The sequence below is a fragment of the Pseudomonadota bacterium genome, from assembly GCA_039196715.1.
GTDB lineage: Bacteria > Pseudomonadota > Gammaproteobacteria > CALCKW01 > CALCKW01 > CALCKW01.
Genome location: JBCCUP010000040.1, coordinates 1 through 41325, shown reverse-complemented (window position 1 = coordinate 41325; position 41325 = coordinate 1). Strand labels below are relative to the sequence as shown.

General features: G+C 66.6%; 39 protein-coding genes. 28 read left to right on the top strand and 11 right to left on the bottom strand.

Translation table 11 applies throughout. The features are described 5' to 3' along the window. Positions 1 to 83: 83 nt before the first annotated feature. The 3 genes from AAGA11_14155 to AAGA11_14145 form a co-directional block, all read right to left on the bottom strand. Positions 84 to 893, bottom strand: a complete 810-nt coding sequence (locus AAGA11_14155; protein ID MEM9604005.1) for a protein-glutamate O-methyltransferase CheR — start codon at positions 891 to 893, stop codon at positions 84 to 86. Between the two features lie 96 nt (positions 894 to 989). Beyond that, positions 990 to 3191, bottom strand: coding sequence for a PAS domain-containing methyl-accepting chemotaxis protein (locus tag AAGA11_14150; protein MEM9604004.1), 2202 nt, complete (start codon positions 3189 to 3191; stop codon positions 990 to 992). A 348-nt stretch (positions 3192 to 3539) separates the two neighbouring features. Further along, complete coding sequence (locus AAGA11_14145) at positions 3540 to 4505, bottom strand: GlxA family transcriptional regulator (GenBank protein ID MEM9604003.1); 966 nt, start codon at positions 4503 to 4505, stop codon at positions 3540 to 3542. Positions 4506 to 4644: 139 nt separating this feature from the next. Between AAGA11_14145 and AAGA11_14140 the strand changes: the two genes are divergently transcribed. The 6 genes from AAGA11_14140 to AAGA11_14115 all read left to right on the top strand — a co-directional run bounded on the left by AAGA11_14140 (position 4645) and on the right by AAGA11_14115 (position 11122). After that, a complete protein-coding gene (locus tag AAGA11_14140) occupies positions 4645 to 5790 on the top strand; it encodes a ring-hydroxylating oxygenase subunit alpha (protein ID MEM9604002.1) in 1146 nt (381 codons plus the stop codon). Beyond that, complete coding sequence (locus tag AAGA11_14135; protein ID MEM9604001.1) at positions 5783 to 6562, top strand: SDR family oxidoreductase; 780 nt, start codon at positions 5783 to 5785, stop codon at positions 6560 to 6562. Before AAGA11_14140 ends, AAGA11_14135 begins: the two co-directional genes overlap by 8 nt. 302 nt (positions 6563 to 6864) lie before the next feature. Beyond that, the gene (locus AAGA11_14130) at positions 6865 to 7791 is read left to right on the top strand and encodes a 3-keto-5-aminohexanoate cleavage protein (GenBank protein MEM9604000.1); all 927 of its coding nucleotides are present in this window, start codon (positions 6865 to 6867) and stop codon (positions 7789 to 7791) included. A gap of 22 nt (positions 7792 to 7813) precedes the next feature. Beyond that, positions 7814 to 9232 (top strand): aminobutyraldehyde dehydrogenase, encoded by a 1419-nt coding sequence (locus AAGA11_14125; protein ID MEM9603999.1) that lies wholly within the window; start codon positions 7814 to 7816, stop codon positions 9230 to 9232. A 131-nt stretch (positions 9233 to 9363) separates the two neighbouring features. Next, a complete protein-coding gene (locus AAGA11_14120) occupies positions 9364 to 10116 on the top strand; it encodes an SDR family oxidoreductase (GenBank protein ID MEM9603998.1) in 753 nt (250 codons plus the stop codon). A 79-nt stretch (positions 10117 to 10195) separates the two neighbouring features. After that, positions 10196 to 11122, top strand: a complete 927-nt coding sequence (locus AAGA11_14115; GenBank protein MEM9603997.1) for a 3-hydroxyacyl-CoA dehydrogenase NAD-binding domain-containing protein — start codon at positions 10196 to 10198, stop codon at positions 11120 to 11122. Between the two features lie 15 nt (positions 11123 to 11137). Here the strand turns inward: AAGA11_14115 and AAGA11_14110 are convergent, their stop codons facing one another. Both AAGA11_14110 and AAGA11_14105 read right to left on the bottom strand, forming a co-directional pair. Then, positions 11138 to 11857 carry an SDR family NAD(P)-dependent oxidoreductase gene (locus AAGA11_14110; protein ID MEM9603996.1) on the bottom strand — a complete coding sequence of 240 codons (720 nt, stop codon included), beginning with the start codon at positions 11855 to 11857 and terminating at the stop codon, positions 11138 to 11140. A 1-nt stretch (position 11858) separates the two neighbouring features. Next, positions 11859 to 12074: a TIGR02450 family Trp-rich protein gene (locus tag AAGA11_14105; GenBank protein MEM9603995.1), complete on the bottom strand. Its 216-nt coding sequence runs from the start codon at positions 12072 to 12074 to the stop codon at positions 11859 to 11861. A gap of 172 nt (positions 12075 to 12246) precedes the next feature. On the opposite strand from AAGA11_14105, the gene betC reads away from it, so the two are divergent. Beyond that, positions 12247 to 13788 (top strand): choline-sulfatase, encoded by a 1542-nt coding sequence (betC, locus tag AAGA11_14100; protein MEM9603994.1) that lies wholly within the window; start codon positions 12247 to 12249, stop codon positions 13786 to 13788. A 7-nt stretch (positions 13789 to 13795) separates the two neighbouring features. Here betC and AAGA11_14095 read toward each other — a convergent pair whose 3' ends face one another. After that, a complete protein-coding gene (locus AAGA11_14095; GenBank protein ID MEM9603993.1) occupies positions 13796 to 14740 on the bottom strand; it encodes an XdhC family protein in 945 nt (314 codons plus the stop codon). A 106-nt stretch (positions 14741 to 14846) separates the two neighbouring features. On the opposite strand from AAGA11_14095, the gene AAGA11_14090 reads away from it, so the two are divergent. Beyond that, the gene (locus tag AAGA11_14090; protein MEM9603992.1) at positions 14847 to 15722 is read left to right on the top strand and encodes a DMT family transporter; all 876 of its coding nucleotides are present in this window, start codon (positions 14847 to 14849) and stop codon (positions 15720 to 15722) included. Between the two features lie 23 nt (positions 15723 to 15745). Here the strand turns inward: AAGA11_14090 and AAGA11_14085 are convergent, their stop codons facing one another. Beyond that, positions 15746 to 16894 (bottom strand): alpha-hydroxy acid oxidase, encoded by a 1149-nt coding sequence (locus tag AAGA11_14085; protein MEM9603991.1) that lies wholly within the window; start codon positions 16892 to 16894, stop codon positions 15746 to 15748. Positions 16895 to 17121: 227 nt separating this feature from the next. Between AAGA11_14085 and moaA the strand changes: the two genes are divergently transcribed. Then, positions 17122 to 18138 carry a GTP 3',8-cyclase MoaA gene (gene moaA, locus AAGA11_14080; protein MEM9603990.1) on the top strand — a complete coding sequence of 339 codons (1017 nt, stop codon included), beginning with the start codon at positions 17122 to 17124 and terminating at the stop codon, positions 18136 to 18138. A 104-nt stretch (positions 18139 to 18242) separates the two neighbouring features. Here the strand turns inward: moaA and AAGA11_14075 are convergent, their stop codons facing one another. Then, the gene (locus tag AAGA11_14075; protein MEM9603989.1) at positions 18243 to 19592 is read right to left on the bottom strand and encodes a L,D-transpeptidase family protein; all 1350 of its coding nucleotides are present in this window, start codon (positions 19590 to 19592) and stop codon (positions 18243 to 18245) included. 308 nt (positions 19593 to 19900) lie between these two features. On the opposite strand from AAGA11_14075, the gene trpS reads away from it, so the two are divergent. Genes trpS through AAGA11_14050 form a run of 5 tightly spaced genes read left to right on the top strand, consistent with a single transcriptional unit; the run spans position 19901 to position 24515 of the window. Continuing rightward, positions 19901 to 20908, top strand: a complete 1008-nt coding sequence (gene trpS, locus AAGA11_14070) for a tryptophan--tRNA ligase (protein ID MEM9603988.1) — start codon at positions 19901 to 19903, stop codon at positions 20906 to 20908. Further along, the gene (locus AAGA11_14065) at positions 20905 to 21936 is read left to right on the top strand and encodes an asparaginase (GenBank protein MEM9603987.1); all 1032 of its coding nucleotides are present in this window, start codon (positions 20905 to 20907) and stop codon (positions 21934 to 21936) included. The genes trpS and AAGA11_14065 overlap by 4 nt, the downstream gene beginning before the upstream one ends. After that, on the top strand, positions 21933 to 22544 hold the full coding sequence (locus AAGA11_14060; GenBank protein ID MEM9603986.1) for a LysE family translocator: 612 nt from the start codon (positions 21933 to 21935) through the stop codon (positions 22542 to 22544). Before AAGA11_14065 ends, AAGA11_14060 begins: the two co-directional genes overlap by 4 nt. Position 22545: 1 nt before the next feature. Then, positions 22546 to 23670, top strand: a complete 1125-nt coding sequence (locus AAGA11_14055) for an aldehyde dehydrogenase family protein (protein MEM9603985.1) — start codon at positions 22546 to 22548, stop codon at positions 23668 to 23670. Further along, entirely contained in the window at positions 23664 to 24515 is an 852-nt protein-coding gene (locus AAGA11_14050) for a hypothetical protein (GenBank protein ID MEM9603984.1), read from the top strand. The genes AAGA11_14055 and AAGA11_14050 overlap by 7 nt, the downstream gene beginning before the upstream one ends. A 21-nt stretch (positions 24516 to 24536) precedes the next feature. Here AAGA11_14050 and AAGA11_14045 read toward each other — a convergent pair whose 3' ends face one another. Continuing rightward, positions 24537 to 25049, bottom strand: coding sequence for a hypothetical protein (locus AAGA11_14045; GenBank protein ID MEM9603983.1), 513 nt, complete (start codon positions 25047 to 25049; stop codon positions 24537 to 24539). Positions 25050 to 25172: 123 nt separating this feature from the next. Further along, a complete protein-coding gene (locus AAGA11_14040; protein ID MEM9603982.1) occupies positions 25173 to 26060 on the bottom strand; it encodes a LysR family transcriptional regulator in 888 nt (295 codons plus the stop codon). Between the two features lie 142 nt (positions 26061 to 26202). On the opposite strand from AAGA11_14040, the gene AAGA11_14035 reads away from it, so the two are divergent. From AAGA11_14035 to AAGA11_14000, 8 genes are read left to right on the top strand one after another with little or no spacing between them, the layout of a single operon-like run. Next, positions 26203 to 26937, top strand: a complete 735-nt coding sequence (locus tag AAGA11_14035) for a 2Fe-2S iron-sulfur cluster-binding protein (GenBank protein MEM9603981.1) — start codon at positions 26203 to 26205, stop codon at positions 26935 to 26937. Then, a complete protein-coding gene (locus tag AAGA11_14030) occupies positions 26930 to 27262 on the top strand; it encodes a succinate dehydrogenase (protein ID MEM9603980.1) in 333 nt (110 codons plus the stop codon). The genes AAGA11_14035 and AAGA11_14030 overlap by 8 nt, the downstream gene beginning before the upstream one ends. Further along, positions 27259 to 27603: a succinate dehydrogenase, cytochrome b556 subunit gene (sdhC, locus tag AAGA11_14025; protein MEM9603979.1), complete on the top strand. Its 345-nt coding sequence runs from the start codon at positions 27259 to 27261 to the stop codon at positions 27601 to 27603. The genes AAGA11_14030 and sdhC overlap by 4 nt, the downstream gene beginning before the upstream one ends. Before the next feature lie 9 nt (positions 27604 to 27612). After that, positions 27613 to 28233, top strand: coding sequence for a LysE family transporter (locus AAGA11_14020; protein MEM9603978.1), 621 nt, complete (start codon positions 27613 to 27615; stop codon positions 28231 to 28233). Positions 28234 to 28238: 5 nt separating this feature from the next. After that, positions 28239 to 29984: an FAD-dependent oxidoreductase gene (locus AAGA11_14015; protein ID MEM9603977.1), complete on the top strand. Its 1746-nt coding sequence runs from the start codon at positions 28239 to 28241 to the stop codon at positions 29982 to 29984. Continuing rightward, entirely contained in the window at positions 29981 to 30919 is a 939-nt protein-coding gene (locus AAGA11_14010) for a fumarate hydratase (GenBank protein MEM9603976.1), read from the top strand. The genes AAGA11_14015 and AAGA11_14010 overlap by 4 nt, the downstream gene beginning before the upstream one ends. Beyond that, positions 30907 to 31584: a fumarate hydratase C-terminal domain-containing protein gene (locus tag AAGA11_14005; GenBank protein MEM9603975.1), complete on the top strand. Its 678-nt coding sequence runs from the start codon at positions 30907 to 30909 to the stop codon at positions 31582 to 31584. Before AAGA11_14010 ends, AAGA11_14005 begins: the two co-directional genes overlap by 13 nt. Before the next feature lie 18 nt (positions 31585 to 31602). Continuing rightward, complete coding sequence (locus tag AAGA11_14000) at positions 31603 to 33219, top strand: thiamine pyrophosphate-binding protein (protein ID MEM9603974.1); 1617 nt, start codon at positions 31603 to 31605, stop codon at positions 33217 to 33219. Between the two features lie 10 nt (positions 33220 to 33229). Here AAGA11_14000 and yihA read toward each other — a convergent pair whose 3' ends face one another. Then, entirely contained in the window at positions 33230 to 33853 is a 624-nt protein-coding gene (gene yihA, locus AAGA11_13995) for a ribosome biogenesis GTP-binding protein YihA/YsxC (GenBank protein MEM9603973.1), read from the bottom strand. A gap of 236 nt (positions 33854 to 34089) precedes the next feature. On the opposite strand from yihA, the gene AAGA11_13990 reads away from it, so the two are divergent. From AAGA11_13990 to AAGA11_13965, 6 genes are all read left to right on the top strand, one after another. Continuing rightward, on the top strand, positions 34090 to 34698 hold the full coding sequence (locus AAGA11_13990) for a c-type cytochrome (GenBank protein ID MEM9603972.1): 609 nt from the start codon (positions 34090 to 34092) through the stop codon (positions 34696 to 34698). A gap of 122 nt (positions 34699 to 34820) precedes the next feature. Then, positions 34821 to 36821, top strand: coding sequence for a cytochrome c biogenesis protein ResB (locus tag AAGA11_13985; protein ID MEM9603971.1), 2001 nt, complete (start codon positions 34821 to 34823; stop codon positions 36819 to 36821). Beyond that, positions 36818 to 37984: a c-type cytochrome biogenesis protein CcsB gene (gene ccsB, locus AAGA11_13980; protein MEM9603970.1), complete on the top strand. Its 1167-nt coding sequence runs from the start codon at positions 36818 to 36820 to the stop codon at positions 37982 to 37984. The genes AAGA11_13985 and ccsB overlap by 4 nt, the downstream gene beginning before the upstream one ends. 126 nt (positions 37985 to 38110) lie before the next feature. Then, the gene (locus tag AAGA11_13975; protein ID MEM9603969.1) at positions 38111 to 38725 is read left to right on the top strand and encodes a thiol:disulfide interchange protein DsbA/DsbL; all 615 of its coding nucleotides are present in this window, start codon (positions 38111 to 38113) and stop codon (positions 38723 to 38725) included. Positions 38726 to 38732: 7 nt separating this feature from the next. Further along, positions 38733 to 39587 (top strand): NAD-dependent protein deacetylase, encoded by an 855-nt coding sequence (locus AAGA11_13970; GenBank protein ID MEM9603968.1) that lies wholly within the window; start codon positions 38733 to 38735, stop codon positions 39585 to 39587. Between the two features lie 115 nt (positions 39588 to 39702). Then, the gene (locus AAGA11_13965; GenBank protein ID MEM9603967.1) at positions 39703 to 41142 is read left to right on the top strand and encodes a glyceraldehyde-3-phosphate dehydrogenase; all 1440 of its coding nucleotides are present in this window, start codon (positions 39703 to 39705) and stop codon (positions 41140 to 41142) included. The last annotated feature ends 183 nt before the right edge of the window (positions 41143 to 41325 follow it).

Below are 41325 nucleotides of genomic sequence, written 5' to 3'. Positions count from 1 at the left end.
TTGCCCGTGGGGTCCAACAACCACCTTTTACTGCCTATGCACGCGGGTTTCTTTTTTTTGCTGGGCTCAACTTACCCCCGCCCCTAAAAAAAAACCCCCCACGACTCCGATTCGCCGATGGTCAACACGCCACCGGGACGCAGCGCGGACACGATCTTCGACACAATGCTGATCTGGTCGTCCTGCGAGAAATAGATCAACACGTTGCGCAGCATGACCAGGTCGTAGGTGTCGCGTTGTCCGTTGTCTTGCATGAGGTTGTGCTTGGCAAACTGCACCCGTTTGCGGACATGCGGCGCAACGGTGTACCGACCCGCCTCCGAACTGAAGTAGGTGTCGAGCATCTCCGGTCGGCTCATGCGCAAGCGGTTGATGTTGCGCCCGTCGTACTCACCGAGACGCGCTTGCTTCAGCACATCCGTGCAGATGTCTGTCGCCAGGATCTGCGCCTTCGGTTTCACGTTCAGCGGGCCGAGCACGTGTTCACTCAACATCGCCAGCGAGTAGGCTTCTTCACCGGTCGAGCACGCGGCCGACCAGAAACGCAACAGCCCGGTGGGACGCCGCTCAACCAGGGCTGGAAAAAAGGTGTTCTCGAGGTAGCGCCACAATGGCCGTGTCCGAAAGAACGCCGTCTCGTTGGTGGTGAACGCGTTGACAAGGCGTTCACGTTCGTCCGCGTCGCGGTCGACCAGATCCAGGTATGCCGCCGCGTCGTCCATGTCGACAGCGCGCAGGCGCCGTTTGAGTCGGGTCTCGACGAACTGACAGGTCAGCTCGCCGAGGTGAAGGCCGGATTGCTGGTAAATGGTGTCAATCACGCGTTGCTGTGTGGCCTGTGGCAGCGCGCAGACACCCGGTAGATCTTCGTGCGACTTCTTCAGAGCGCTCACGATCAAGGGTCTCCGTGTATCAGTGTCCAACGCGGTGCGGCAGGGTGGCCGCACCGATCCATGTCAAAGCGAGACGGGGTCTGACTCGACGCCCGCCTAGACAGCGAACTTGTTCGCGCTCTCCATGAGGTGCTCGGCACCGCGGGTGAGGTCGAGCGTGGCCTTGGCAATGCCCTCCGACGCGTGCGCCGACTTCTCGGTGGCCTCGGAGATCTGCTGAATGGAGCTGCTCACTTCGCGCGCGGCGATGAGCTGCTCTTCAGCGGCGCAGGAGATCTCGGCGATGGCGCGCGTGGTGTCGTGCACCCCGGAGACGATGTCGTTGAACGAGCGCACCGCGTCTCGCGAGGTCTGACTGCCCTGGTTGACGTTTTTCACAGATTCACTGATAAGCTGGGTGATTTCCTTGGTGGCTTGCGAAGAGCGCTCGGCGAGCTTGCGCACCTCGTCGGCGACCACCGAGAAGCCCAGGCCGTGTTCACCGGCACGGGCGGCCTCGATCGCGGCGTTCAATGCCAGCAGGTTGGTCTGGCTGGCGATTTCGCTGATCACCTTGACGATCTCGCTGATGTCCTCGGAAGACTTGTTGATCAGTTTCATCGCTTCGATCGAATCGTTGATCGCCGTCGAACCGACCTCGGCGGCACGCTGTGTCGACTGCGCGAGCTGGTCGGCGTTCTTGCTGTTCGATGCGATCGAGTCGATCGACGCCGTGAGTTCCTCGACTGCGGCGTTCATCTCTTCGGTGTTCGCACCGAGTGACTGCGCGGTATTGGCCACGTTGTCGGAGCGCTCGGCGATCTGGCTGGAGGCGTCGGTGAACTCCTGTGCGAGATTGCGCACATCGGCCTCGACCTCGACCTGTGTGGTGATGTTCGAGGCGAATTTGACGACCTTGTAGAGGCGCCCGTCAGCGTCGAAGATCGGGTTGTACGAGGCCTCGATCCACACGGCGCTGCCGTCGCGTGCCACGCGCTTGTACCGGCCCGTGTCGAACTCACCGCTGCGCAGTTTCGCCCAGAACTGGTTGTAGGCCGGCGACGCCGCGTACTCGGCGTCGCAGAACAGACTGTGGTGTTTGCCGACGATGTCCGCCAGGCGGTATTTCATCTCCCCGAGGAACGCCTCGTTTGCGGTGAGCACGTTGCCTTCGAGGTCGAATTCGATGATCGCACGGCTGCGGTCGAGCGCGTTGAGCTTGCCCTCGTTGTCCGCGTTGCGCTGGCGCTCCTCGGTCACGTCGGTCGCGAACTTCACGACCTTGACCACCTCGCCCTCGGGGTTCAGCACCGGGTTGTAAGAAGCGTTGATCCAGATGTCGTCGCCTTTGGCTGAGACACGCTTGAACACACCCGCAACCAACTGGCCCTCGCGCAAGGTGTCCCAAAAATCGCGGTACTCCTGCGTGCCAGCGTATTCAGGATCACAGAACATGCGGTGGTGCTTGCCCTGGATTTCGGCCAGGGAGTAGCCCACCGTCGCGAGGAAATTGTCGTTGGCATCGAGAATCTGGCCGTCGAGGGTGAACTCGATGCGCGCCTGCGCGGCTTCGACTGCATTGAGCTTGCTCTCGTTCTCCGACGACGTCACCCGCTCCTCGGTGACATCGGTGGCAAACTTCACCACACCCTGCACGCGGCCATCGGCGTCGTACAGTGGGTTGTAGGACGCGTTGATCCAGATCTCGCTGCCGTCTTTCGTCAGACGCTTGAACACGTCGGCAACGCGCTCGCCCGCGGCCAGGTTTTTCCAGAAGGCACCGTACTCCACCGAGTTGGCGTAGCCCGGCTCACAGAAGATCCGGTGGTGTTGGCCGGCGATTTCGTCCAGCGCGTAGCCCGTGGCGGCGAGAAAATTCGCGTTCGCCGTGCGGATGGTGCCGTCGGGGTCGAACTCGATCACCGCCTGGGCGCCGTCGATCGCGCTGTACTTGCTCTCGAGCCTGGCGGTGTTGGCCTTTTGCTCGGTCACGTTGGTGGCAAACTTCACCACCCCGACCAACTCGCCGTCGGCGTTGTGCAAGGGGTTGTAGGACGCGTTGATCCAGATTTCGCTGCCGTCCTTGGCCAGGCGCTTGAACTCCGCAGCAGCGCGTTCGCCGTTGCCAAGTGCCGCCCAGAACGCCTTGTAGTCGTCCGATTCGGCGTACGCCGGCTCGCAGAAAATGCGGTGATGCTGTCCGACGATCTCGTCGAGCGAGTAGCCGAGCGTCACCAGGAAGTTGTCGTTTGCGTGGACGATGTTGCCCACCAGATCGAATTCAATGATCGCCTGAGCCGTGTCCAGTGCGGCCACCATGCTGGTGGCGTTCTGCCACGGGGTTACAACGTTGCAGGTGTCTGAAGTGGTTTTGCTCGACTCTGCGGCCATGCCTGTGCCCTCGTTCGCGTCGCAACATGCCTGTTGCTGTCGTTGTTGTCGGTTGTGTGCACCTCGCCGCCGTACCGTTTCGGGACGAAGCGGCAACATCTGCCGTTGCGCGACCGCGAACGGCAAACCTGGTGCACAGTCCACCACGCTATCGACCCGGGCTTGGATTAATTAACGCGTTTCAACCCGTCGGGATTGTTGCACGTGCACAAATCAACGACGTGCGAGACCGAGCGTGATGCAAACGCAGGCATTCGGCACGCCGGGACAGTCGGGTCAGCGGCGAAACTCGAACGGCACGCGGCCGAGGCGACGGTCGTCGCGGGGGGCGATGTTGAAGTGACGACGGTAGGCGCGCGCAAACGCATCGCTTCGACCAAAGCCACAGTCGCTCGCGATGTCGGACACGCTGCGGTTGGTTTGGGTCAGCAGCGCGCGCGCGTGCTGCAGGCGCAACTCGAGGTAGTGCCGCACGGGCGTGCGGCCGGTGTGGCGTCGGAAGAGCCGCTCGAGCTGCCGCTGCGAGCAGCCGACGTAGTGCGCCACGTCCGCCATCGCCAGGGGTTCCTCGAGGTTGCGGGACATCAGGACGAGGGCATCACGGATCACCGGCGGCAGGTTGCTGTCGACGGCGGTCGACGGCTCGGACTGTTGGGGTGCGTGTCCACCGCGCGCGCCCGGGTGAAAGACATAACGGCGTGCCGCTTCCGCGAGCGGCAGGCCAACATCGCGTTTGACGATCTCGATGGCGAGGTCGGCCGCGGCGATGCCGCCACAACAGCACACCCGGCCGCGACCCTGTGTGTAGAGCTGATCTCGCAGCTCGATGTGGGGAAAAGTGTCGCGGAACGCGGCGGCGTGCTCGGGGTGCACACAGGCGATCTCGCCCTCGAGCAACCCGGCCCAACCCAACACGAAGGCGCCCGTGTCCAACGCGAAAACAGCGGCGCCCGAGCGCGCGACACGCCGCAATCTCTGCTGCAACGTGCGGTGCCTGAACCGCTCTGGTGCCCAACTGGCGTTGACCACCAGCCAGTCGCAGGCGTCGCCGCTGAACACCGCCTCGGGTTGAACAATCAGCCCGTTGCTGGCCCGCACGGGCTCGCTTCCGGTGCCGAGAAACCGCCAGCTGTAGTGTCGGCTGCCGTCGATGTAATTCGCCGCACGCAGCGGGTCGAGAAACGCATGGCACGCCGCGCTGTTGAAGTCGGGCAACAACAGCACATCGATGGATCTGGTCATGGCTGAGAGGCACTTGCGGCGACAGGAGACAACAAGGTCAGCCGAAAATGGCGATTTTTATCATTTTATTGTCGATATATATCATATCGTGAGGAAAGCCGGACGCTAAGTTGACGGTCCGTGCCGTGCGGAGGCTGACATGCAAGCACCACTGACCTCGGATGACCTGGCCAGCATCGGTGACGGGTTTGCACCCGAACCCCACCGGTCCTGGTCGATCAACACCCGTTGCTACATCGACCCCCGTTTTCTCGAGCTCGAGCGCAACGAGATCTTTCACCGCAGTTGGCAGTTCCTGTGTCACGAGGAAAAGCTGCGCGAACCCGGCCGCTACATGACGATGCGCGTGCAGGGTCAGAGCGTTGTCGCCGTGCGTGGTGCAGACGGGACGTTGCGGGCCTTCTACAACGTGTGTAAACACCGCGGTCACGAGCTGCTCGACGGCGAAGGCCGCACCCGGGTCATCGTGTGCCCCTACCACGCCTGGGGATACAACACAGACGGCCACCTCAAGGTCGCGCGACGCTCCGAGCATCTGGCGGATTTCGACCCGTCGGATTTCAAACTCACGGAGATCCGGGTTGAGGTGTTCTGCCATCTCGTCTTCATCAACCTCGACCCCGATGCCGCACCACTCGCGACACAATCCGAGAACCTCGCCTCCGAAATCACCGACTACGCACCAGACATCGCTGACCTGACGTTTTCGCACCGATTGACCTACCGCATCAACGCAAACTGGAAGGCCGTGGTCGACAATTTTCTTGAGTGCTACCACTGCCCGGTAGCACACAAGGACTTTTGCACCCTGGTTGACATGACGACCTACGAGGTCAAAACGCACGGTATCTACTCGAGCCACATGGCACTCGCCGGCAAACTGGAGAACGCGGCATACAATGTCGAAGGCGCGAGCGTCACCGACCATGCCGTGTGGTACCTCTGGCCCAACACCGCGCTGATGCGCTACCCCGGCCGTGGCAACTTCATGGTGTGGCGTTTCCACCCCGACGGACCCGAACACTGCTACGAAGAGTTCGATTTTTTCTTCGAGACCGCGACTCCGAACGACCAGGAACAGGAGGCCATCCGGTTCATCGACGATGTCTTGCAGCCCGAAGACATTGGCCTGGTCGAGAGTGTGCAACGTGGCATGCACACCCCGGCTTTTCGCCAGGGCCGGTACCTGGTCGATGCCGAACTCTCGGGTTTGAGCGAGCACGCCGTGCACCACTTTCACAGCCTGGTACTCGATGCGTACCGCCGGGGTATCGACCGTGTCTGAGCGTGCCAGCGCCGTGCCGGCGCACTACCTCGCCGACAAGGTAGCGGTGGTCACCGGTGGGCGCGGCGGCATCGGCCACGCCATTTGCGCGCGCTTCGTCCGCGAGGGCGCAACGGTCTACTGCGCCGACATTGCCGGCTCGCGTTCGCACGGCTTCGGCATCGACGTCGACCTCGATGTGACATCCGAGGACAGCGTCGACGCACTCTTCGAACAGATCGGAACCGACCACGGTCAGCTCGACATTCTCGTCAATGCCGCGGGCGTCGAAATCGAAAAGACGATCGAGGACACCAGCCTCGCCGAGTGGAACCACGTGATGGCGGTGAATGTCACCGGCATGTTCCTCACCAGCCGCCGCGCGGTCGCCCTGATGCGCAAGGCCGGCGCCGGCAGCATCATCAACTTCGGCTCCTACGACGGTTTCATCGCCGACCCGCAACTCGCTGTGTACTGTGCCAGCAAGGGCGCCGTGCACGCGCTCACGCGCGCCATGGCCTGCGACCACGGACCGGAGAACATCCGCGTCAACGCCGTCTGCCCCGGCTACGTCAACACGCCTATGCTGCAGAGCTTCTTCGGCAACAGCGGTGACATTGCCAGCCTGGAAAAAGCCGTGCGCGATGTCCACCCCATCCAACGCTACGGTGAACCCGAAGACATCGCCAACATGGTCAACTGGCTCGCCGGCCACGAAGCCCGCTACGCCAGCGGCCAGCTCTTCATCATCGACGGCGGCCTGAGCGCCCAGGTCCAGCAGATGAAACTGTGAGCCAGCACAGCACCCGCGGACACCCAAGTCAATTGCCTCTCCCCCTTGGCGCTGGGCGAGTCGCGCAGTTGGCGCGGGTCCGAGCGCTGTGGCTGTTTGAGCGAAGCGAATTCCACGGCGCCCCGCGGCAACGAGCAACGCAGCGGACCCACGCAGTGGGCCAGCAACGGGGGGCGCTTTTTTTCGTCACTTTTTTGTGCGCACAAAAAAGTGACTCGCTGGCCGGGGCGAGTCCCGGCGCATGCCCCACGCCGTGCGCCAGCGCATGGGGCCTGCGCAGCTGACAGATAGAGGAACACCCCATGAAACCCATCATCATCACCTGCGCGGTCACCGGTGGCATCCACACCCCAACCATGTCCCCGCACCTGCCGATCACGCCAGACCAGATCACCGAGGCGGCGGTCGGTGCGGCCGAGGCTGGCGCCAGCATCCTGCATTTGCATGCCCGGCACCCCGAGACCGGCAAACCCGACCACCGGCCCGACACCTTCATGCAGTTTCTGCCGCGCATCAAGCAGCAGACCGACGCGGTGGTCAACATCTCGACCGGTGGTGGCCTCGGCATGACGATCGATGAGCGTTTGGCGGCGGCGCTGACCGCGAGCCCCGAAATGGCGTCGATGAACATGGGCTCGCTGAACTTCGGCATCTTTCCGATGGCGGACAAGTACAGCGAATTTCAGCACGACTGGGAGAAGCCCTTCCTGGAGATGACCCGCGACTTCATCTTCCCGAACACCTTCAAGACCATCGAGTACGGCTTGCGCGAACTCGGCGAGGCCCACGGCACGCGCTTCGAATTCGAATGCTACGACCTCGGCCACCTCTACAACCTCGCGTATTTCGTCGACAAGGGGCTGGTCAAACCGCCGTTCTTCATCCAACTGATCTACGGCATCCTCGGCGGCGCCGGCGCCGACCCCGACAACCTCATGCACATGCACACGATCGCGCAGAAGCTCTTCGGTGACGCCTACGAGTGGTCGGTGCTGGCCGCCGGCAAGCACCAGATGCCCTTCGCAACCCAGGCGGCGATGCTCGGAGGCAACGTGCGGGTCGGCCTAGAGGACAGCCTGTACATCGGCAAGGGCGAACTCGCGACCTCCAACGCACAGCAGGTCGAGAAGATCCGCGGCATCGTCGAAGCGCTCGGCCACCGCGTGGCCACCCCCGAGGAGGCCCGTGCACGACTCGGCCTCAAAGGCGGCAACGCCGTCTCCTTCTGAATTCCAACCCGAGGTGAACGCCATGGAAACCCGACTGCTCATCAACGGCGAACGCGTCCAGGGCGCCGGTGACGCCATCGACGTCATCGACCCGGCCACCGGCGCTGCCGTGACCACGGTCAACGCCGCCTCCGCCGACCAGGTCGACGCCGCTGCGCGGGCTGCCGAGGGGGCGTTCGACACCTGGTCTCGCACGCCGCCGGTCGAGCGGGCCGCTGCCCTGCTCGCGCTCGCCGACCGCATGGAGGCCGCCTCCGACGCCCTCGGTGAACTCGAGTCGATCGACTGCGGCAAGCCGCTCGACAGCGCGCGCGCCGACGAGATGCCGTTGACGATCGACGTGTTCCGTTTCATGGCCGGCGCGGCGCGCACCCAGACCGGCAGCGCTGCCGGCGAGTACGTGGCCGGCCACACCTCGATGATCCGACGCGACCCGGTTGGCCCGGTGGCGGCGATTGCGCCGTGGAACTACCCGCTGATGATGGCCTCCTGGAAACTCGCCGCGCCGCTCGCCGCCGGTTGCACCGTGACGCTCAAGCCCTCGGAGCTGACACCGCTGTCCACCCTCGCCTTCGCCGACGCCCTGGCCGATTGTCTGCCCCCCGGGGTGGTCAACATCGTGCACGGCGCCGGTGCGTCGGTCGGTGACCAGCTGATCAACCACCCTGCAACCGAGGCGATCACCGTGACCGGGTCGCCGGCGACCGGCATGGCCGCGATGCGCGCGGGCAGCGAGCAGATCCGGCACGTGCACCTGGAGCTCGGCGGCAAGGCGCCGGTGATCGTGTGCGCCGACGCCGACATCGATGCGGTGGTCGAGACCATCCGCGGCGGCAGCTATTTCAACGCCGGTCAGGACTGTGCCCAGCCCTGCCGGATCATGGCGCACAGCGCGGTCTACGATCCTTTGGTGTCGGCCTTGCAATCGAGTGTGGCGACGATCAAGACCGGTAGCCAGCGCGAGGACGGCGTCGAAATGGGACCGCTGATCTCGGCGGCCCAACGCGAGCGCGTGGCCGGTTTCGTCGAGCGGGCCAGGGCCACGTGCGAGGTGGTCGTCGGCGGCAAGATGCCCGACGGACCCGGCTTCTTCTACCCGGCCACCGTGGTCGCGAACGTCGACAACGACGCCGAGATCGCCTGCGATGAGGTGTTTGGGCCGGTGGTCACGGTGTCCCGTTTCGACGACGTCGCCGACGCGGTCGCGGCGGCCAACGCCAGCCGCTACGGGCTCGCGTCCAGCGTCTGGACCCAGAACGTCGGGCTTGCGATGCAGCTGTGCAGTCAACTGCGCTACGGCTTCACCTGGGTCAACACGCACGGGGTCGGCACACCCGAGATGCCCTGGGCTGCGATGAAAGGCTCCGGCAACGGCTGCGACATGTCGGTCTACGCTCTCGACGCGTACACCGCAATCCGCCACGTGATGGTGGCGCATTGATGAGGTGCGCCAGCGATTCGCGCGGGTCGGTTCACGCCGAGTGTGCCCTCCCACAGTCGACACACGGTACAAAACGTGTGGGACGGCCACCGTGTGACGGACCACCTTGCACAGCACGATGGCGCGGATAGATGGCAACTGAAGGCAAGCTGGCCAACAAACGCGCGCTCGTCACCGGCGCACGCCAGGGCATCGGCCGCGCGATCGTCGAACGCTTCCTGGCCGACGGCGCAGACGTCGTCGGGTGCGGGCGCAGCGCGAAGCCGGACGACTGGCCAGGCGACTGCACCTGGCACCCCTGCGATGTCAGCGACCCCGACGCGGTCAACGCCCTGGCCGGGACCCTTGGTGCGATCGACGTCCTGGTGAACAACGCCGGCGTCCAGATCGAGAAAAGCGTGGTTGACAGCTCTGACGCCGACTGGGACGCCGTCGTCGGTGCCAACGCGCGCGGGGTCTTCAACTGCTGCCGCGCCTTCATCCCACAGATGCGCGCCGGAGGCAGCGTCATCAACATCGGTTCGATCTCCGGCACCGTGGCAGACCCCGGCATGGCGCTGTACAACGCCTCCAAGGCCTTCGTGCACGGCCTGACCCGCTCGATCGCCGTCGACCACGGCGACACCGTGCGCTGCAACGCGATCTGCCCGGGCTGGATCCTGACCGGTATGGCCGACGCGGCGTTCGCGGTGGCGACAGACCCCGCTGCCGCCAAGCGGGATGCCCTGGCGCGCCACCCGGTCGGCCGATTTGGTCAGCCCGACGACGTCGCCAACATGGCAGCCTGGCTCGCGTGCGACGACGCGGCTTTTGCCAACGGCCAGTTGTTCACGGTCGACGGCGGCATGACGGCGGCGTCGCCACTCAATCCGGGGTTGTATTGATTTTGAGTAGGTTCCCTCACAGCGTTGTCGCGCCTCACGGGTGGCCCGTGCAGCGCGGTGACAGGCATGGACAGACACCATGACAACCCTCCAGAACACCGCTATCATTGGCTCCGGCGTCATCGGCTCGAGTTGGGCCGCGCTGTTTCTCGCCGCCGGCAAGACGGTCACGGTCTACGACCCTGCAGCGGATTTCGAGGCCGCCACCCGCAAACGCATCGAAGCTGTCTGGCCCACACTCGAATCGCTCGGCATGGCCGAACGCGGCGACCCGGACACGGTGCGGTTCGCGGCCAGCGCCCCGGAAGCGGTCGACGCCGCGGATTTTGTCCAAGAGAACGTGCCCGAGCGCATCGACATCAAGCACGCGTTGTTTCGCGAGATCGAGCCGGTGCTCGCGCCGCACGCCGTGGTCGCCTCAAGCGCCTCCGGCCTGATGGTGTCAGAGATGCAAACCGGGTGGCGCAACCCCGCGCGCTTCCTCTTGGGCCACCCGTTCAACCCGCCGCATCTGATTCCCCTGGTCGAGCTGGTCAGCAACGACCACACCGACCCCGACGCCGTCGATGTCGCCGAAGCCTTCTACCGCGACTGCGGCAAGGTGACCATCCGGGTCAAGAAGGAAGTGAGCGCGCACGTCGCCAACCGCCTGCAGGCCGCGCTCTGGCGAGAGGCCATCCACCTCGTCGCCGAGGGCGTCGCGACCGTTGAAGATGTCGACACTGCCGTCTGGGCCGGACCGGGCCTGCGCTGGGCCGCGATGGGCCCGCACCAGCTCTTTCACCTCGGCGCGGGTGAAGGCGGCCTGGCCGAGTTCTGCAACCGCTACGGCCCGAGCTTCCACCGCTGGTGGGACGATCTCGGCGACGCGAAACTGACCGAAGAGACCATCGCAACCTTGCGCGACGGCATTGCCGATTTCGACCGGGGCCACGACACCGACATTGCACGGCGTGACGCGCTGATCGAGGCCATGCTCAAGCACACCCGCACGCTGCGCGACTGAGCCTGCACAGCCGCGCTAGAGTCGCGCAATCAACCACTCAGGGGCCGCTTTCAACAGCCACGCAATCACGCGCCAGCGGCGGGTCACGTAGGCGTGCGATCGCCGGGCCTCGATGGCCTCGACAATCTGTCGGGCCGCGACCTCGGGCGAGGCCATCCAGAACGCGTCGTCCGCCTTGGCCATCGCCGTCCGAACGAAGCCCGGCTTGATGTCGGTGACGGTGATGGCGTGCCGGTCGGTCACGGCGCGGCACCGCAGGCCCGCGAGAAAGTGCGACACGAAAGCCTTGGAGGCGGCGTAGGACGCCGAGCGCATGCCACGCACCGCGAGCACCGAGGAAATGCCAACGAGGTGACCACCGCCCCGTTGCACGAAGTGGTGCCAGGCGACGTTGCACATCGCCGCAAAGCCGACGACGTTGGTCTCGAGTGTGTCACGGTCGAGTGACCAGTCGACCGTGGGATTGGTGAACCCCGTCCCGGCGCAGACCACGACGAGATCCACGCCGCCCATCTCGTCAAACAGCGCTTGCAACTGCGCCCGTGCGTCGGCCTGGCACACGTCGAAGGCCCGACCGTGGCTTGGCGACGGCAGCGATTGCACCAGCGCCTCGAGCAGCGCGGTGCGCCGGCCGGTGACGCCCACCTCGTCGCCCCGATCGGCAAGCGCCTCGGCCACCGCCCGGCCAATACCGGACGTCGCACCCACAACCACGGAGCGTCGGGCGCGCGCCACGTCAACGCCAGCCGTGCCGCCAGGCACCGGCGTCTTTCAGCGCACGCCAGTCGACCCAGGACGACTGGCCGGCCACGACAGCGTCGAGCAGGCAGCGCGTCACGGCCCCGTCCGCATCCCGCTCTAGCTCGACCACCATGAAGTGCACGGCCTTGCCGACAGGCTGCACCGCGGTCCACTTGCTGTGCAGCAGCTTGTTCGGGTTGATGCGGTTCACGGGTGGGGCTCCGGGCGGTGTCAGCCGAGAGCCTACTGCATTCGCGGCGCGCGGGTCGGCTTCGTGTTGCCCACACCACGAACGTCATCGGGTGTCGCTCGCGCGTCTTTGCGGCACAAGGCGATCTGGTAGCGTTGCTCCGCACTCACCGCGCCGCCGAGGGGAACACCGCATGGCCACCACACCACCTAACATCGTCCTGATCATGGCGGACCAGCTCGCGCCGCAGTTCACCGGCACCTACGGCCACCCGGTAGTACAGACGCCGTCGATGAGCGCGCTCGCAGCGCGCGGCGCACGCTTCGACGCGGCTTATTGCAACTCCCCGTTGTGCGCGCCCTCGCGCTTTTCGTTCATGGCGGGCCAACTGGTGACCCGCATCGCCGCCTACGACAACGCGAGCGAGTTTCCGGCGACCATCCCGACCTTCGCGCACTACCTGCGGGCCATGGGTTACCGCACCTGCCTGTCGGGCAAGATGCACTTCGTCGGGCCCGACCAGTTGCACGGGTTCGACGAGCGCATCACCACCGATATCTACCCCTCGGATTTCGCCTGGACGCCCAACTGGGAAGCGCCGGACGAACGCATCGACAAGTGGTACCACAACATGGATTCGGTGCGCGAAGCGGGCGAGGGGGTCGGCACCTTCCAGATCGACTACGACGAGGAGGTGGCGTTCTTCGCCAAGCGCAAACTGCTCGACTACGCGCGCGACAACACCGCGCCCTTCTGCATGGTGGCGAGCTTCATCCACCCGCACGACCCGTACGTCGCCCTGCCCCGCTTCTGGAACCTGTACAACGACGCCGACATCGACATGCCGAAGCACGTGCTGTCGCGTGAACAGCAGGACCCGTTCAGCCAGCGCCTGATGGACGGCATCGAGGCCAGCACGGTGGCCGTGACCGAACAGGAGGTGCGTAACGCGCGCCGCGCCTACTACGCCAACACGTCCTACTTCGACAGCAAGGTGGGTGAGCTGTTGCAGTGCCTCGAGGACAACGGCCAGCTCGACAACACCATCGTCATCGTCACCGCCGACCACGGGGACATGCTTGGCGAACGCGGACTGTGGTACAAGATGTCGCACTTCGAGCACTCGGCGCGTGTGCCGCTGATCATGGCGGGCCCCGGTATCGCCAACGGCACGGTCGACAACGCCTGCTCCCTCGTCGATATCCTGCCAACCCTGCTCGACATCGCCGCGAGCACCGGCCAGGACAAGCCCGCGCTCGGCCAGCCGATCGATGGCCGCTCGCTCTTGCCCGCCGCGCGCGGGGAGGCCGACCCGGTGTCGGAAGCGATCGGCGAATATTGCGCCGAGATGGCCTCGCACCCGGTGTTCATGATCCGCCGTGGCCCGTGGAAGTACATCCACTGCGACGCCGACCCGGCACAACTCTACAACCTCGACACCGACCCGGACGAGCTCACCAACCTCGCCGACGACCCGGCGCACGCTGACACGGCAGCCGCCTTCCGAGCGGAGGCCACCGCGCGCTGGGACTCGGCCGCCTTGCGCGAGCAGATCATCGCCACACAGCACCAGCGCCGCGCCGTGCACGCCGCAATGCAAGCCGGCATCCTGCCGCACTGGGACTACACGCCACCGCGCGACGCAAGCCAGGAGTACGTACGCAACCACATGGATTGGACCGAGGCAGCCGCGCGCACACGCTTTCCGCCGATCGGCGGCACCGCGCGCGGCTAAGGATTCGTCAGCCCAGCGCGCTGCGCGCTGCGATCAGGCTGCCAAGCACGGAGACCGCGATCTCGGCGGGGGTCTTGCTGCCGATGTCCACACCCACCGGCCCTTGAATCCGCGGCAAGCGGTCGGGGTCGGCGCCGGCGTCCGTCAGCCGGCCGAGCCGACCGGCGTGGTTGGCGCGCGAGCCGAGGGCGCCGATCAGAAAGACCGGTGCGTCCAGCGATGCGAGCAACAGCGGGTCGTCAAGCGCGGGGTCGTGTGCAAGCGCCAGTGCCGCGGTGCGCGCGTCGAGTGCCGTCGCCGCCACCGCGTCCGGCACCGCGCCGGTGTGGACGCGGCAGTGAGCGAGCACACTCTGGCGTGGCCAGAGCGCGTGAAAAGCCTCGCGAGGCTCGAGCACGACGCAGTCGAAGCCAAGGCTCGCGGTGCGCTCGCAGAGCTCAACGGTCAGCGGGGTCACACTGGTCATGACCAGCCGCCAGGGCGGGTGGTGCACCACCGTGTTGTGGTCGCGGTCGATCACCGGCGCGAACGGTGTCGCACTGACCACCTCACCGGAATCCACACGGCGTTCGGCACTCTGGCGCTGGCTCAGCATGTCGGCGAGCACGGCGAGCCCGTCGGCGCGGGCGTCGGTCAGCGGCTCGACCTGGACCACCACCGGGTCTGCGCCAACCGGCAGGCCGAGCGCCCCTGCGCTGTCCATCTGGTCGCCGAGCGACCAGACCACCGGCTCGCTCGGCGTGTGCGCCAACACCCGGCGGATTACGGCCTGATCAATATTGGGCATACCGATGCCGCCCACACACGCTTCGGACTCATTGACCGCTAGAGTAGAGCCCACCGGCGCCGGCGAGGACCCAAACGTCGTGAGCACCGTGACCCACCACGTCGGAATGCCGGCCCGGTACCATGCGTGCGCGCGGCGCGCGACCTTTTCGGTGTCGACGTGCATCCTTGACCACCCCGATGTCCTGCTACACCTCTCACTGTAGTGTGGCACACCACCAACACGCGGAGCCCGACCCGTTGACCCGCTCGCCAGAGGCGCCAGCCCCGTGATGGCCCTGACCGACAACACCCGAGGCGCGCTGATGATGATGGCGGCGATGGCGGGCTACGCCTGCAACGACGTACTGATCAAATTCACGGCGCAGGACATCGGGCTGTACCAGGCGATTCTGGTGCGCGGCGCGGCCGCGACGGTGCTGTTGGGGGCGGTGGCGCTCTGGCAGCGGCAGGTGCGCTTGCCCGAGAGCGCCCGAGACCGCCGCCTGCTCGCCGTGCGCATCGTCACCGAAATCGTGATCACGGTGCTCTTCCTCACGGCCCTGCTGCACGTGCCGCTGGCGACGGTCACTGCCATCCTGCAGTTCACCCCGTTGGCGATCACGCTAGCCGCAGCGCTGCTGCTCGGCGAGCGCGTCGGCTGGCGACGCTACAGCGCGATCGCGGTCGGCTTCATCGGCGTCATGCTGATCGTCAAACCGGTCGGCGGCAGTTTCAATATCTATGCGCTCTACGGGCTCGCCGCGATGGTCGGCGTGGTCGTGCGCGACCTCATCACGCGCCGTATGTCGACGTCCGTTTCCTCGCTGTTCGTCGCCTTCAGCACCGCGGCGGCCGTGACGCTGATGGCCGCGGCGGTCTGCACGGTGACGCCCTGGACGCCCATGCAGGCGAGCGACGTCGGCTGGCTCATGGGCGCAGCCGTCTTCATTCTGATCGGCTACCTCAGCAGTGTGACCAGCGTGCGCTGCGGCGACCTGAGCTTCGTCTCGCCGTTTCGCTACACGGTCATGCTCTGGGCAATCGGCCTCGGCTGGCTCGTGCTCGAGGAGGTGCCGGACGCGGTCACGCTGATCGGCACCGCGATCGTCGCCGCCACCGGCGTCTACGCCATCCTGCGCGAGTCGGCCGCGGCGCACCGGGCCTGATTGCCCGCGCACGCCACGCGCCGTCAGCGACCGGCCGGGGTGTAGAGGTTGTGCGGTCCGATACCGTCGATGGTCTGCTCGCCGCACAGCGCCGTCGTCATGTCGAGTTCGTTATGGATGATCTCGAGCGCCTTGCTGACGCCGGCCTGACCCATCGCGCCGAGGCCGTAGAGCATCGCGCGGCCGATGTAGGTGCCCTTGGCGCCGAGCGCCAAGGCCTTGAACACATCCTGACCCGAATAGATCCCGCCGTCGACGTGCACTTCGACGCGGTCACCGACCGCCTCGACGATCGACGGCAAGACCTCAATGGTCGAGGGTGCGCCGTCGAGCTGACGTCCGCCGTGGTTGGACACAACGATGGCGTCCACGCCGAGGTCTGCCGCCCGACGAGCGTCCTCGGCATCCAGGATGCCTTTGAGAATCACCTTGCCCCCCCACAACTCGGCCAGCCGTGCAACCTCGTCCCAATCGAGCTTGGGGTCGAACTGCTGTGCCGCCCACTGCGTCAGGGACGTGACATCGTCTACGCCCTTGACCCGCCCGACGATGTTGCCGAACTCGCGGTGCTTCGTGCCCAACATGCCGAGGCACCAACGCGGTCGTGTGGCGAGCTGCAGGGCGGTGTTGAGGTTGAATTTCGGTGGCGCGGAGAGCCCGTTGCGGATGTCCTTGTGGCGCTGACCGAGGATCTGCAGGTCGAGTGTGATCATCAGCGCCGAGCACTGCGCGGCCTGGGCGCGCGCGATCAGGTCGTGGACGAAGCCGCGGTCGCGCATGACATAGAGCTGAAACCAGATCGGGCTGCTGACCGCCTCGGCCACCGCCTCCAGCGAGCAGATGCTCATGGTCGAGAGGGTGAACGGCACACCAAAGGCCTCGGCGGCCCTGGCAGCGAGAATCTCCCCGTCCGGGTGTTGCATGCCGGTCGCGCCGGTCGGCGCGATCGCCACCGGCATTGAGACCGACTGGCCCACCATCTGGCTGGCCATGCTGCGACCGGTCATGTCGACAGCCACGCGCTGACGCAGCTTGATCCGTTGGTAATCCGCCTCGTTCGCGCGGTAGGTGGACTCCGTCCAGGACCCCGAGTCGGCGTAGCCGAAAAACATGCGCGGCACACGCCGCTGTGCCATGCGTTTGAGGTCGGCTATCTCGCAAACTGGTGCCATGGTGCTCGCGCTCGTGTGGTCAGCCGCACATCATAGCGCCCCCTGTGCGTGTCGGTCCACGCACGCCAGCGGCCAAAACCCCAAGGGTTTTCAAATGCCTAGCGGATTTTGAGAGTGCCTTGCGGCGTTTGATGGTCGTCTGTGGCGGGTCCTGTGATCCACTCAGTGGCGGTCCCAAGGCAGTTGTGGCAGGCTCACAGCCCGTTTTGCCTACCTGAAGGTTGCCCGTGTTTGCCTTGACAGACACCCTCGGACGGCCGCTGCGCGACTTGCGCATCTCGGTCACCGACCGATGCAACTTCCGCTGTGTCTACTGTATGCCGCGCGAGGTGTTCGACAAGAATCACCTGTTTCTGCCCCGTCGCGAACTGTTGTCGTTCGAGGAAATCGAGCGGCTGGTCCGCGTCTTTGCCGAGCGCGGCGTCCGCAAGCTTCGGCTCACCGGCGGGGAGCCGCTGGTGCGCAGCGACCTCGAACGCTTGATCGAGCGGCTCAAGCGGGTGCCTGGCGTTGAAGACATCGCTATCACCACCAACGCGTCGCTGATCACCCCGACGCGCGCACGCAACTTGCGCAACGCCGGCCTTGACCGCGTCAACGTGAGCCTGGATGCGCTCGACGACGACACCTTCAAGGCCGTCAACGACGTCAACATCTCGGTGCAAACCGTGCTCGACGGCATCGCGCACTGCCACGACGCCGGATTCGAGAAGATCAAGGTCAACATGGTCGTCAAACGGGGCATGAACCACGACGACGTGTTGCCGATGGCGCAGTACTTCCACGGCACCGGGCACATCCTGCGGTTCATCGAATTCATGGACGTCGGCAACGCCAACGGCTGGCAGCCCGACGCCGTCTTCAGCGCCACCGACATCGTCGAAACCGTCGACGCCGCACTGCCACTTGAACCGGTCGAACCAAATTACACGGGCGAGGTGGCGAAGCGCTGGCGCTACCGCGACGGCGGTGGCGAGATTGGCGTGATCGCGTCAGTGTCGCAACCCTTCTGCGGCGATTGCCACCGCGCGAGGCTGTCCGCAGTCGGTCAGCTCTACACCTGCTTGTTTGCAAGCCTGGGTCACGATTTCCGTGGCTTGCTGCGCGACGGCGCCGACGACGACGCGCTGCGCGACCGCCTGGATGCCATCTGGACGCACCGGTCAGACCGCTACTCCGAAGTCCGCGCCTCGCTCGCCGGCACGCCGATCAAGAAAGTCGAGATGTCCTACATCGGCGGTTGAGTCACGCGGATGTGTTCGGCGACGCGGCACGGGGCCCACCCTGGCCCCGGTCAGGTGACGGCCGCCGCACCCCATCTGTCGGCACCGTCCTCCCGACAGCGTTTTCAGAGACTCGCCATCGCCTGCTCGGTGTCCTCGTCGTAGACGTCGGCGTGGAACACCGCCTCGCCTTTTTCACCGAGCTCGGCCGTCAGATACACCATGTGCACCGGCACCGGCCGCTCGAATCGAATCACCTCGGGCTGCGTCGTCGCCTCGGCGTGCGCCCGCAGGGCGTCGCCGTTCAGTCCCTGCAGATCGAGCATCGCCGAGGCCAGCGCCATCGGGTTCTCGAGTCGCACGCAGCCGTTGCTGAACGCGCGCACGCCCTCGTCGAAGAGGTGCTTGCTCGGCGTGTCGTGCAGGTAGACGCTGTGCTTGTTGGGAAACATGAACTTCACCTTGCCCAGCGCGTTGTCGTCGCCGGCGTCCTGCCGGATGTAGATATCCCGGTTGCGGCTCGCCTTGACCGCGCGCCAGTCGACCGTGTTCGGGTCGACGGGTTGCCATTTCATGTCAAAGACCCGCAGGTTCTTGCGCGCGAGGTAGCCCGGGTCCTTGATCACCGCCGGCAACACGCTGCGCGTCGCGATCCCGTTGGGCACGATCCAGGTCGGGTTGAACACCAGCCGGTCGATCGCACTTTCGAGCTGCGGCGTGCGGGTCCGGGTTGTGCCGACCATGGTTTTGCCGGACCACAGCACGCGATCACCGCGTTGGTAGGTGGCGTCGTAGCCGGCGATGTTGATCAGCACGAAGTCCTGCTCGGCATCCCGCGGCAGAGCCACGGTGCGCGACAGGCTGAGCGCGATCGACATCAGGCGACGCTCGGCCGGGACGTTGAGCGCGGCGAGCGTGGCGGCATCCAACGCGCCGGTCGGCGGCAACTGGACGCGGCGCTGGAAGTGGGCCAGGCCGTCCACCAGCGCACGGTCCAGCACCGGCTCGCCGTCGGGCGAGGCGATGTCGCCGGTGAGTGCAAGGCGCGCTCGCACCGCCGTCAGTCGGTCATCGAACGCGCCAGGGGCGACATCAGGACCGGCCGGAATCGAAGTCCAGCCACCCGCGTCCACCAGACGCTGGTAGCGCGCCTGCAGACCGCGCAGGCGACGCACAGTGGCCGGGGCGTCGAGGTCCGCCATGCGGTGGTGCTGAAATTCGCGGGCGTGGGCCGCGGGGTCAACCACCCGCGGCACCCTCGGCTCGACGAGGTAGGAGCGGCGCGCGGGCGCCGGCTGCGCTGTCTCCCCGTCGGCAGGGTGGAATCCGACAGGACCGTCCTCGAAGAACACCGCCGCGGGGACGTGCGGGTCAGCCCGCGTCGTAAGGTGATCCGTGCTGAGGGCGATTGCGGCCTCGGCCTGCGACAGTGGCAGAACCGATGACAGACAGACCCCGAGCCGTGGCGTCGACACTAATACAACGAGTGCAACACCGTTAAGAAGATGCTTGTGCACACGTCCTGCGTGCGGCAGCGAAACGTTAACGATTTGCATGGTATGGGCTTGGTGCCGGTCTTTGCGCCGGCTCTCTCGATGGGTTGTGGGCTTGCCCACTCTGTGGCGGCACCACCACGCGAAGGTGTAGTATTTTTTGGCATCCCAGGGACTGGCCTCCCGGGTTCACCGCCGCGCCGAGAGGCCCGGTGTGTGCCCCGGGACACACCCCTTGGCGCCGCTGCCACGGTAGACTGACCGCCATTCACACCCCGCACAGCGAGCTCATGGCTACCCAGCGCTACCTGACCGGTATTACCACGTCCGGCACCCCGCACCTCGGCAATTACGTGGGCGCGATTCGCCCGGCGATCGAGGCGTCCAGACGGCCCGACACCGAGAACTACTACTTCCTGGCCGACTACCACGCGCTGATCAAATGCCACGACCCCGCAGTCGTGGCGCGCTCGCGGCTCGAGATCGCCGCCACCTGGCTGGCCCTCGGCCTGGACCCGGACCGCTGCGTGTTCTACCGCCAGTCAGACATCCCCGAAGTCATGGAACTGACCTGGATGCTGACCTGCATGACCGCGAAGGGCCTGATGAATCGTGCGCATGCATATAAAGCGGTGGTGCAGGAGAACGAGGACGCCGGCAGTGCCGACCCCGACAAGGGCATCAGCATGGGCCTGTTCAGCTACCCCGTGCTGATGGCCGCCGACATCCTGATCTTCAAGGCGACCCACGTGCCGGTTGGCCGGGACCAGATCCAGCACCTCGAAATGACCCGCGACATCGCGCAGCGCTTCAACCACCACTACGGCGAGTTGCTGGTTTTGCCCGATGTGGTGGTGCCCGAGGAAGGCTCGACGCTGACCGGCCTCGACGGCCGCAAGATGAGCAAGAGCTACAACAACACGATCCCGCTGTTCGAGACCGAAAAGAAGCTGCGCAAGGCCGTCATGCGCATCGTCACCAACTCGCTCGAACCCGGCGAACCGAAAGACACCGAGGGCAGTTCGCTGTTCGAGATCTGGCGCGCCTTCGCCACCCAGGCGGAAACCGAAGAGGCCGCCCAGTGGTTCGCCGACGGGATCGGCTGGGGTGACATGAAACAGAAGCTGTTCGAAAAGCTGAACGGCATCCTGGCCGAGCCGCGCGAGCGCTACAACGCGCTCATGGCCAACCCGGCCGAGGTCGAGGCGATCCTGCAGGCGGGTGCGGCGCGCGCTCGCGCCGAGAGCGGCCCCTACGTTGAGCAACTGCGCCACGCTGTCGGGTTGATCCGCTCGTGACCCGTCCCGTGCTCGCGGAGATCACCCGCGGCGGCCTGGTGGAGAGTTACCATACCGGTGCGCTGGTGGCAGTCGACGCCGAGGGCACGGTGCGCTTCGCGCTGGGCGACGTGGACCGGCCGGTCTTTCCACGCTCGGCCTACAAACCGATCCAGACGCTCGCGCTGGTCGAAAGCGGCGCTGCAGAAGCCTACGGGCTCAGCGACAGCGACGTCGCCCTCGCCTGTGCCTCGCACAACGGCGAAGCGTGCCACCACGACCGTGTGCAAGCCTGGCTCGCCGAACTCGATCTTGACGAGAACGCCCTCGCCTGCGGCGTGGACACACCAATGGAGCCCGCGCTGCTGGCCGAGTTTCACCGCGCGCAGCGCACACCCAACCGGGCGTACCACAACTGTTCCGGCAAGCACACCGGCATGCTGACGCTGTGCCGGCACGCCGGGCACGCGCACGCTGACTACCAGGCCTTCGAACACCCGAGCCAGCGCCACTGGCGCCAGGTCATGGGCGATCTCTGTGGGGTCGACACCGAGCGCTGCGCCTGGGACTACGACGGCTGCGGCTTGCCGGCACTCGCCTTCCCGTTGACGGCGCTGGCACGCGGCTTCGCCCGGCTGGTGACGCCGGGTAGCCTGACCGGCGAGCGCGCCGCCGCCGCCGAGCGCATCGTCACCGCCTGCAACGCCCACCCGCACATGGTCGCCGGCACCGGCCGCGCCTGCACCCGCGTGATGGCGGACCTCGACACGGTGACGCTGGTCAAGACCGGCGCCGAAGGCGTGTTCGCCGGTGGTGTACCGTCGCTCGGTATCGGCTTCGCGCTCAAGATCGACGACGGCGCTCGGCGCGGCAGCGAAGTGGCCCTCGGCGCCGCCCTCGACGCTCTCGGTCTGCTCGACGGCCCGCAGCGCGACGCCCTCGCCGACATCCTGACCCCCGACGTGCGAAACTCGCGCGGCCAGCGGGTCGGCGAGATGCGGGCGCCTGAGGGCTTGGTGTCAACCTTGCGAAATGGAGGTGTGTCGTGACGCTCAGCGTCTGGTTGGGATTCGCCCTCGCCTGCATCGTGATCCAGATGATCCCGGGCCCGACGGTGCTGACTGTCGTCGCCTGGTCGATTCGACACGGGCGACGCATGGCGTTGCCGCTCGCCCTCGCGGTCGCGGCGGGCGACGCCACGGCCCTGCTGCTGTCCCTGTTTGGCCTCGGCCTGCTGTTGCAGGCCTCCTCGACGGCCTTTCTTGTGGTCAAGGTGCTCGGCGCCGGCTACCTGATCTGGCTTGGCGTGACGATGATGCGTGAGGGGCTCACACCGCGCTTGCCGGACACCGGCTCGGCCCCGCTCCGCCGCATGGCGTTCCACACCTGGTTGGTCACCGCAACCAACCCCAAGGGCATCACCTTCTTTCTTGCGTTCATGCCGCAGTTCGTCGACCCCACCACTGCGGCGGCACCCCAGTTCGCCGTGCTCGGCGCGACCTTCGTGGTCCTGGCGGCGATCAACGCGGCGGCCTTCGCGTTGCTGGCTGCGCAAGCCCGGCCCTGGCTGACGTCGCCCCGCTCCACCCGCCCGCTTGCGCTGGGCGGCGGCGGCCTGCTGTGCGGCGCCGGCCTCTGGGCCTTGTTGGTGCGCTGACGTGGTCCGCGCACCCGCCGCCGCCGACTGGCGCCGCACCCTCGACGCCCTCGGTATCGACGCGGACCCGCACGCGCCCGGCCATCCCGCGCCTGTCGACGACACACTGTTGGTGTCACCCACTGCCCCGGTTGCCGAACACGACGCCGGCGCCGCCGGCGACTGGGCCCGGCGCGGCCGCAGCGAGCGACACCGTGCCCTGGACCGCTTTGCCGCGCTGATCACCGCCCACGCCGGACCGCTCGCACACGCGCACTGCCTCGAGACCGGCTACCCGCTCACGCAATGCGAGCGCAGCGTCGCAGCCGGCGCGGCGCACTTTGCCGAGGTCTCCCAGCGCCTCCAGTGGCCGGCGGAAACGGCTGAGACAACCTGGCGCCCTCGCGGCGACGTTGGCGTGGCAGGCCGCCCGGGTGACGGCCTCGCCGATGCGTTCGCGCAGCTCGCGTCCGCGCTCTACGTGGGCTGCACGGTCCGCTGGCAACCCCAGGCACCGTGGATGCTGCTCGCCCGCACCCTGGCGTCGCTCTGGCAGCGGGCCCAGGCAGCCGACACCGCAGCGGCTGCGAGCCTGCGACTCGACCCCGACGGGGCGCCGGTCACCGGTACCCCCGGGTCTCACGCGGTTTGGGTCGCGCCTTCCGCGCCGGTCGAGCACACGGTCACCCAGCTTGCCGAGGCCGTGTGCTGGCAAAACGGCAGAGGTGCGTTCAGTGTGTGCGACGTGATGGTCGACCACGCGCTGCACTGGGAGATCACACACCGACTGACGGACGCACTCGCACAGTGCCGCGGCGGCGACCCCTGCGAGCCCACCTGCGCGTGGCCCGACCACCTGCCCCGACCCCACGTACACGCCGACACCGCCGACACGGCGGCAGCCGAACACGGCGCCATCACCGTGCGCGCGACCGACACCGTGCCGGCGATCGACCGCGTCGTGCGCTGCTTCAGCGTGTTCAGCATCGACCAACGGGAACTGCACCACATCAAACAGCACGCCGGCCTCGCCGACCGGATCTGCATCAACACGGTGCCGTCGTCAGCGCTCGAACTGGATCCGCAGGCCTGGCACACCTGGCTCGTGCCACGGCGCCATAGCGAGCACGCGGAGCACCCGTGTTGAAAGCGTGGCTCGCCGCGCAGCGCATCTCGTCGCCGCTCCGGTGGGTGCTGACCGCCGCCGGCGTGGCGGCCCTCGTGATCGCACTCGCGCAGTCGCGGTGGCTCGACGACACCAGCGCCGGCCACATCGACGGCGCCTTGCAGCGCGCGCTGGTGGCCTTCGCGGTCGCACGCGCCTTGAACGGGGTGGTCTCGGTGGCACAGGGGACCGAGTTCGCGCTCGAGCCGGCCGGTATCGGCGTCAACTTTGCCCCGGGCCAGGTATTGGACCCGATCAACGACATGGTCGAACGCTTCGCCTGGGTCATGCTCGCGGCCAGCAGCTCACTCGGCATGCAGAAAGCGCTGCTGAGCATGAGTGCGTGGTGGCTGACCACTGCGTTGCTCGCCGGCACCTTGCTGGCGGCCGTCGCCGGCGTGGCCTTCGGCTGGTGGCGGCGGCCGCGCTTCGCGTTCTGGTTGAAACGGCTGCTGTTGGTGATGCTGGTGCTGCGCTTTGCCGTGCCAGTCACCGTGTTGATGGGTGAGCTGGCGTACCGGCAGTTCCTTGCACCCCAGTACGCGGCCGCTCAGGCCGACCTCGAGGCGACCCGCGACCGCATCAGCTCGTTGAACGACGACTTGCAGACCACCGACGATGACACCGGATTGCTGTCGCAACTCGGCAACGCCGCGCGTTCGCTCGGCAACTGGCAGGACAGCCTCGTGGCCTACGAGCAGGCCGCGACCGACGCCGCGCAGAGCACCCTCGACCTGATCGTGGTGTTCCTGCTGCAGTCGGTGGTGCTGCCGCTGTTGTTTCTCTACGGACTGTTCAGCCTGGGGCGTGTGCTGCTGCGCGCCTGACCCGACTGCACAGCGTCGGGGTCAGGCGCTGAACGGGTTGCGCAGACGCCGGCCGTTGATCAGGAACAACACCACGCCGAGTACCAGGATCGACACCGCCGCGTAGAAGAGCGACCCGCCGTCGCCCTCGCCGTTGTGCAGGACTTCGATGCCGAGCGGCGAGAACAGGTGGAAGAACACCGCGCCGGACATGATGGCCGAGGCGAACAGCCCACCCAGCGCGTGAAACGGCGACGCGTCGAGCGCCCGGCACAGGTTGAGCTTGGAGCCGATCCAGAGCAGACCGGGCAACAAGAGGATCGCCGACGCGAGAATCTCTGCACTGCCGATCACATAGGGCCCGAACTGCGAAAAGGCCGAACCCAGGCCCTCGCCGAAGAAGCCGCCGAGCCAGGTCCCGATGGTGCCAAAGATGTGTTGCGTGTCCGGGCTTTGCGTGAACTTGTAGGGGATCGAGGTCAGGAACACGCGCGCGATCCAGAGCACGCTCAACCAGCTGAATACGCGCACGGCGAGGGAGACGAGTGTTGTCATGGTGACAGCCTTGTGAGAAGTCGGCGTTGCTGCACCGCTCGGTGTTGTCGGGCACAGCGTTGGTAGAGTGTAGGCGAACGCTGCCGCACTCGGGTTCGCGTCTGCCGCGTGCGCCATGGCCTGCTAGCTGGCATCGAAATGGCCGATGCCGACGGCATGGTGCATCGCACGCGACACCGCCGCAACCAGCGCATCCGGGCACGCCGCCGAGCTGACCAGCCCCAATTGACGCACCGGTGCATCGGCACCCAGCGCCAGTCGGCAGACCGGCACGGGATGGAGTGTCTCGACACATTGCCGTGGCACGATGGCCACACTGCGCGTGCTGAACACCAGGTGAACGGTGGCTTGGAGCTCCTCGACAACCATCCGCTCCCGCACCACGATGCCGTGGGTTTGCAGCCATGCCTCGGTGAGCTCACCCACGATGGCGTCGCGGGCGAAGCGGATGAACGACCGGTCGCGCAGCAAGGTGGCGACCGATTCGCCCGCGCACTCGGGTGGCGCGATGAGTTCGAGTGTCTCGTCCGCGACCGGGTGCCAGCCCAGTCCGTCGTCGAGCACCCGCGGCCTGGAGACCAACGCGAGATCGAGCCGCCCATGGCGCACCTCGGTGATCAGTTTGTGGGTGAGACCCGACACGATGCTCAGTCGCAACCGAGGTTCATCGTGGCTCAACGCCTGCGCAGCCAGCGGCACCAGACCCGCCAGGCTGGTGGGTACCGCACCCAGACGGCACTCGCCCACAACGCCGCCGTCGACGACAGCAGACGGCACCAGCGCGTCGTAGCCTGCGACCACGTCGCGGGCCCGCTGTGCGATGACACGACCCATTGGCGTCATCTCGGGTGGCCTGCGCGAGCGGTCGAACAACGCCACAGCCCACTGACGCTCGAGCACGCGCATCTGCTGGCTGACTGCAGCCTGCGTGACGTTGACCGCATCGGCAGCCGCACTGAACGACCCGAGGTCGTGTACGGCCAACAGGGTGCGCAACATGGCGATCGACACGACGGCCTCCAACCGGCACTCGGGGCGAAACCGGGCCAGCCGCCCGATAACTGAAGTATTTCTAATACTAAGTGCAAGAAAATAGCACTCTATCGGCTTTTAGAGCCGATAAACTTATGTTGGTGCCTTTTTCGGAGCCCCCATGACGGCGCGCCCCACGCTGCAGGTCACGGTCGAGCGTGGCCGTCCCGACGCACGCTACAGCGAGACCTTCGCGGTGCCGCAGCACGCCAACCAGACGGTGCTCGACGTCGTCACCTGGGTGCAGCAGCACGCGGACCCGACCCTGAGCTACCGCTTCGCCTGTCGCGTCGGCATGTGCGGCAGCTGCGCGATGATGGTCAACGACGAACCGCGCTGGACCTGTCGCACCCACGTCAACGCCGTGCTCGACGGCGACGCGTTGCACCTCGCGCCGCTGCGCAACCTGCCGGTGATCAACGACCTCGTCGCCGACATGGCACCCTTCTTCGACAAGTGGGTCGCCGCCGACGCCGTTCACCGGCCGACCCGCACACGCCATGAGCCCGTGCCCGAGGTCGACCCGGCCGGCCCGACCCGGCGCGCCGCTGACGCGGCGATCGAATGCATCAACTGTGCAGTGTGTTACGCCGCCTGCGACACCGTCACCGGCAACCCCGACTACCTCGGCCCGGCCGCACTGCAGCGCGCCTGGACCCTGATCAACGACGAACGCCACAGCGCGCCGGAGCGCACCTTCGCCGCCGTGACCGGCGACGACGGCTGCCTGAACTGCCACAGCATTGGCAGCTGCTCCGAGCGCTGTCCGGTGGAACTGCGACCGCTCGACGCGCTCGCGGGCCTGAAGCGGCAGGTGGTGCGCCAGGCGCTCGGCAAGGGGCTGCCGCATGCTTGACGCCAGGCTCTACCTCGCCCAACGCCTGAGTGCCGTGGTCATGGTGCCGCTGGTGATCGGCCACCTGGCGGTCATGGTCTACGCCGTGCACGGTGGCCTGACAGCCGCCGAGATTCTCGAGCGCACGCGCGGCAGCGTGTTCTGGCTCGGCTTCTACGGCACCTTCGTGCTGGCCGCAGGCGTGCACGCGGCAATCGGTCTGCGCAGCGTGGCACGCGAGTGGCTCGGCCTGACCGGCACCGGCCTCGCAGCGCTGACCTGGCTCAGCGGCCTCCTGCTCGTCTTCCTCGGCGCGCGCGCGGTCATGGCGGTGACCGCGCTGTGAGCACATCGCGACCCAGACACGCGCTGCACTGGGCACACTGGGTGCACCGGTTGTCCGGCGTCGCGCTTGCGGTGTTTCTGCCGCTGCACCTCTGGGTGCTGTCGCTTGCACTGACTGACCCGGCCGCCTTCGAGCAGGCCATCGCCTTTGCCGAACACCCGCTGGTCAAACTGGCCGAAACCGGTCTGGTCGGACTGCTCGCGTTGCACCTCATTGGCGGCCTGCGTCTGCTCGCGCTGGAGACACTCGGCTGGACCGGGTCGCAGAAACGCGTGTTCACGGTCGGTTGCCTGGCCGCGGCCGGCCTCGCCACGCTCTTCCTGATCAGCGCGACACGCTAGGAGCCACCCATGACACTCGACACCTGGCTTGCTTTCGTCGCCGCCTCGCTCGTGCTGACCATGAGCCCGGGCCCGAGCGTGTTGATCGCGTCGGTGCACGCGCTGCACCTGGGTTGCGGGCGCGCGCTGTTCACCGCACTCGGTGACATCAGCGCCAACGGCCTGCAGATGGTGTTGGTGGCGGTTGGCCTCGGTGCTGTCATTGCAAGCTCGGAACTCGCCTTTCAGGTCATCAAGTGGTTCGGCGTTGCCACACTCGCCTACCTCGGGCTCAAGCTGCTGCTGTCACAGCCCGAGCGCCAGCCGCGCGCGGACACACCGTCCGCGCGTCAGTTGTCGCGCACACGCTGTTTTGTCACCGGCTTCACCGTGGCTGCGGGAAACCCCAAGGCGATCGTGTTCTTCACCGCTTTTTTTCCACAGTTCATCGACCCGAGCGAGCCCCTGCTTGCCCAGATGCTCATTCTCTGCCCGACCATGGCCGCCATCGACCTGCTCTGGGTGATGGCCTACGCCAGCGCGGCGCGCCACCTGTTGGGCGCGCGCAGCCGCACGCTCACGACAATCAACCGGGTCACCGGCGGTCTGTTCCTCGGTGCGGCCGGGGCGTTGAGCGTCAGCACACGGTAGCCGCCATGGAGCGACACGACACCGACATCCTGATCATCGGCAGCGGCGGCGCCGGCCTCTTTGCCGCGCTACACGCGCAGCAGTCCGCGCCGGTCGGCACGCGGATCACCATCGCGGTGAAAGGCCTGCTCGGCAAATGCGGCTGTACGCGCATGGTGCAAGGTGGGTACAACGTGTCACTCGGCCCCGGCGACACCGTCGAACGGCACTTCATGGACACGATCCGCGGCGGCAAGTGGCTACCGAACCAGGACATGGCCTGGCGGTTGTGCGAGGACGCCGTGGAGCGCGTGCGCGAACTCGAGAACGAGATCGGCTGCTTCTTCGACCGCAACCCCGACGGCACACTGCACCACAAGGCCTTCGCCGGCCAGACCGCCGACCGAACGGTGCACAAGGGCGACCTCACCGGCATCGAGATCATCAGCCGCCTGATGGAACAGGTGCTCGCACGCCCGATCGAGCGCCTCGAGGAACACCGCGCCGTCGGCCTCATCCCGAACCGCGCCGGCGACGCGCTGGCCGGCGTGCTCTTCATCGACATGCGCACTGGAGGCTTTCGACTGGTGCGGGCAAAAGCCGTGTTGATGGCGACGGGCGGCGGGCCAACCTTGTATAAATACAACACACCGTCGGGCGACAAGAGCCTCGACGGGCTCGCCATGGCGCTGCGTGTCGGCCTGCCACTGCGCGACATGGAGATGGTGCAGTTCCACCCCACGGGCCTGCTCGCAGGCAGCCACACGCGCATGACAGGCACCGTGCTCGAGGAGGGGTTGCGCGGGGCCGGCGGCCACCTGCTCAACCACCACGAGCAGCGCTTCATGTTCGACTACGACTCACGCGGCGAGCGGGCCACACGCGATGTGGTCAGCCGCGGTATTTACGCCGAGATGCTCAAGAACAACCACCCCGACCAGGAGGGCGTGTTCATCCGCATGAGCCACCTCGGGCCGGAGGCGGTCGCACAACAATTCAAGGGCATGGTCAAGCGCTGCGCCGACTGCGGCTTCGACCTTGCTGGCGGGCTCGTCGAGGTGGTGCCGACCGCGCACTACCTGATGGGCGGCGTGGTCGTCGACGTCGACACCCGCACTGCGCTCGACGGCCTCTACGTCGCCGGCGAAGACGCCGGTGGCGCACACGGCTCGAACCGGCTCGGCGGCAACGGCGTGGCGAACTCCACGGTCTTCGGCGGCATCGCCGGCGATGTCATGGCGGCCGACATCCGCAGCCGCTCCGGCCTGCACGAACCTGATCCGACCGTGCTGGACGCCGAGGTCGCCCGCGCCCGGGCGCCGTTCGGCCCGGCCCCGGCTTCAGTGGCGCCGTTGCGGCAACGTCTGCAGGAGCGCATGTGGGACGAGGTCGGCGTGATCCGCAACGCCGCGGGCCTCCGGCGCGGCCTGGCCGCGCTGGACGAGATCGAGGCCGAGCTCGCGACGACCGGCGTCGACGACGCTGCACTCGCATTCAACCTGAGTTGGCACGACTGGCTGAACGTGAAATCCCTGTGCGACGTCGGCCGCGCCATCACCCACGCGGCCCTCGCGCGGGAAAATTCGCGCGGCGCCCACTACCGCGACGACTTCCCGGACGAAGGCGACCTCGACACGTCCTACTTCACCGTGGTGCAGCAGCACGGCGACACCTTGCAGGTCACGCGGGAGCCGGTCCAGTTCACCCTCGTGCGCCCGGGCGAGTCGATCCTGTCCGCCGACGAGCCCGACACCCTGGTGGCCCAACCATGATTCCGATCACGCAAATAGAAGAAACGGCAGGGGCACTGATGGCAAAGGCGGCCATCGAGATCCCCGATGACTACCACAGTGGCCTGAAACAGGCCGCCAGGACCGAGACCGGGCCACTCGCCAACTACGTGCTGAACGCGATGCTCGACAACTACGCCGCAGCCAAACTCGACCGGTGTGCAATGTGTGGCGACACCGGCACGCCACGCTGGTACGTGAAGATAGGCAACGAGGCGCGCATCGAGGGCGGCCCGATCGCGCTCGAGGCCGCCCTGCGACGCGCCACGGCAAGCGCGACCACCGAGGTGCCACTGCGACCGAACCGCGTGCACCCCCTGTGGCGTACCGACCACAACAACAACGTCGGCATCGGCGCGCCGGAGATCGAGTACGCCTTCGAACCCGAGGGCGATTGGCTCGACCTGATCACGGTGCACAAGGGCGGCCTGTTCGGCACCGACTACCGCATGCTGTTCCCCTCCGACGGCATCGAGGGCATCAAGCGCTTCTACCTCGACAGCCTCGTGGCGTTCGGCAAGCGCGGCCTCGCCTGCCAGCCAGCCATCATCGGCATCGGCCTCGGTGGCTGCAAGGACACCTGCATGGTGCTCGGCAAGCGGGCCGCCTGCCTGCGCACCGTCGGCAGTGTCAACCCCGACCCGAAAATCGCCGAGCTCGAAGCCGAGTTCAAGGAACTCGGCAACTCGATCGGCATGGGCGCGATGGGTTTTGTCGGCAAGAACATGGTGGTCGATTGCCACATCGAGGTCGGCTACTGCCACACCGGTGGCATGCAGATGAGCGTGCACGCTTTCTGCCTGTCCTCGCGTCGTGCGGTCGCCCGGCTGTACCCCGATGGCCGTGTGGAACACCGCACAGACCCGGACTGGTTCACCGACTACCAACGACGGGAGACAGTCGAATGGACGGCCTAGCCAAACCGCGCGAGGTGCGCCTGAGCACCACCCCGACACCCGAGGCGCTCGCCGAACTGCAACTCGGCGACATCGTCATGCTCGACGGCTTGATCTACACTGCGCGGGAAGGGGTGTACATGCGTGCGCTCGAAGAGGGCGCCAACATCCCGATGGAACTGCCCGCCGAGAGTGCAGCCAATTTTCACTGCTCGCCCGCGGCCAGCATCCGCGCTGACGGCAGCTTCGACATGGGCGCCGTGACGGCCACCGCATCATTCCGTTTCGCCAAGTGGCTGCCAGAGTGGTTTGACAAGTCCGGCGCCAAACTGATCATTGGCAAGGGTGGGATGTCGTCGCAGGACTACCGGGACCATTTCGTGCCGAACGGCGCGGTGTATCTTTCGACCGTGGGCTACGGCACGGGTGCGCTGCTCGGGCGTGGCATCGAGAAGGTCGAAGCCGTGCACTGGCACGCCGAGCTCGGCCTCGCGCAAGCCATGTGGGTCATCCGAGCCCGCGGCATGGGCCCGTTCATCGTCGCCTCGGACCTCGAAGGCAACTGCCTGTTCGAGCGCGAAAACGCCAAGATCAGCGCCGGACTCGACGCCGTCTACGCCGGCACCCGCCCGGCGGTGCTCAAGCGCTTCGGCGAAACCGACGACCGGTCCGATGAACTCATCTGACCCCGTCGCCGACAGCGCATGAATTCATCGACCACCCCAGTCAAACCGCGTCGCGTCGCCGACGCGCTGGTGCGCACGCTCTGCGGGCGCGGCGTCAGCCGCGTGTTTGCGCTGTCGGGCAACCAGATCATGCCGCTGTTCGACGCGTGCCTCGACGCCGGGCTCGAGATCGTGCACACCCGGCACGAGGCGGCCTGTGTGTACATGGCCGAGGCGCACGCGCAGCTCACCGGCGAGCTCGGTGTGGCGCTGGTCACGGCCGGCGTGGGGCTCGGCAACGCGGTCGGCCCGCTGTACTGCGCGCTCACCTCCGAGACGCCGGTGCTGTTGCTCTCCGGTGATTCGCCGCAAGCGCAGGACGGCCACGGCGCGTTTCAGGAACTGGATCAGGCGACCCTGACCCGGGCCGTCACGCGCTTTTGCGCGCGACCGACCTCCGCGGCCGCCGTGGCGGCAGACCTTGACACAGCCTGCCGGATTGCGATCGGTAGCCACCCGGGGCCTGTGCACCTCGCGCTGCCGGCGGATGTGTTGGCCCAGCCGTGTGAATCGGACACCGGCGCTACGCCTGGCGATCCCGACGCCGCTGCCGCGGTTGCATCGACCGACGTGGCCGAGGTCGCTGCCACTCTGGCAAGGGCAACGCAGCCGTTGATCGTGCTCGGCCCCACGCTCAACGCCACACGTCAGCCGGGGTTGGTCGACGCGCTGGAGCGCGCAACCGGCGCGCCCACCGTCGTGGCCGAGAGCCCGCGCGGCCTCAAGGACCCGACTTATGCCAACCTTGGCTCTACGATCAGCAACGCGGACACGGTGGTGCTGCTCGGCAAGCCCTGCGACTTCAGCCTGGGTTTCGGGGGTATGGCGGCACCCGACAGCCACTGGACACTCGTGCACGCCGACGCCGCCGTGCTGCAGCAGGCGGCAACCAACCTGGCAGCAACGCCGCACAGTGGCATCCAGGCCGACCCGATCGGTTTCGCCCGGCGCCTCGCCGAGACCGGCCCGCGTGCCGCCGTGCCAGCCTGGCGCACCCGCTGCGACGTGTGGCTGGCACCGCTAAATGCCACGGGGACGGCAACCGTCGCGGGCAGCTTGCACCCGGCCACCGTGTGCCGTGCCGTGCAGGACGCGCTCAACCGCAGCAGCAATGCAATCCTGATCACCGACGGCGGTGAGTTCGGTCAGTGGGCGCAGGCGTGTTGTCGCGCACCACGCCGCGTTGTCAATGGCGTCGCCGGCAGCATCGGCGGCGCGATTCCGGCGGCGGTGGCTGCCAGCCTCGCCGACCCGACGGCGGACATCGTCGTGCTGATGGGCGACGGCAGCGCCGGCTTTCACCTGCTGGAGCTCGACACAGCCGTGCGCGTCGGCGCGCGCTTTCACCTGGTCATCGGCAACGACCGCCGCTGGAACGCCGAACACCAGATTCAGCTGCGCGACTACGGCATCGATCGACTGGTCGGCTGCGAACTGGGCGAGGCCGACTACGCGGCGGTGGCGCGCGGCCTCGGCGCCTGCGGCGAGCGCGTGAGCACGGTTGCCGCGCTCACCGAGGCCCTCGCCCGCCGGGTGTCAACGCCGCTGTGCGTCGACACGGCCATAGAGAGTGTTGCAGCCCCGGCCACAACCTGACGCCTGTCCGCTAGCTGCCATCCGGCGTGAAATAGCCATCGAGCACGCTGTGCACGTCCTTCACGCCGTCGCCTTTCAATGCGGAGAACAGCTGCAGGGTGGCCTCGACACCGGCGTCCTCGAGTTCACGCACGCAGGCGTGCAGGGCCGCGTGCGCCTTGTTTCGGCTGAGTTTGTCAGCCTTGGTCAGGAGGATGTGCAGGTCGAGCGGCGGCCCCTGTCGCCGACCGAGAACAAAATCCAGCAGCTGCCAGTCGACGTCGGTCAGCGGGTGGCGCACGTCGGTCAACATGACCAGGCACTTCAACGGCACCCGTTCGACCAGGTAGTCGCCCAGCACGCGCTGCCAGTGCGCGCGCTTGTCGCGCGACACCTTGGCGTAGCCGTAGCCCGGCAAGTCGACCAGGTAGTGCCCGGTGGCGTCGCCAAGCTGAAAATAGTTGATGAGCTGTGTGCGCCCCGGTGTCTTCGAGGTGCGCGCCAGTTTGCGGTTGCGCGTGATGCCGTTCAGCGCACTGGATTTGCCCGCATTCGACCGCCCGGCGAACGCCACCTCGACGACGGCGTCGCCCGGCAGCTGCCGCAAGGCGTCGGCACTGGTGGCGAACTGCGCTTGGAAATAGAGGGGGTTCACGGGCTTCTCGTCGGTTACCCGTCCGGGCGGGTCAGGTCAGGGACAACGGGCCGTCCTGCCGGCGGTGCCGGCGGCCGGTCAGGGTGTCAATTTCACGGCAACGCTGCCGCCGTGCCGAGGGCGACAGGCCAAGCACACGCACTGCAACATAGCACGGCCTTTGCTACCATCGCCTGCTGAGCCTGCGCACGGCGCGGCACGGCGCTCTGTGGACCTGTTTATCTGTCGGACCCAACATGAAAAAGTTTCTGGTATCCCTCATCTGCGGCGCTGCTCTGGCGGTCAACGGCTCGGCGCTCGCCACTGGGGACGCCGCGGCGGGCCAGGGCAAAGCCATGGTCTGTGCGGCCTGTCACGGCGCTGACGGCAACGCGACAACCCCGACCTTCCCCAAACTCGCCGGCCAGCACGCGGACTACACGATCAAGCAGCTCGCGGCGTTCAAATCCGGCGCGCGTGCCAACGCCGTCATGATGCCGCAGGCCGCGGGCCTGAGCGACCAGGACATGGCCGACCTTGCGGCCTTCTACGCCGAACAGACCGGTTCGGTCGGCGTGGCCGGTGAGGGTGCCGTGCCGCTCGGTGAGACAATCTACCGCGCCGGCATCCCCGGCTCGAGCACACCGGCGTGTGCCAGCTGCCACGGGCCGAACGGCGCGGGCGTGCCCGGCGCCGGCTTTCCAATGCTGAGTGGCCAGCACGCGGACTACACGGTAGCGCAGTTGCGCGCCTACCGCGATGGCAGCCGCAACTCCGATCCGAACGGCGTGATGCGCACCGCAACCAAGCGCATGACCGACGCCGAAATCGACGCGGTAGCGGCCTACATCCAGGGCCTCTACTGAATCACCCACCGGTGCGCGGTGGCGACGAACCAATCCGGTTTGCCGCCATCTACCTTCTGGACTGTTTCACGGAGCGTCGCCCGCGCGGGTGCTGACGCCCTTTTTGTGTGCCTGACACCGCCATGAGCACTTCAGCACAACGACGGCCTGCCACGGATTCGATCTGGGCCTTCCTCGGCTCGATGAGCTTCGCGATCACGCTGCTCGTGGTGCTGTCGCTGGCGTCGGTGATCGGCACGGTGCTGCAGCAGAACCAGCCGTGGAACGACTACATCATCAAGTTCGGGCCGTTCTGGTTCGACGTGTTCCGCCGCGTCGAGCTCTTCAACGTGTACGGCAGCGTCTGGTTCATGCTGATTCTGCTGGCGCTGCTGGTGTCGACGAGCACGTGCATTGCACGGAACTGGCCGGCAATGCAGCGCGAGATGCGCAACTGGCGCGACCGCGTGCAGCACCGCTCGCTGCGCGCCATGTCCCACAACGCGGACTGGCAGAGCACCGCAGCACCGCTGACGGTCACTGAGACCGCGCAGCGCCTGCTGCGCGCCCGCGGCTACAGCACCCGGGTCAGCGGCGACGATGGCCGCGCCCTGTTGAGCGCGAAGCGCGGCAACTGGAACCGCGTGGGGTACCTCTCCACCCACAGCGCCATCGTGATCATCTGCGTCGGCGCCCTGCTCGACAGCTCGCTCGGCTGGCGTTTCGCCGAACTGCTCGGGCGCCTCGAACCCGAGACGCGCAACATCCCGGCCTCGCAGGTGCCGCCGGTCAGTCGCCTGCCGCTGTGGAACCCGGGCTTCCGCGGCAACGTCGAAATCCCCGAGGGCTCGAGCGCCAACCTCGCGTTCGTGCCGCTGCGCGACGGCTACCTGGTCCAGGACCTGCCGTTCACCATTGAGGTCGAAGCCTTCCGGGTCGAGCACCACATCACCGGGCAACCCAAATCGTTCGAGAGTGATCTGATCATCCACGACGACACCCTCGACGCGCCGTTGCGCCAGACGATCGAGGTCAACCACCCACTGTCGCACCGCGGCTACACGATCTACCAATCGAGTTTCGGCGACGGCGGCACCCGCGTGGCGCTGAACGTCTGGCCGCTCGACGGCGTGACACCCACCCAGGAGGGCGTACAGGGCACAGTCAAGCGCACCTTGCAGGTTCCCGCCGCGGACGGCATGCGCACACTGGAGCTGGACGACTTCCGTCTGTTCAACATCAACCCCGTGCTCGACGACGACGGAGAGGTCGATCAACGCAACTTCGGTCCGGCCTTGCAATTCAAGGTGCGCGAAAGCAATGGGCAGGCGATCGAGTTCTTCAATTACATGTCGCCAGTGATGATCAACGGCACCATGACGGTGCTGAGCGGCCGACGGACCAGCATCGGCGACGAGTTCGAGTACCTGCACATCCCGGCTGACAAGAAGGGCACCGCCACGCGCTTTCTGCAGTATGTCGACACACTGCAGAACCCCGACACCATGACGCGCATCGTCCGCGTGGCCGTGCTCGGCGAGCAGGCGGAGCAGGCCTCCGAAGAGCAACTCGGCTTGGCTGACGCGATGGGCTCGCTGGTGCCCCTGTTCATCGAGCGCGGCTTCGCAGGCGTCGAGGCCGACATCGAGTCACGTGTGCCCGAAGCGCAGCGGGACACCGTGCGCGAAGCCTACCTCCGGGTCTTTCAACGCATCCTGACCATCAGCTACCTCGAGATACTCGCCGGCGAGGGCACCTTCGCGCCCGACGCATTCGATGAGGCCTGGCTCGAGAACGCGATCAACGCCCTGAACGGACTCTCGGTGTACGGCTCGCCGTTCTACGTGCAAATGACACAATTCGAACACCGCGAGTCGACCGGCCTCCAAATTGCGAAGTCACCGGGGAAGGCGATTGTCTATTTCGGGTCAACCCTGTTGATGATCGGGGTCTTTTTGCTGTTTTATGTGCAACAGCGGCGGTTGTGGCTGTCCGTGCAACGCGGCGAAGACGGCGCGCAGCATGTGGTCTTCGCCGGTGTGCCCGAGCGGGCGCGCACGGAGTTCGACCGGGAATTTGCCGTCCTGGCAGCGGGGCTGGAAGCCAACACGACGCGTGAGAGCGCGTCAGGAGAAGCGCGATGAACACCTCTCAAGACACGCTGCTCGCGGAATTCGACCGCAAGCCGCTGCTGCGCCGCCTCGGGGCGGTCGACTGGCTCTGGGCCGTCGCGTTGGCGGTGCTGTCTTGGAACACCCTGAGCCTCTACGGCGGGGTCATGGATGGCTATGAAATCGGCATCACCATCGGCTCGGCGCTGTCGCTGGTCTGGCTCGGCTGGGTGTGGCGACCGATGGCCGTGCTCTCGATCGTGGTGGCGGCCATGAGCCTCTTCGCGATCTGGCTCTACGGCGACTCGCTCGCGCCAGCGGAAACGAATTTCTTCCTGAAGTACCTGATCGCGAGCCAGCAGGCCGTGATGTGGATGAGCGCGCTCTACGTGCTGGCGACGGCGAGCTACTTCTTCGGCCTTGCAGCCAACTCCGACTTTGCCGACAGGGTGGGCACCGCGCTCACCTGGTCGGCCACCGCCTTCGGCTTCACCGGCCTCTTCGTGCGCTGGCGCGAGTCCTACCTCGTGCACCCGGATTTCGGCCACATCCCGGTCAGCAACCTCTACGAAGTCTTCATCCTGTTCTGCATCATCACGGCGCTGCTGTACCTCTACTACGAACAGAAGAGCGGCACCCGTCGCGCGGGCGGTTTTGCCCTGGCCGTGATCAGCGCGGCCGTGGGCTTCATTCTCTGGTACACCTTCGACCGAGGCGCCCACGAGATCCAGCCGCTGGTGCCCGCGCTGCAAAGCTACTGGATGAAGATCCACGTGCCGGCCAACTTCGTCGGCTACGGCGCCTTCTCGCTCGCGGCCATGCTGTCGGTGGCCTGGCTGTTCCGCGACCGCCGGGACCGCGCCGGCAAACCCAGCCGATTGCCCGAGGCCGAGCTGCTCGACGACATCACCTACAAGGCAATCGCGCTCGGCTTCGCGTTCTTCACCATCGCCACCGTGCTCGGCGCGATGTGGGCCGCCGAGGCCTGGGGCGGCTACTGGTCCTGGGACCCGAAGGAAACCTGGGCGCTGATCGTCTGGCTCAACTACGCCGGCTGGTTGCATTTGCGCCTGACCAAGGGCTGGCGCGGCGCGCACATGGCCTGGTGGTCGATCGCCGGGTTCTTCATCACCCTGTTTGCCTTCCTCGGCGTGAACATGTTCCTCGGCGGCCTGCACTCCTACGGCGAGCTCTAGCCACGGGCCAGCGTCCGCGACAGGGGTCGGGGCGCTGTCGGGCGGCCGACTCGGAACAAATCTCGCATTTGAACCATTCGAACCGGGCCCGATCTGAGCTCGGACCACCGCCACCTGGAGACCCACATGATCCTGAACGCCTTTCGCGCCAGCCTCGCCGCGCTCTTTCTGCTGCTCGCCGGTGGCGCCCACGCGATGGACGGCTACGAGACCCTGCCGCTCGCGGGTGATCAGCGCTCTGACGGCAAGGTCGAAGTGATCAAATTCTTCTGGTACGGCTGCCCGCACTGCTACGCGGCGGAACCCACCGTCAACAGCTGGGTGGACGAGAAGCCTGACAACGTGATCTTTCGCCGCGAAGCACCGCCCTTGAACCAGGGCTGGACCGTCCATTCGCAGGCCTTCTACGCCGCCCAGCTCATGGGCGTGCTGGACGAATTCCACGACGCATTCTTCAACGAGATCCACCAGAACAAGAACCGGATGCGACGCCCGTCCGACATCGGCGACTTCGTCGAGACGCTCGGCATCGACAGCAAGAAATTCATGAGCACCATGAAATCCTTTGCGGTACAGGGCAAGATCCAGAACTCGATGAAGCTCGCACAGAAGTTTCGCCTCACCGGCGTGCCGACGGTTATCGTCGACGGGCGCTACAAGACCGGCGGCTCCATTGCCGGCTCCTACCCCCGCATGATGGAGGTGGTCGGGTCACTCGCCGCTGACGTCACCGGCAGCTAAGCCCCCGGTGCAGGACCTCCGTCGCGTCGGCCCGCCGCGCGAACAGGTCGACGACCCCGACGCCGCAACCGAAAGGCTGCGGCGTTTTCTGTTGGACCACCGCCCCCTGGTGCTCACCGGCGCAGGCATCAGCGTCGCCGCCGGCCTGCCGGCCTACCGCGACGCCACCGGCCAGTGGCAGCACGCGCAACCGATGCAGCACCGCGATTTCCTCGGGTCGGACGCCGCCCGCCGGCGCTACTGGTCGCGCGCCATGCTCGGTTGGCGCGCGTTCTCGGCCGCCGCGCCAAGCCCGGTGCACCGCTCACTCGCGCGCTGGCAGCACGCCGAGCGCATCGGCCTGATCGTCACCCAGAACGTCGACGCCCTGCACCAACGCGCGGGTAGCATAGACGTGCTCGACTTGCACGGCAGACTGGACACCGTCGTCTGCCTCGATTGCCAGGCAGAGAGCCCACGCAGCGCAATGCAGGACCGTTTGGAAGCGGCCAACCCCGACCGGGTCACGCCGTTGGCACGCGTGGTCAAGCCCGACGGCGACACCGGCGTTGACACCGTCGACGCCGACTTCCGCTTGCCGGCCTGCGAGCGCTGCGGCGGCCGGTTGAAACCCGATGTGGTGTTCTACGGCGACACCGTGCCCCGCGCCCGCGTCGACGCCGTGAAGGCCGCGCTCGATACGGCCGGCGCCCTGTTGGTGATCGGCAGCTCACTGAGTGTCTACTCGGGCTACCGTGTCGCGCGCTGGGCCGCCGAATCGGGCTTTCCGACCGTGCTCGTCAACCCCGGGGTGACGCGGGCCGACCCACTCGCCGACGTGCGTCTGGCCGTCGACGCACAAACGGTGCTGCCCACCGTCTGACCGGTCACGGGCTGGTAAACTAGCGGGTTGTAGTCGACCGCGCGATTGAACTACAGCGATTCGTTGCCGCTATACCCTGCAGCATCCCCCTACTGCACCGTGACCAGGACCCCACATGACCCGCACCGCCAGTGATGAAATCCTCGACCAATGGAAATCCCGTCAGCACCTCGCTGAGAAAATGATCCCGTTGGTCGGCCAGCTCTACCGAGAGAACGGCGTCGCCGTCAAGGTGTTCGGCCGCCGGCTGATCAACACCAACACTGTCGACATCATCAAGGCACACCGCTTCGGACGCTCGATGGTGGGTCAGGAACTCGACATCGCCTCGAGCTACGCCATGCTCGAGAAGATCGTCGCGATGGACCTCGCGCCGGCGCGACTCGATCTCGGCAAGCTTGCCAGCCAGTACACCGCACTCGACCCGGCGCCCCCGCTCGAGGACTACCTCGCCGAGCAGCTCGGCGTGGTCGCCGGCCGACAGGCCGACCGCGGTGAACCCAAGGACGTTGTCCTCTACGGCTTCGGTCGCATCGGGCGCCTGCTCGCCCGACTGCTGATCGAGCGCACCGGCAGTGGCTACAACATGCGCCTGCGTGCCATCGTGGTTCGCGGCAAGGGCGACGACCTCGAAAAGCGCGCCAGCCTGCTGCGCCGGGATTCGATTCACGGGCCGTTCAACGGCTCGATCACGGTCGACGAAGAGCAGAAGGCGATCATCGCCAACGGCAGCCTGATCCAGATGATCTACGCCAACAGCCCGGACGAGGTCGACTACACCGCCTACGGCATCGACAACGCGCTGATCGTCGACAACACCGGGATCTGGAAAGACCGCGACGGACTCGGCTTGCATTTGAAATCCAAGGGCGCGAGCAAGGTGCTGCTCACCGCACCCGCCAAGGGCGACATCAAGAACATCGTCTACGGCGTCAACAGCGACGAGATCGACGCCGACGACACCATTCTGTGTGCGGCCTCGTGCACCACCAACGCCATCGTGCCGGTGCTGAAGGTGGTCAACGACCGTTTCGGCATCCGCAGCGGCCACATCGAAACCGTGCACAGCTACACCAACGACCAGAACCTGGTCGACAACATGCACAAGGCCGAGCGCCGCGGCCGCAGCGCGCCGATGAACATGGTGATCACCTCGACCGGCGCGGCGAAGGCCGTGGCCAAGGCGTTGCCCGAGCTCGCGGGCAAACTGACCGGCAACGCCATCCGGGTGCCGACGCCGAACGTGTCCCTCGCGGTCATGAACCTCAACCTCGATGAAGCAACCGACGCAGACGCGCTGAACACCTTCCTGCGCGATCAGGCGTTGCACACACTGCAGGGCCAGATCGGCTACACCTCGTCCACCGAGCTGGTCTCGACCGACCTCGTCGGTTCGCACGACGCAGGTGTGGTCGACTCGGCGGCGACCATCGTCGACGGTGACCGGGTTGTCTTGTACGTCTGGTACGACAATGAAGCCGGCTACAGCAGCCAGGTGGTGCGCGTGATGCAGCAGGTGGTCGGCCTCGACATGCCGGTGCTGCCCTCAGCCTGATCGCCGGGTGCCACGGCGGGCTCAGACGACACCGAGCCCGCAACCGGCCGAAACGCGTTCCTTTGGTACGTTGCGCACCCGACCAGCTCGTTCGATACTGCAGGTTGTTCAAGTGCCACGCCCAAGAGGAACGTGGCTTGCGGTCTACGCAAGGTCAGCCCGGTACCGGCTCTTGCGTCTCAC

Excerpts from the sequence above, each read along its gene's own strand:
- AAGA11_14150 (MEM9604004.1), bottom strand. The coding sequence starts at position 3,191 with ATGGTGGCCGCACTGGACACGGCTCAGGCGATCATTGAATTCGATCTG.
- AAGA11_14145 (MEM9604003.1), bottom strand. The coding sequence starts at position 4,505 with ATGACCAGATCCATCGATGTGCTGTTGTTGCCCGACTTCAACAGCGCG.
- AAGA11_14140 (MEM9604002.1), top strand. The coding sequence starts at position 4,645 with ATGCAAGCACCACTGACCTCGGATGACCTGGCCAGCATCGGTGACGGG.
- AAGA11_14130 (MEM9604000.1), top strand. The coding sequence starts at position 6,865 with ATGAAACCCATCATCATCACCTGCGCGGTCACCGGTGGCATCCACACC.
- AAGA11_14125 (MEM9603999.1), top strand. The coding sequence starts at position 7,814 with ATGGAAACCCGACTGCTCATCAACGGCGAACGCGTCCAGGGCGCCGGT.
- AAGA11_14120 (MEM9603998.1), top strand. The coding sequence starts at position 9,364 with ATGGCAACTGAAGGCAAGCTGGCCAACAAACGCGCGCTCGTCACCGGC.
- AAGA11_14115 (MEM9603997.1), top strand. The coding sequence starts at position 10,196 with ATGACAACCCTCCAGAACACCGCTATCATTGGCTCCGGCGTCATCGGC.
- betC (MEM9603994.1), top strand. The coding sequence starts at position 12,247 with ATGGCCACCACACCACCTAACATCGTCCTGATCATGGCGGACCAGCTC.
- AAGA11_14095 (MEM9603993.1), bottom strand. The coding sequence starts at position 14,740 with ATGCACGTCGACACCGAAAAGGTCGCGCGCCGCGCGCACGCATGGTAC.
- AAGA11_14090 (MEM9603992.1), top strand. The coding sequence starts at position 14,847 with ATGGCCCTGACCGACAACACCCGAGGCGCGCTGATGATGATGGCGGCG.
- AAGA11_14085 (MEM9603991.1), bottom strand. The coding sequence starts at position 16,894 with ATGGCACCAGTTTGCGAGATAGCCGACCTCAAACGCATGGCACAGCGG.
- trpS (MEM9603988.1), top strand. The coding sequence starts at position 19,901 with ATGGCTACCCAGCGCTACCTGACCGGTATTACCACGTCCGGCACCCCG.
- AAGA11_14045 (MEM9603983.1), bottom strand. The coding sequence starts at position 25,049 with ATGACAACACTCGTCTCCCTCGCCGTGCGCGTATTCAGCTGGTTGAGC.
- AAGA11_14035 (MEM9603981.1), top strand. The coding sequence starts at position 26,203 with ATGACGGCGCGCCCCACGCTGCAGGTCACGGTCGAGCGTGGCCGTCCC.
- AAGA11_14030 (MEM9603980.1), top strand. The coding sequence starts at position 26,930 with ATGCTTGACGCCAGGCTCTACCTCGCCCAACGCCTGAGTGCCGTGGTC.
- AAGA11_14020 (MEM9603978.1), top strand. The coding sequence starts at position 27,613 with ATGACACTCGACACCTGGCTTGCTTTCGTCGCCGCCTCGCTCGTGCTG.
- AAGA11_14015 (MEM9603977.1), top strand. The coding sequence starts at position 28,239 with ATGGAGCGACACGACACCGACATCCTGATCATCGGCAGCGGCGGCGCC.
- AAGA11_14010 (MEM9603976.1), top strand. The coding sequence starts at position 29,981 with ATGATTCCGATCACGCAAATAGAAGAAACGGCAGGGGCACTGATGGCA.
- AAGA11_14005 (MEM9603975.1), top strand. The coding sequence starts at position 30,907 with ATGGACGGCCTAGCCAAACCGCGCGAGGTGCGCCTGAGCACCACCCCG.
- AAGA11_14000 (MEM9603974.1), top strand. The coding sequence starts at position 31,603 with ATGAATTCATCGACCACCCCAGTCAAACCGCGTCGCGTCGCCGACGCG.
- AAGA11_13990 (MEM9603972.1), top strand. The coding sequence starts at position 34,090 with ATGAAAAAGTTTCTGGTATCCCTCATCTGCGGCGCTGCTCTGGCGGTC.
- AAGA11_13985 (MEM9603971.1), top strand. The coding sequence starts at position 34,821 with ATGAGCACTTCAGCACAACGACGGCCTGCCACGGATTCGATCTGGGCC.
- ccsB (MEM9603970.1), top strand. The coding sequence starts at position 36,818 with ATGAACACCTCTCAAGACACGCTGCTCGCGGAATTCGACCGCAAGCCG.
- AAGA11_13975 (MEM9603969.1), top strand. The coding sequence starts at position 38,111 with ATGATCCTGAACGCCTTTCGCGCCAGCCTCGCCGCGCTCTTTCTGCTG.
- AAGA11_13965 (MEM9603967.1), top strand. The coding sequence starts at position 39,703 with ATGACCCGCACCGCCAGTGATGAAATCCTCGACCAATGGAAATCCCGT.